This window comes from Luteimonas granuli (assembly GCF_007795095.1).
GTDB lineage: Bacteria > Pseudomonadota > Gammaproteobacteria > Xanthomonadales > Xanthomonadaceae > Luteimonas > Luteimonas granuli.
On record NZ_CP042218.1, the window covers coordinates 1,191,044 to 1,247,445 of the forward strand.

The following is a 56,402-nucleotide window of genomic DNA, read 5'->3' on the forward strand; positions in this document are numbered from 1 at the left end:
ACGCTGTTCGGGCCGGTGAAGTACTCGATCCTGCCGGCGGTGCTGAAGCCGGAGGAGCTCACCGGCGGCAACGGCCTTGTGGAGATGGGCACCTCGCTGTCGATCCTCGCCGGGATGATCTACGGCGGGCTGGTGTTCCAGGTCGCGGGTGCGTGGGGACCGGAAGCCGCGGCGGCGTCGGTAGTGACGCTTGCGGTCATCGGCAACCTGGTGGCGCGCCTGATCCCGCGTGTGGACGCCGGCAAGCCCGACCTCGCGATCGAATGGAACCCGATCCCCGGCACGATCCGCACCTGGCGGCTCACACGGCGCACGCCGGCGGTGCGCAACGCCATCCTCGGCGTGTCCTGGTTCTGGTTCGTGGGCACGGTGCTGACCGCGCAGCTGCCCAACTACGCCGAGCTGCACCTGGGCGCGGCGGAGCGTTCGACCAGCCTGTACATCTTCGGCCTGGCCTTGTTCTCGGTCGGCGTCGGCACCGGCTCGCTGCTGTGCGAAAAGCTGTCCGCGCGCACGGTCGAGATCGGCCTGGTGCCGCTGGGCGCGCTGGGCATCAGCGCCTTCATGCTCGACCTGTACGTCGCGCGCAGCGGCCTGGCGCCGCAGGCCGGGCTCGACATCGCCGGCTTCCTCGCCGCCGAGAACGGCTGGCGCATCGCCATCGACCTGTGCGGCATCGGCTTCGCCTGCGGGCTCTTCATCGTGCCGCTGTTCGCACTGATCCAGAGTCGCACACCGAAGGACGAGATGGCGCGGGTGTTCGCCGGCCTGAACATCCAGAACTCGGCCTTCATCGTCGCCGCGGCGGTGACCGGGCTGGCGGTGCAGCAGGCGCTGGGCTGGAGCATCCCGCAGGTGTTCCTGGCGCTGGCGATCGCCAACCTGCTGGTCACCGGCTGGATCTTCACCATCGTCCCCGAGTTCGCGATGCGCTTCGTCAGCTGGCTGCTGGTGCGCACGCTGTACCGGCTGGAGCTGCACGGCATCGAGCGCCACGTGCCCGATGAGGGCCCGGCGCTGCTGGTCTGCAACCACGTCAGCTATATGGACGCACTGATCCTGGCCGCCAGCGTGCCGCGCCCGATCCGCTTCGTCATGTACTACCGAATCTTCCAGATCCCGGTAATGCGCTGGATCTTCCGTGCCGCCGGCGCGATTCCGATCGCGAGCCCGAAGGAGGACGCGGCGATGATGCGGCGCGCGTTCGACAGCATCGACGAGGCGCTGGCCCGCGGCGAGCTGGTGCTGATCTTCCCCGAAGGCCGGCTGACGCCGGATGGCGACATCCAGCCGTTCAAGTCCGGCGTCGAACGCATCCTCGAACGGCGTCCGGTGCCGGTGGTGCCGATGGCCCTGCGCAACATGTGGAGCAGCATGTGGAGCCGCCGCAGCACTGCGGCCGCAAGCGGACGCCTGGGCCGCATGCGGGTGCCGCGCCGCTTCCGCGCGCCCGTGTCGGTGATGGCCGAAGCACCGGTTCCCGGGGCCGATGCCGACGCGCAGATGCTCGAGGCCCGCGTCCGCTCGCTCCGCGGCGACCATCCGTAGCGACGCTGTCGCGGATCAGGAGACCCGGCGCGCCAGCAATCCCAGGGTCGCCGGATCGATCACCGCGCACACGCGCGGCAGCGCCAGCTCTTCGGCCAGATAGCGCGCATTCGCGCCGCCGAGCCAGACCGTGACGCCCGGCTCGAGGGCGGCATCGAGCCTCTGCAACTCCTCCAGCGCCACCCGCGCCTGGCCGGGATCCATCGAGCTCACTGCGACGCCCATCGCATGCAGCCGGGTGGCCACCCGTGCCAGTTCCTCCGCGGGCAGCTCCGTGCCCAGGTACAGGACCGGCACGCCGGCATCGCATGCGTGCAGCGCCGCGCCGATCAGGCCGAGCTCGTGCCGCTCGCCAGGCAGGGTCGCGAACAGCACGCGCGGCTGCCGCTCCCGGGGATGCTGGTCGAGCACCGACAGCAGGCGCGCACGCAGCAGGCTGCTGACCAGCCGCTCCTGCGCGATCGCCAGGCGTCCGTCGGCCCAGCGCACGCCGACCTCGCGCAGGAGTGGGCCGACCACGCGCGCGATCAACACCGCGAGCGGCAGGGTCGCGATCGCCACCGACAGTTCGCGATCGAACGCGTCCACGCGATAGTCGGCGATCGCATGCAGCATCCGGTCGGGCAGCCCGTCGACATCGCCATAGCCGGCGTGCCGGCCTTCCTGCAGCAGCCGCTCAAGCGCCGCATCGTCCAGCGCGGCCAGCTGCCCGATCGCGTGGCCACGGTCGATCAGCCGGTGCAACCGGGCCAGGCGCTCCACCATCGCCGCGTCGTACACGCGGCGACCCCTGGCATCCCGATGCGGGACCACGACGCCGTGGCGCCGCTCCCAGGCGCGCAGGGTCGCGGGCGTCAGTCCAGTGAGCTCGGCGGCAGCCTTGACCGGGTACATGCCGTGCAATGTACAAGATATGTACAACATCATGTTGTACAGATTCCTAACAGGCGTCCCTTGAAACTGCATGTCCGGAACACACCACGGAGACTGCAGATGAACACCCACGCATTTCATTCCCCCCGCCGTATCGCGCCCACCCTGGTCGCCGCCCTCGCTCTCGCCCTGGCCGCACCGGTGGCCCTCGCGGCCCCGCAAACATCCGGCGGGGCCGGTGCCTCCCAGGCACGGGCCAGCGCCGACATCGTCGAGACCGCCCTGGCCGCGGGCCAGTTCAAGACGCTTGCCGCCGCCCTCGGTGCGGCCGGCCTGGTCGACACGCTCAAGGGCAGCGGTCCCTTCACGGTCTTCGCGCCGACCGACGCCGCCTTCGCCGCCCTGCCGGCCGGTACCGTGGACGAACTGCTCAAGCCGGAGAACAGGGACCGGCTGGTCGCCATCCTCACCTACCACGTCGTGGCCGGCAGACTTCCTGCGGCGCGCGTCGCCACCATGGACCAGGCGGCGACGGTCAACGGCGAAAGCATCGACATCCGCGCCAGCGGCGACGGGGTCACCGTGGACGGCGCCCGCGTGGTGAAGGCCGACGTGGCCGCCAGCAACGGCGTGATCCACGTGATCGACGCCGTGCTGATGCCCTCCAACTGACCCGCGGGAAAACAACCATGAAGATCCTCGACATCGTCACCCTGCTGCTCGTGATCGTGGGCGGCATCAACTGGGGGCTGGTGGGCGCCGCCCAGTTCGACCTGGTCGCCACGCTGTTCGGCGGCCAGGACGCTGCCTTGGCGCGGCTGGTCTACGTCCTGGTCGCACTGTCCGCCCTGTACCAGATCCTGCCCCTGCTGCGGACCGCAAGCCGCCCCGGATGAGCGCGGTCGCGCTGGTCTGGTTCCGCGACGACCTGCGGCTGCGGGACCATGCGGCGCTGCAGGCGGCCCTGAAGGCCGGACTGGCACCGCTGCCGGTCTACATCCATGCCCCCCACGAGGAGGGGACATGGGTGCCCGGCGCCGCGTCCAACGCCTGGCGCCATCGCGCCCTGCATGCACTCGACGCGGACCTGCGCGCGCGCGGCAGCCGCCTGCACGTGTTCGCCGGCGACAGCGGCGACGTGCTGCAGTCGGCGGCGGCGTCGACCGCCGCCTCCGCCGTGTTCTGGAACCGGCGCCACGAACCCGCCGTCGACCAGCGCGACATCGCCCTCCGACGGCGGCTGCGCGCCCTGGGTTTGCGCGCCGACGCCTGGAGCAGCGGCCTGCTGTTCGAGCCCTGGCAGCTGGAGACCCGCGGCGGGGATCCGTTCCGCGTGTTCACGCCGTTCTGGAACGCGGCCCGGCGCCAGTGGAATCCGATGCCGCCATCACCTGCCCCCCAACGGTTGCCACCGTTCGAGGCGCTGCCCGGCGAAACCGGCATCGATGCGCTGGGCCTGCGGCCGGCCCCGGGCTGGGACGCCTCCTTTTGGCGGCACTGGACGCCCGGCGAGGCCGGCGCCGACCGGGCACTGGACTCCTTCATCGAGGAAGGGCTGCACGACTACAGCGCCGGACGCGACCTTCCAGCCCGCAGCCTCACCTCGCGGCTGTCGCCCCACCTGCACTTCGGCGAGATCACCGCCACGCGGATCGTCGCGCGGCTGGCCGACGCCGGCTCCGTCGAGGAGCGCCGCGCCTATGTCCGGGAGCTCGTCTGGCGGGAGTTCGGCCGGCACGTGCTGCATCATTTCCCCCATACGAGCGAAGCCGACTTCAACCCGCGCTTCAACGATTTCCCCTGGGCGCCGCCTGACCCGCGGCTGCTGCGCGCGTGGCAGCGGGGCCGCACCGGCATCCCGCTCGTGGACGCCGGCATGCGCGAACTCCGGGCGACCGGCTGGATGCACAACCGCGTACGCATGGTCGCGGCCAGCTTCCTCACCAAGCACCTGCGCATGCACTGGCTGCACGGTGCACGCTGGTTCTGGGACACGCTGGTCGACGCCGATCTTGGCAACAACACGCTCGGCTGGCAGTGGGTGGCCGGCACCGGCGTGGACGCGGCGCCCTATTTCCGCGTGTTCAACCCGGTGCTGCAGGCGCAGCGGTTCGATCCGCAGGGCGACTACATCGCGCGCTGGATACCGGAACTGCGTGGCCTGCCGCCACGCGCAAGGCATGCGCCATGGCTGGCGGGTGCCGCGGCGCGCGGGCACATCGGCGACTATCCGGCAGAACCGGTCGTCGACCTCGCGAAGGGGCGGGCCGCGGCCCTGGCCGCGTTCGAGCACGTAAGCGCGGGACGCAGCCGAGCAGCGCTGCCACCGCCGCAGCCGCCCGATCCGTGACGTTCAGTTCACCCAGCCGGCCACCACGAACAGGGCCAGCACGGCCAGCCAGACCAGCAGCACGCGCCAGACGAGCGACATCGCGTCCCGCATGACCTGGCCCAGCGGTGCATCCAGGATGCCGGCCATCGGCTCCGCCCCGGGCGGCACGCCAGGATCGCCGGTCCCGGTCCCGTCCAGCCCGGCGTCGACAGCCTCCACGGTCGCGGACGCGGCGGCTGCGAGATCGCCCGCCTCCTCGTCCAGCTCCCAGCGCACGCTGACGCGCCCCACCGCGGCAAGCATGCCGGTGCCCGCGCGCAGGGCCGAGCCACCGGCCGCCTTCCACGCCGACACCACCACGTCGAAGTTGCCTACCAGCGCCAACGACAGCGCCATCAGCTGGGCCACCGGCCAGTCCAGTACCGCCAGCAGCCTGCGTGCGCCGTCCACGGAATCCGCGGGCAGGTACAGCGCCGGCTCGTCCTCGGCGGCGATCGCCACGAGCCGGTACAGCAGGGCGCCGACGGCGCCGAGCAGCACGAACCAGAACAGCACCCCGAACCAGCGCCGCAGCGCGGCCACGAAGACGCGGCCGACCTCGTCGCGGGCCTCGCCCGCCCCGGCAGCGGCAGCGGGACGCAGCCGCGCCAATGCCTCGCGGCGCTCGGCCGCATCCGCAGCCCCGACCACGGCGTCGACATCGAGGTCCAGATCGCGTGGCCCCCAGGCGTAGAACACCACCGCCACGCCGAACAGCAGCGCCGGCAGTCCGAAGGCGAACCCGTCGAGCAGCCATTGCACGAAGCCGACAACGATGAGCACCGGCACCAGCGCCAGCAGCAGGCCCCAGCGGCTGCGCCAGAAGCCGTCGGCAGTGAAGTGCCGGTCCAGCCGGGCCAGCAGGGCCCGGTACCAGCCGAAGTCACGCACGGCGGCGGCGAACGCAGGCGCCAGATGCCCGAGGGCCAGCGCGACCACCACAGCGAACAGGGTCGAGAACATGGACCGATTCTAGCCCCGCCCGGCGTCCGCGCTCAGCCGCCGGCGTGCCAGCGCTCGATCAGCCAGCGCGAGATCGAGATCGTCGGCGACAGCAACAGGCCGTCGGGCCCGGATTCGCCGCGCAGGGCGGCCCCGACCTCGTCGCGGCCGAACCAGCGCGCATCCTCCAGTTCGTCGCTGGCGCAGTGCGGCTCGTCGGGCTCCGCGTCGGCCTCGAAGCCGAGCATCAGGGACGAGGGGAAGGGCCAGGGCTGCGAGGCCAGGTAGCGGCAGCCTCGCACGCGGACCGAGGACTCCTCGAAGACCTCGCGCACCACGGTCTGCTCCAGTGATTCCCCCGGCTCGACGAAGCCCGCCAGCACCGAATAGCGCCGCGGCGCCCAGCCGGGGCCGCGACCAAGCAGCAGCCGCTCGCCGTCGCTGACCGCGACGATCACCGCGGGATCGCTGCGCGGGTAGTGCTCCAGCGCGCAGGCGCCGCACCAGCCCAGCCAGCCCGCACGGCGGTAGTCCAGGACGCCGCCGCAGGCGCCGCAGTGGCGGTGCCGCGCGCGCCAGTGCAGCACCGCGCGCGCCTGGGCGAAGGCGGTGGCCTCGAAGTCCGGCCACTGCGCGGCGGCGCTGCGCAGGTCGATGCGCGAGGGCACGGAGCCGTCGCCGGCATCCTCCTCGCGCACCGCGAACCAGCCTTCGCCGCCGCGCAGGCCCAGGAACAGCGCTTCGCCCGGGCCATCGGCCAGGTCCGCGGCCCGCGGCGCCAGCAGCGCGCCGGCGGCATCCGCCCAGGACCGCCCCTCGGCATCGAGCACCAGCGCCCGGCCTTGCACCCAGAGCCGGGCGAGGGCATCGCGGTCGTCACGGAGGTTCTCGGCGCGGTCCAGCGGCGCCTCGACGAAGGCGAACGGCGCAGCGCGCCGCGGAGTCATGTCGTGAAGCTGCTGCCGCAGCCGCAGGTCGACTTCGCGTTCGGATTGCGGATGGTGAACTGTGCGCCGTGGAGACTTTCGACGTAGTCGACCGCGGCGCCCATCAGGTACTGCAGGCTCAGCGGGTCGACCACGAGGGTCACGCCGTCGGTGGCCACGGCCAGATCGTCCTCACCCTGCTCCTCGTCGAACTCGAAGCCGTACTGGAAGCCCGAGCAGCCGCCCCCTGGATGTAGACGCGCAGCTTGAGGGCGTCGTTGCCCTCTTCGGCGATGAGTTCGCGCACCTTGGCCGCGGCCGCGGGCGTGAAGTCCAGCGGGCGGTCGAGCGTCTGGTAGCCGGGTGCGGAGAGATCGATCGTGGTGCTCATGGCATCAAGCATGGGGGGCGCGGACGCGGGCTTCAAGCGTCCGGCGCGGAACGGGGCGTCGCCGCCGTGGCTTCCGCCCAGGTGAACGACTCCTCAACCGCGGCGCCGCGCGGCGGCGCCAGGCGCACGATGACGCGCAGCGGCTTGAAGCCCGGGGGCAGGAGCAGGTCGCCTTCGACCTGCTGGAAGTACTTGAACGAATACTCCACGCCCGGCGCGTCCTCCGTCTGCCGCAGCTCGGCCCACGTCAGACGCTCGAGACTGTCGTTGCGCGAGCCCTCGACCGCGATGCTCAGGCTGCCGCTGCTCACCGCCGCCCGGTTCAGGGTCTGGGTGAGGGTGGCGGTGAAGTGCCAGGCGCCCTCGCCCTGCGACTGCAGGCGCAGCCCGTGCACGGCCAGACCGCGCCGCTGGCTGGTGCTGCCGACCAGGCGTTCGTAGAAGGCCACGTCGGCGCGCAGCGCGGAGATCTCCTCGTCGCGCTCGGCCAGCGTGATCTGCAGATCGCTGTTGGCTTCGCGGCTGACCTGGTCGGAGCGCGCGAGCGTGGCGATCTCCTGGCGCAAGCCATCGACCTCGTCCCGCAGCGCCGCAGCATCGTCGCCACCGCCGCCGCTGGCCACCGTCCAGATCCCCCAGAGTCCGAACAGCAGGCAGGCCGCGAGCACGCCCATCAGGATCATGTGCGCGCGCGGGTGCGGATGTTCGGGCGGCGGGGAGTCCGGCATCCGCGCATGGTAACGCCGCCGCACGGGCGCGGCGCAGGCGCCGGGTGAACGCGGCCGTGCCTATACTCCGCCCGGATGCAGTTCGCCCTGGAGCGCGGCCATGTCCGAAGCCCACCTGTTCGCCGCCGGCATCCTGCTCGCCTGGCTGGCCGGCATCCGCGTCTATCTCACCGTGTTCGGCGTCGGCATCGCCGGAGCCCTGGGCTGGCTGGAGCTCCCGGCCGCGCTGGAGGTCACGATGTCTCCCTGGGTGCTGGGCGTGTCCGGCGCGCTGGCGCTGGTGGAGTTCTTCGCCGACAAGATCCCCGGCGTCGATTCCGGCTGGGATCTGCTGCAGACCCTGGCCCGGGTCCCCGCCGGCGCTTTCCTGGCCGCGGCGGCGCTCTCGCCCGACGGCGAACTGTCCGCCGGCATGCTCGCCACCGGCGCCGGCGTGGCGCTGGGCAGCCACGCACTGAAGGCCGGCAGCCGGGTGCTGATCAACGCGTCCCCGGAGCCGCTGAGCAACTGGGGCGCTTCCGCCACCGAGGACGTGGCCGCCATCGGCCTGCTGGCTCTGGCGCTGGCCAATCCGCTCCTCGCGCTCGGAATCGCGCTCGCACTGAGCCTGCTCCTGGCCCTGGCCCTGTGGTGGGTGTGGCGCAGACTCTTCAGGCGCCGGCCGGCCCCGGTCTCCGGCCGAAGCTGAACGCGACCGCGGTCCCACGTCCGGTCCGCCCAATCGTTGTAGGCTTCCCCGTTCGGGGGAGGCGCCTGCGCGCCGGTCCTCCACACCTTACGGAGGACCCCGCGGTGAGCGTAGCAGCCGGCAGAAGGATCGCAGCAGGTACCGGCACGGAAGCGTCGCGCCCGGCGGCGCCGGTGCGCGCCGAGTTCCCGCCCGCGCACTACTGGCGCCGCTGGTGCGCCGACGCCGCCGCGCCCGAGCCGGTGCGCGTCGATGATCCGCCGATGGAGCCGGCCCCGCCGCCGGTCACGCCCCCGGTCGCCGCCGACGGCACCACGGACGCGCCCTACCGGGTGCTGGTGGTGGAAGACGACCTCAGCCAGGCGCTGTTCGCCGAAAGCGTGCTCGGCGGCGCCGGCATGCAGGCGGCGGTCGTCTCGGTGGCCGCCGAGGTGATGGCGGCGCTGGAGACCTTCGGCCCCGACCTGGTCCTCATGGACCTGCACATGCCGGGCATGGACGGCGTCGAACTCACCCACCTGATCCGCGGGCACGCCACGCACGGACACGTGCCGATCGTGTTCCTCACCGGCGACCCCGACCCCGAACGCCAGTTCGAGGTGCTCGAGGTCGGCGCGGACGACTTCCTCACCAAGCCGGTGCGGCCGCGGCATCTGATCGCCGCGGTGCAGAGCCGCGTGCGTCGCGCCCGCCTGCTCCGACACGAACGCAGCGGCGGCACGCGGCATCCCGCCACCGGCCTGTTCACCCGCTCGCACATGCTGCAACGCCTGAATTCGATGATCCCCGGCGACCCCAGCGGCGCGCTCTACCTGGTCGAGATCGCCGGCGTCGGCGCGCTCCGCGACCGTTACGGTTACGCCGGGCTCGAGCAACTGCTGACCGATGCCGCGACCCGCGTCCGCGAAGCCGCTTCCGGCCATGCCGTATCGCGCTTGGGCGACAACATCTACCTGGTCCACGCCACCGGGCTCGGGCCCGACCAGCTGCCCGATAGTGCGCGCATGCTGCGCGACGCCCTGGGCCGCGAAGGCTTCAGCGTCAACGGCGAGGATGTGCGCCTGCGCGCCTACGTCGGCTACACCGCGCTGTCCCACGGTTACGGCGACGCCAGCAGCGCGCTGGGCGCGGCCGAGCGCGCGCTTCGCGAAGCGCGCACCCAGCCGATCGCGGTCGCCGGGTACCAGCCTCCGCGCCAGCGTGACCACGACCAGGCCATGGCCGGATCGGTGCGCCAGGCGCTGGCGGAAGGCCGCATCGAACTCGCGTTCCAGCCGGTGGTGGCCGTGAGCGGTGGCGACGAGGCCCAGTTCCAGACCCTGCTGCGCATGCGCGACGTGGATGGCAGCCTGCAGGCGGCGGCCAGCTTCCTGCCTGCCGCCGAAGCGGCCGACCTCATGCACGACATCGACGAGCGCGCGCTCGAACTGGCGGTGACCGTGCTCCACGAGCGCGCCGCCGCGGGACAGCCGGTGCGCCTGTTCGTATCGCAGTCGGCGCGCAGCCTGGCCCGCGAAGGCCACGCCGAACATGTCCTGGGGATCCTCGCCGCCTACGGCATCGAGAGCGGGCGGATCGTGATCGACGTACGCCAGGAAGAAGCACTGATCCACACCCTGGCGCTACGCGAGTTCTGCGATGCCATGGTGCCGGCCGGCGTGCAGCTGTGCCTGGGGCAATACCAGTCGGGCCAAGAGGCCGACGCCCTGCTCGCGCAGCTGCCGCTGGCCTACGTGCGGCTCGCCCCGTGCTATTCGCAGAAGCTCGACAACCAGGCCGTGCGCGACGGGATGCGCGACGCGATCGAGCGCGCGCACCGCCTCGGCCTGCTCGTCATCGGCCCGCAGGTGGAGGACCCCCAGGCCGCCGCCACGCTGTGGATGAGCGGCGTCGACTTCATCCAGGGCAACCTGGTGCAGCAGGCGGCGGGCGGCCTGGACTTCGATTTCCACCATTCGGTGCTCTGAGATGATCACCCGCGCCCGTCCTTCGGCGATGATGCTGCGCTGGCTGGCACTGGGGGCGGCCGCCGGCGCCGCGGCGACCCTGATGCTCGACCTGCTGGGGCTCGCGGGCCCCTGGCAGCATGCGGCCCTGGTGCTGGTGCTGCTGGCGCTGTTCGCGGTGGCCGCGATCCACATCAGCGTGCGCCGGCGCGACCATGAGATGGACGAGGCCGACGAGCGCGCGCGGCGCGATGAAGTCGCCATGGAACAGATGCAGGCGCAGATCGCGCAGCACACCCAGCTCGAGCAGCAGCTGCGCCAGGCCAAGCAGGCGGCCGAGTCGGCGGTGATGGCCAAGGGCGAGTTCCTGGCCACGATGAGCCACGAGATCCGCACTCCGCTCAACGGCATCGTGCCGATGCTCGATCTGCTGATGCACGCCCGCCTGGCAGCCGACCACGCCGAGCTGGTGCGTACGGCCTACACCTCCTCGCAGCAGATGCTGCGGATCGTCGACGACATCCTCGACTACTCCAAGCTCGAGGCCGACAAGCTCGACCTCGAGACCACCGGCTTCAACCTGCGCGAGCTGCTCGACGGCGTGGTGCAGCTGATGGAGCGCCCGGCGCAGGGCAAGGGCCTGCGCATGCGCCTGGACATCGACCCCGCGGTCCGCCTTGCGGTGCGCGGCGATCCGGTGCGCCTGCGCCAGGTGCTCGGCAACCTGGTCTCGAACGCGGTCAAGTTCACCGAGCGCGGCTCGGTCTCGCTGTCGGTGCGCCGCATCGGCGAGACCGCGGCACAGCACCAGCTGCGCTTCGAAGTGGCCGACACCGGGATCGGCATCCCGACCGGCTCGCAGGCGCGGCTGTTCACCGCCTTCACCCAGGCCGACGCCTCCACCACCCGCCTCTATGGCGGCACCGGACTGGGCCTGGCCATCTCGAAGCGCATCGTCGACCTGATGGGGGGACGCATCGGCGTCGAATCCGTGCCAGGCCAGGGCGCCACCTTCTGGTTCGAGATCCCGCTGCTCAAGGCGACCGGCGACATGCCGTCGGCGACCGGCGACAGCACGGCGCGCGGCCGCCTGCTGCTGCTCAGCGCCGATCCGCGCCTGCGCCTGCGGCTGTCGATGCTGCTGCCGAACTGGGGCCTGCGCGTGAGCGCCGTCGAGACCACGCAGGAGGCCCTCGACCGCCTGCGCGTGGCTGCCAACCAGGGCACGCCCTGGGCCTATACCCTGGTGCTGGCGGACCTCGCCGGCATGCGCAGCACCGCGGTGGCCCTGCACCGCAACCTCGGCCGCCAGGCCGTCTATGGCGACCTCAAGCTGGTCTGCCTCTACGGGGACGACCCGGTCCCCGACGAACTGCGACACAGCGTCACCCTCCTCAGCCGGCAGTCCCCCGACGCCGACCTCCGCGCCGCCCTGCTGGGCGGCTCCGCCACGCAGGCACCGGACAACGTCAGGGAACCTTCCGCCATGGCCAACGCCACCCGACCCGCTCCGCCGGCCCCGGCCCCGATGCGCACCGCGCGCGTGCTGCTGGTCGAGGACAACCCCGTGAACCTGATGGTGGGCCAGCGCCTGCTGTCGGTGCTCGGCATCACCTGCGACACCGCCAGCAACGGCGAGGCCGCGCTGCTGCGCATGGAGGCTTCCCGCTACGACATCGTGCTGATGGACTGCCAGATGCCGGTCATGGACGGCTACAGCGCCACACGCCGCTGGCGCGAGATGGAGCAGGACGCCGGCGACGGCCGCCACGTGCCGATCATCGCCATGACCGCGAACGCCATGGCCGGCGACCGCCAGAAATGCCTGGACTCGGGCATGGACGACTACCTGGCCAAGCCGGTGACGCGCAGCGAGCTGGAACGCACGCTGGCACGCTGGTGGAACGCCGAGGCCGCGGCGGCCGCGGCGCAGCGCGAGTCCTACCGGGTGGATCCCGAGACCGGGGACATGCTTCCACCCGGTCGTGCCGACGCGAATGCCGGCGACGGGGTCGGAACCGTCCAGGCCGGGGATGCCCCTCCGGTCGCGGAAAGCCCGGACGCCGACGCGGATGCGGTCGCGCCATCGGCCGCGCCGACGCCCGCGGCCCCGCCTCCCAAGCTGCCGCCGGTGCTCGACCATGAGGTCCTGGAGGAACTGCGCGCCGTGCTCGGCGGCGACCTCGACCATCTCATCGACGTCTTCCTGGACGACTCGCCGCGGCTGATCGCCGCCCTGGAGCAGGCCGCCATCGGTCCGGACTACGACGCCCTGCGCGATGCCGCGCACTCGCTGAAGTCGTCGAGCGCGAACCTGGGTGCGATGTCGCTGTCGACCGCGGCCAAACGCGTGGAACTGGGCGCGCGCGAGCGCCTGCTCGAGCGCCCCGCCGTGGCGGTGGCCCTGGTGGCCAACGAATTCGCGCGCGCGCGCGGCGCTGAAGGCCGCCAGCCCGGCGCAGGCCTAGGGTTTCCCGGGTTGCCCGGGTTCCCGCTGCAGGAGCAGCTATAGCTGCGACCGCGATCCCAGGTCGCAGCTATAGCTGCTCCTACGGTTGGGAGGGGATGGAACTCAGCCGTCCATCTTCGACTGCAGGTAGTTCTGCTCGCCCACGCGGGTGATCAGGTCGAGCTGGGTCTCGATCCAGTCGACGTGCTCTTCCTCGGAATCGAGGATGTCCCGGAACAGGTGACCGCTGGTGTAGTCCTTGACCGATTCGCAGTACGCGATCGCCTCGCGCAGCAGCGGCAGACCGTCCATTTCCAGCGCCAGGTCGCACTCCAGGACCTCACGCGGGCTCTCGCCCACGCGCAACTTGCCCAGCGCCTGGAAGTTCGGCAGCCCCTCGAGGAACAGGATGCGGTCGGCCAGCCGGTCGGCGTGCTTCATCTCGTCGATCGACTCCTCGTACTCGTGCTTCGCGAGTTCCTCGAGGCCCCAGTTCTTCAGCATCTTGGAATGCAGGAAATACTGGTTGATCGCGGTGAGCTCGTTGTACAGAGCCTTGTTGAGGTACTCGATGACCTTGGGGTCGCCCTTCATGGCAGGCCTCCGGCGTAGTGGGAAGATGCACGGGACTGTAGCGCCAACCGCCGGGCGGGTGGCGGAACGGGAATCGTGATCATCCCGGCGCGCGCGACGCGCGCCTCGCAGCCGGTGGCTCAGGCGGCATCGGCCAGCGGCAGCACCTGGAAGACCCGGCGCGCGGCCGTTTCGTCCAGCAGGCGCGCGGCGGTGTCCACGCAGCTGCCGCAGCTGGCACCGCAGCCGGTGCGCATCGTGAGTTCCGCCATGCTGCCGCAGCCGGCAGCCGCCGCCTCGCGGATCTGGTGGTCGGTCACCCCGTTGCAGATACAGACGTACACGGCTCGCTCGCAGATCCGGGAACAGGAGGATTGTCCGCCCACATGAGAATGATTGTCAATGCTGAATGAGGATCGACTGCAACTGGACCCGCTCCGCAGGATCCTGCGCGGCGCCGCGTGGCAGCGAGAGATCAGTCGACCGGGAACCTGCGCGGCGCCGCCGGCCCGCGGCCTGGCGCGGCGCAACCGCCACCCGTCCTCGCTCCGCCGCCCCGTCCCCGACTCCTCTGGGATTCCAGACTGATGGTGGGCACCGCAGTCGCGCCCGCCACCTGCCGAGCGAAGGGCGCAAGGTGCTGGAGCGCCCGGGTGTAGACCCCGCGCTTGAAGTTGACCACATGCTCCAGCGGGTACCAGAAATCCACCCAGCGCCAATGGTCGAACTCGGGCTTCTCGGAGAGGTCCAGGCGCAGGTCCCGGTCGGTGCCGGTGAAACGCAGCAGGAACCAGACCTGCTTCTGCCCGATGCAGACCAGACGGTCGTTGCGGCGGATGGCCCGCGACGGCAGCCGGTAGCGCAGCCAGCCCGGTGTCACGCCGAGCACGTCCACGTGCCCGGGCAGCAGCCCGGTCTCCTCGCGCAGCTCGCGGTACATGGCCTCGACCGGCGTCTCGTCGGAGTTCATCCCGCCCTGCGGGAACTGCCAGCCGTCGCGGCGCACCCGCCGCGCCCAGAACACGCGGCCGTCGGGGTGCATCAGCACGATGCCCACGTTGGGGCGATAGCCGTCCGGATCGATCACGATGCGGACTCCTGCAGTCTTTCGACGCATCCGGCGTCACTGCTGGCGACTCTGCCACGGCCAGCCGGGAGCGACAAGCCGGGGACGGGGATTTGACGGCGGGGCCCCGCAAGTGGACAATTGCGGGCTCGCTGCGCACCGCGCGCGAGTCTCATGGCTATGTAGCTCAGACGGTTAGAGCGCGAGACTCATAATCCCGAGGTCGGTGGTTCGATTCCACCCATAGCCACCAGATTTTCCTGTAAGGACAATGTGTTAGCCGACAAAAGCCCGCCATCGATGCGGGCTTTCCTGTGACAGGCGCACGCCGCGGCCTTCCGGCAAGGCGGCTTGAGTGCGTTACTCGGCCCGCCGTAGCGTGTACCAGACGGCAGGAGATCCGTGCCGGACGAGTGTCAGAAGTCGGCGATCGGCACTGAGCTGGATAACCATTTCGTCCGATGCCGTCTGTCCGCGCCAGCTGTATTCCGTGATGACACGGTCACCAACAACGCGATAGCGGCCTTTGATGGCGTTGAGGATTCCGCCGATGGTCAGATCCTGCTCGTAACTGCCGTCGGGCTTGAACGTCAGCGCTCCACGGACATCTCGGTGCTCGCTGTCCAGCCGGCCGTCGCTGCTTTGGAAAGCAACGGCCTGGTAAAGCCACCGGTCAACCAGGAGCGGTGTCGCTCCACCGGGCAGAGGCGCAGCCGGGCTCGGATCGGGCGGCACCGGCGGTTGGTTGGTGGGCGGCGGTGTGGTCGGGGTGGGGACCGGCGGCCCTTGCACGACGCCCGGTGACAGTATTGGCGCCGGGCCCGCAGGCTCGAGCGGGCTCTGTGGCCGGGGCTGGACCACAGATGGCGGCGATCCGTTCGTCACCCATTCCATGCCGAGCGGGTTATCGCCCCTGCCCGTTGGAGGTGGGGGCGCACGCGTATCTCCTTGCCACTGGACCCCCAAAGGATTTGCGTCAGAAGCCGAAGTCGCGTTCCCGTTACCGCCCATGGATGAACTGCCAGCCCAATCCATCCCGAGAGGGTCAGCCCCCGTGGAGACCGACGGTTGCCCTGTGGTGCCAGGGCCCTTCGTTTCCGATGCCCGCGGGCGAATCCGGGCAGGCGGAACCCACTCGTCCCAACTGCTGTCATAACCGTCGTAACCGATGAGATACCGGCCGCCGTCCACCTTGCGCACCTGAGCGGGGTACCAGCGTCCGCTCCAATCAACCTCGACGCGCTCGCCCGCACGGAACGTACGGGTGGCCCCGGGAGCGGCTTGCAGGCCGCCGCCGGCCAGTCGTGTACCGGTAGCGGCGTGGCCACCCACGCCTCCGAACAGAACAATCAGCCGATCCCCGTCGTCTGCATGATAGAACTCGAATTCATCGCCATTGGCGCGCCGCACGCGGTAGTAGCGCCGGCCAGGCTGGTGGTGCCATGGACGCACTTCTTCAAGGCGTCCGCGCTGCCCACCCCAGCGATAACTGCCGTCCCGGGCGATCTCCAACTGGTTCATTGCGGCACCCGGCTGATACTGCTGATACACCGCGCGGCCATCTGCCAGGTATTGCACTGCACCCGGGATCCAGACCTCCCACTTGCCGATAATGCGTGGGTCAAGTGCCCCGGGCCCGGCAACCAGCGGGGCACGCTGCATGTGCTCCGGATTGACGCGCTCGGCTGCCTGGGCCGAACAACCCCCTGTTAGACCGGCAAGCGCGCCGACCAGAATCCATTGCCATCCCATCACGCCCCCCCCGGATCACCCGTAGCCACCATCCTACGCCGCGCTCTTCCGCATCGCCTCCGCCAGCACGATCCTGTCCCGTCCCGTCCGCTTGCCCTCGTAGAGAGCTCCATCGGCGCGGGCGATGAGCTCGCTCGCGGTTTCTCCCGACATGGCCTCGGCCACGCCGATGCTGGCGGTGACCGGGCCGTTCGGCCAGCCGTCGCCGTGGAACTTCTCGGCGATCCGCGTCGCGACCGCCGCCGCCGCGGTGATGCCGGCCTCCGGAAGGAGCACCGCGAATTCCTCGCCGCCGTAACGGGCGGCAACGTCCAGCGGACGCATGACGTCCCGCAGGATGCGGCCGGTGCGCTGCAGCACCTCGTCGCCGGCGAGGTGTCCGAAGCGGTCGTTGTAGTTCTTGAAGCTGTCGAGATCGACCAGCAGCAGGGAGAACGGCATCCCGAAATGCTTCTTGCGGCGCAGCAGCTCGCTGATGGCGGCGTCGAACCCGCGACGGTTGATCAGGCCCGTGAGGGTGTCGGTGGTCGCGTGGTCCCTCAGGACCTTGAATTCGTCCCGGTGTCGCTCGATGCGGTCGAGGAGCGCAGCCACCCACCAGATCAGGCAGGCCACGGTTCCGCCGGTGAACAGGGCCGCCAGTGCGAGCGCGAACGCGTCCGACACTCCAGACCGCAGCTGCAGGGCCTTGAATGCGAAGGAGAAGGCGGCCGGCAGCAGCAGCGAAGGCAGCAGCAGCCTGCGGGCCAGCACGCCGCCGAGGCTGTCGGCGGTCGCCACGCGGGTCAGCCCGACGGTCGGCGTGGCCGACATCCAGCCCAGCGCGCCCAGCAGGAGCAGCACCGCGGTGAGGATCGGAAGATGGCTGAACAGTTCACCCCGCTGGCCTGCCAGGGTGACGCCGTAGGAGGCCAGGCCGACCATGGCGATCGCGATCACTCCGAGCGCCAGGAAATCGCGCAGCCACAGCCAGCGGTCGACTGCCATGAGCAGGCCGATACCGCCAAGCAGCATGAATCCGACGGCCGCCAGCTCGGCCATCCGCCCCGGCGGCCGTCCGAGCCGTCCTGCATCCGGATCCGGGAACAGGTGGTCGATCCCCAGATCCGCTCCCCACAGGTACTGGACCAGCACGGCCGCGCCCAGCAGCAGCAGGGAGACCGAACACACGGTGCTGCCCGCGCGTGCGGCCCGACCTCCGTGGTGGGCGAGCAACAAGGCACCGCCCGCGATCAGGAATCCGATCGCGGCACTGGGCTTCATCGTGACCTGGCCCGGAACCACCGCCGCCAGCATGACCAGGCCGCGTGACCACCCCAGCAGGACGGACAGCGCGACCCCGATCAGCAACAGGCCCACGACCCGGGAGAAGACGAGGAAGTGGCGCACGACATCGGCATTGCAGCGTCCGGGCCGTGAGGCCCTCGCGGCGTCGCAGCGGGCCAGCCGCGTGCCGCCCGGACAGCCACCGACGCCCTGCGGACAGGGCGGCTCGTGTCCCTTCAGCCGCCTCGCGGCCGCCTTCATTCCACGCATCACTTCGGCGCCTGCCGCCGGAGGAAGTCCGCGAGCTCTTCCTCCGGCAGTTCCGCGCTGAACACCCATCCCTGCAGTTCGTCGCAGCCGCAGGCTTCCAGCAGGGCCTGCTGCCGTTCCGTTTCCACGCCTTCGGCGAGGACGGTCAGACCCATGCTGTGCGCGAGGCTCACCAGCCCCTGGACCACCGGCAGGCCATTGCGTTTTTCCAGGTCGGCGATGAACGAGCGGTCGATCTTGAGCTTGTGCAGCGGAAAATCCTTGAGATAGGCGAACGAGGAATAGCCGGTTCCGAAGTCGTCGATCGCCAGCTGGACACCCAGGCGACGCAGGCGACGCAACGTCATCGCCACCTGCCGGTAATCACGGACCACGGCGCTTTCGGTGAGTTCGAGCTCAAGCAGGCTCGCAGGCACCGCGTGGCGCCGCAGCGCGTCGGCGACGCGATCGACCAGGTCGTCCTGCCGGACCTGGTGCGCGGACAGATTGACCGCGATCGGCATGGGCGTGCCGGCAGCGAGCAGCTTCGCGATCTGCCGGCAGGCAGCATCGAGCACCCAGTGACCGATGGGCACGATGAGCCCGCTGGCCTCGGCGACGTGGATGAACTCCCCCGGCGCGATGTTCCCGCGGGTCGGGTGCCGCCAGCGCAACAGGGCTTCGAATCCACAGACCGTCCGGCTCGCAAGAGACAGCTGCGGCTGGTAGTGCAGGTCGAACTGCCCCTTCGCCAGCGCCTCGTGCAGCAGCACCTGCAGTTCGAGCTGCTGGGTCACGTCCGTCTCGAGCGAGGGCCGGAATCTGCGGATGCAGCCGCGGCCCTCGGACTTGGCGGCGAACAGCGCGAGGTCGGCGCGTCGCAGCAGGACATGGTGGTCGTCGCCGTCTTCGGGAAACACGGCCACACCGGCGCTGGCGCTGCTCGGGACGCTCTGGCGGTCGAGCAGGAACGGTGCCTGGAACGCCTCCAGGACCTGGTTGGCCATCTCCACGGCGTGCGCGGGCGCGGACAGTCCGCGCAGCAGGATCGCGAATTCGTCGCCGCCGATCCGTGCCAGGAAGGACTGCTCCGGCATCTTCAGTGCGATCGTCCTCGCGATCTGGATGAGCAGTTGGTCGCCCTGCGAGTGGCCCCAGCTTTCGTTGATGGTCTTGAAGTTGTCGAGATCGAGCAGGATCACCGCGACGCCGCCGTCGCCGGCGCTCCGGATCGCGTCGGCGAGCTGCTCCATGAAGTGCGTGCGGTTGGGCAGATCCGTCAGCGCATCGTGGAGCGCCTGTTGCAGCAGTGCCTGCTCCAGCCGCTCGCGCTCGCGCATGTCGCGCACGAAGGCGATGAAGCGTGCGGAGCCCGCTTCCGTCTCGACGCTGAGCGCGATGTCCAGCGCCATCTCGGTCCCATCGCGGTGCATGCCGACGACGTTGCGCCGGCCCGTCATCGGGAGGCTGTGGACACCGGGATCGAACCCGGCACGATGCCTGCGATGTCGTGCGTGGATGCGCTCGGGGAGCAGCATCTCCACCGGCCTGCCGACCATCTCGGTCCGGGTGTATCCGAACAGCTGCTCCGCCTTGCCGTTGCAGGCGCAGATCAGGCCGTCGGCGTCGACCATGAGGATCGCATCCGGCGCATTGAAGATGATGCTGCGGTAGCGATGATTGCGGCTTTCGGAATCGCGCAGCGCGGCACTGAAGCGCTGGACCGACCTTCGCAGCCGCAGCGTGCTCAGCGTGAACAGGGCGTAGCAGGACGTCATCAGCAGGCCCACCAGCAGCACCGGTCGCTGCGGAAGGGTCGTCGTGGACCAGAGCAGCAGCAGGACGGCGAACAGGCTCGCGAACAGAGCGCTGGCGAGCAGCAGCCGGCCGCTGCCGGCCGGGCTTTGTCCGCCTTCAGCCTGCGGCATGGCGTCCGAGCTCCCTGGCGATCGCCGACAGACCCAGACTGTGCTGCACGGCGCCCAGCTTCACGGCCTCCCGCGGCATTCCGTAGACCACGCAGCTTGCCTCGTCCTGGGCCAGCGTGACCGCCCCGGTCTCACGCATCCTCAGCAGGCCGCGCGCACCGTCGTTGCCCATCCCGGTCATGATCACTCCCAGCGCGTGGCGGCCAGCGGCGCGAGCGGTCGACTCGAACAGCACGTCCACCGAGGGGCGATGACGGTTGACCGGGGGACCGTCGGTCACGCTCACCGCGTAGCCGCCGCCGCTGCGTACCAGCTCCATCTGCCGTCCGCCCGGTGCGACCAGGGCCAGGCCGGGGCGGACCGCATCGCCATGGCGGGCCTCGCGCACCTCGATCCGGCTCAGCGCATTGAGCCGACCCGCGAAGGCGGCGGTGAATCGCTGGGGCATGTGCTGGACGACCACAATGCCCGCGCAGCCCACCGGAAGTCCGGTCAGCACGGCTTCCAGCGCCTGGGTGCCGCCGGTGGAGGCACCTATCGCGATGACCTGCACCGGGTGCGACACCGGCGCAAGCGGTGCGGACGCGGCGGCGGGCACCGGTGCATGTCCCGCCGTCGGCGCCATGCGCGCGCTCGGCCGGACGGCCGGGCCTGTGTGCGACATGCCCGCGCCCGCGCGCGCGGCGGCGCGCACCGCGTCGGGGATTCCGCTGTCCTGCGACAGGAACTCGCGGAGCCCGATCGTCGGCTTGAGCACGACCTCGACCGCACCGGCGGCCAGCGCCTGCATGGTCGCGTCCGCGCCGCGATCGGTGAGCGTGGAGCAGATCACCACCGGCGTCGGCCGCTCGGCCATCAGCTTGCGCAGGAAGGTGAGACCGTCCATGCGCGGCATCTCGATGTCCAGCACGAGCACGTCCGGCCAGTCCCGCGCCATCTTCTCCCGCGCGAACAGCGGATCGGAGGCGGTGGCGACGACCTCGATGTCGCGCTCGCGCGCCAGCACCTCGGACAGCACCTGGCGCATGACCGCGGAATCGTCCACAACCATCACCCGGATCGGCTTCATGCGCTGATCCCTCCAGCCATCTGGAGCTGTGGCCGGGGCGCGGTGTGCCGCAGCCAGGCCTCCCCGGTGGCGAGTTCGAAGCGGAGTTCGCGATGCCCCCCTTCCGCCGAGGTGTTCGGCGACGGCCACCAGCCGGTGTCCGGACAGCAGCGCCCTGGCGGCATCCACGTTCCGTTCGTGCACGGCGAACATCGAGCCCGATGGCAGCCGGCCCCCGCCATCGGGGTACATCCGCCCCCCGCCGAAGAGCTTGGCCTGGAACTCCACGAGGCGCAGGCCGGTGGCCGCGACGCGCTGCACGAGCCAGTCCATGGCCTCCGCCGCGTAGCGGCCATCGGGCGCGGCGAGCGGCGCGGCGGAACGGCCCGGCAGCATGAAGTGGCACATGCCTCCGCAACGCTGCCGTGGATGCCACAGCGTGATCGCCACGCAGGAGCCGAGCAGGGTCCGCAGGCGGACGTCGCCATCACCGAACCACAGCCCCCCGGGCTGCAGGTAGACCTCGGTGACGGCGCCTGCGGCGATCACGGCTTGACGTACACCGAGGGGGCCAGCGCAGTCAGCAGGCCCAGGTCGGACAGGCTTTCGGAATGGCCCACCATCAGCCAGCCGCCCGGGCGAAGCTGTGCGACCAGGCGCCCGACCACCTGGCGCTTGACCTCCGGCGGGAAGTAGATCAGGACGTTGCGCAGCAGGATCAGGTCGAACATGCCGACATCCGGCAGCTCCGTGGCCAGGTTCATCCTTGCGAACCGCACCCGCCGCCGCAGCTCCGGCGAGACCATGAACGTGCCGTCCTGGCTGCCGATGCCGCGCAGGCAGTACGCGCGCAGGTCCTCGGGCGGGATCTGGCCGGCCTGCCGGATGTCGTACTGGCCCCGCTGCGCGCGCTCGATCACGTCGGCGCTGATGTCCGTGCCGAACACCTCCCAGCCGTCGTGACGCGCGTGCCGCGCCAGCACCATCGCCAGGCTGTAGGCCTCCTGACCGCTGGACGCGGCCGCGCTCCAGACCCGCAGCGGACGGGTGCTGGCGGGCAGGATCCGCTCGCGGAGGAAGTCGAAGTGCGGCTTCTCCCGGAAAAAGTGGGTCTCGTTGGTGGTCAGCAGGTCCAGCGCCCGCTGCGCTTCGCCGGGCTGCGACAGCACCATGCGGTGGTAGTCCTCGTAGCTGGACAGGCCCAGCTGCTTGAGGCGCTTGGCCAGCCGGCCGGCAACCATGGCCTTCTTGCCTCCGGCCAGGCTGATGCCGGACGTCCGCAGCAGCCATGCGCGGATCTGCTCGAAGGCGGCGTCGCTGAGCACGACCTGGCCCGCCATGAAGTCCGGCGCGGCCATCGACGGCATGCGCGGCGACGTCTGCACCGGCGACGGCAGGTTCATCGGCCGGCGGCGACGCTGAGATCGAGCCGGGTCATCTCGTCCACCGACAGGACGCGGTTCGCGTCCAGGATGATGACGAAGCCGCTGTCCACCTTGCCCATTCCGGAAATGAAATCGCTGCGGATGTGGGTCCCGAACGCCGGCGCCGGCTCGATGTCGGCGTGGTTGATGTCGAGCACTTCGTTGACCACGTCCACGACCATGCCCAGCGTGTGCACCACATGGCCCGAGCCGGGGGTGTCGGCATGCACGTCGAGGATCACGATGCAGGTGCGCCGGGTCACCGCGCCCACCGGGCGGCCGAGCCGGTTGGCAAGGTCCACCACCGGAACCACCGCGCCGCGGAGGTTGATCACCCCGCGGATGAACTCAGGCATCAGCGGGACCGTGGTCAGGTTCCCGAACTCGATGATCTCGCGGATGTTGAGGATGTCCACGGCGAACGCCTCGCCGTCCAGCAGGAAGGTCAGGTATTGGCTGGCCCCCCGTTCCGGCTGCTCGAAGTCGGCCGTTCGATGCTTCACCAGTGCCGTCATGATCGTCGCGCTCAGAAGCTGACGAATTCGCCGGCCGCGGCGGTCGCCGGCCGGGACGGTTCGGCGCCGGGACGGAGGCGCCGACGATCGCCTCCTCCTTGCGCCACGGTCGCCTGATGCTGGTGCTGGTCCAGGCGGAAGAAGCCCATCAGGGTCTGCAGCTGTTCGGCCTGGCTGCTCATCTCCTCCGCGGTGGCCGCAAGTTCTTCCGATGCGGACGCGTTCTGCTGCGTGGCAAGGCTCAGCTGGCTCATTGCCGCGTTGATCTGGCCGACGCCGCCGGACTGCTCGCTGGACGCCGCGGCGATCTCCTGCACGAGGTCCGATGTCCGACGGATCGACGGCACCATCGCTTCCAGCAGTCGCCCCGCGCCTTCGGCCATTTCCACCGAGTCGGTCGCGAGCTCGCCGATTTCCTGCGCGGCGACCTGGCTGCGCTCGGCGAGCTTGCGGACCTCGGCCGCGACCACGGCGAACCCCTTGCCGTGTTCGCCGGCGCGAGCCGCCTCGATCGCCGCGTTCAGCGCGAGCAGATTGGTCTGATAGGCGATGTCGTCGATGATTCCGATCTTGCCGGCGATGCTCTTCATGGCAGCGACCGTGCGCCGCACGGCTTCGCCGCCATCCGCGGCCTCCTTCGCCGCCTGGCTGGCGGTGCCGTCCGTGACACGGGCATTCTCGGTGTTCTGCGCGATCGAGGCGTTCATCTGTTCGACCGAGGCCGACGTCTCCTCCACGCTGGCCGCCTGCTCGCTGGCGCCCTGCGACAGCGTCTGCGCCGTGGCCGATACCTGCTCGGACGCGCTGGACAGGTTGTCGGACGCGGCCCGGACCTCGCCGATGATCTGCCCCAGGCGGCCGATCAGGGCCGCCATCGCGGCCAGCAGGCGACCGGTCTCGTCGCCGCGGTCGCTCTGGACCTGGACGGTGAGGTCGCCCTTCGCCAGCCTCCCCGCGGCCTCGACGGCCACGCCCATCGGCCGGGTGATGCTCCGGGTCACCAGCAGCGAGACCAGGATCGCGAGGACGATGGCGCCGCCGGCGATGGTCAGCAGCATCGTCCAGGCCGACTCGTAGGCCGCCTGGGCCTCGGCGCTGGCGGTGTCCATCAGTTCGTTCTGGAACGTCACCAGAGACTGGACGCTGGTGACGTACTCCACCTGCAGTCCGCTGACCTGTTGCAGGTAGTAGTCGCGGGCTTCCTCCGCGCGCCCCCCGTCGACCAGGTCGAGGAAGGTCAGCTGCGAGTCGACATAGGCCTGGCGGGCCGCCTTCACTCCGGCCAGGAGTTCGCGGCCGCGCGGCAGGACGACCATCTCGTCGAGCACCTGGATCTTCTCCAGGATCGACGCCCGCTGGGTTTCGATCGCCGTACGCTGGCGGGCGCGCTCCTGGTCGGTGGTCACCACCAGGGTGGTCGCCATGGCCTGGGCGATGCCGTTCACCGCATCGATGACGCCGTTGGCCAGCACCGTCTTCGGGTAGAGGCTGGTGGCCATCTCGTCGAGGTCGGCGTGCAGCGCGCTGAGCCGGTCCAGCGAGACCAGCACCAGGGTGGCGAGCAGCGCGAGCATCAGGGCAAAGCCCAGACCCAGCCGCGTACCGATCTTCATGTTCTTGAACATGCGGGTTGTTTCCTTGGGTGATTCAGACATTCAGTGAGTGCGGACCGCCGCGTCGTGCCGGCCGCTGCCGACACTCGCCAGCAGCGAGGGAACGTCGAGCAGCAGCGCGACCGCGCCGGAGCCGAGGATGGTCGTGCCGGAGATGCCCACCAGGCGCGCGAACAGCTCGCCCATGGGCTTGATCACGGCCTGCAGCTCGCCTTCAAGGCGGTCGACGACCAGCCCGGCCCGGGTGCCCTGGCTGCTGACGACCACGACGCTCTGCCGCCGGCCGGACTCGCCCCCGAGGCCGAAATGCCGGCGCAGGTGCAGCAGCGGCAGGACCTCGCCGCGCAGGTCGAGATAGCCTGCGGCCCCGACGCCGGGCGCCAGCTCGACGCACTCGACGACGGTGTCCAGCGGCGCGACGTAGTGGGTGCCGGCGACGCCCATCAGGAAACCGCCGATGATCGCCAGCGTCAGCGGCAACCGGATACGGAACGTGGTGCCGGCACCGGCGTCGGACTCGATCTCGATCGAGCCGTGCAGGGCTTCGATGCTGCGCTTGACCACGTCCATGCCCACGCCGCGGCCGGAGAGGTCGGTCACCCTCTCGGCGGTGGAGAAGCCGGGCGCGAAGATCAGGTTCCACGCTTCCGTGTCGGTCAAGGTCTCGTCTTCGGGTATCAGGCCGCGCTGGATGGCGCGTGCCAGGATCCGGGCGCGATCCAGCCCGCCCCCATCGTCGCCAATCTCGATGACGACGCTGCCGGCTTCGTGGCGGGCCGCCAGGTGGATCGAACCACGCTCCGGCTTGCCCCGGAGGCGTCGCTCCGCCGCCGGTTCGATGCCATGGTCGATCGCGTTGCGCACCAGGTGGGTGAGCGGCTCGGCGATCTGCTCGACCAGGTTCTTGTCGAGCTCCGTGCTGGCGCCGGTGATCGAAAGCTCGATGTCCTTGCCCAACTGGCGGCTGATCTCGCGCACCACGCGACGGAAGCGGCTGAAGGTCTCGCCGATCTCGACCATCCGCAGCCGCATCGCGTCCTCGCGGATGTCCTCGACCAGCCGCGCCATGGCCGACGCCGCCTCGAGCAGGCCGCCTTCCCCGACCATGGCGGCGCTCTGCCCCACCCCGGCGCTCGCGACAACCAGTTCGCCGACGCGATCGATCAGGCGATCGAGCTTCTCCGACTGCACGCGGATCAGCTGGTTCTCGCCCGTGCGCTGCCGGGCCTCCTGCTGTCGGCTCAAGGCGGCCTCGACCACCTCCGGTGGCGCCATGCCGCTGCGCACTGCGAGTTCACCCAGAGGCGGCCTGGCCGCGGTGCCGCCGTCTTCGGCCGCCTGCAGTTCGAGCATGGTGGCGAGTTCACGTGCGGTGATCGCACCGCAGGCGACCAGGATCTCGCCCAGGCGCCTGGGATCCTCGGGACGCTCGTCGATCAGACGAAGGTAGTCCTCGATGCGGCTGCCTGGCGGAAGCATGCGCAGCTCGCAGTCTTCGCGCACGAACTCGAAGGCCTGCTCGATCTCTTCCTTGCCGGCCTGGCTGTGCAGCCGGATCTCCAGGCCCAGATAGCAGGCCTCCGGATCCATGCGTTCGGCCGGAGGCATCGCTTCGGCCAGGGTCGTGATATGGGTGAGCCGGCCCAGGGTGCCGAGCCACCGCAGCACCGGCACCGGACTCAGCCCCTTGCGGAACAGGTCGGCGCCGAAGCGCACGGAGATGTGCCAGGTCTCGGCTTCCTCTTCCCAGCGCTGCGTTTCCGCCACCGGCGACGACGACAGGGGCAAGGCTTCCATCGCCGCCGCACAGGCGTCGTCCAGCAGGTCCGAAAGCCTGGCCAGCAGGACGTCGCCCTGGTCGATGCTGACCGCGTCCGGTTCGACGCCGGCCACGGCGCGGTCGACCAGGGTTTCCAGGTGGTCCCGGCACTGCAGCAGCAGGGAGATCGTCCCGGCGTCCAGGTCCAGCCGGCCCTCGCGGGCATGGTCGAGCGCGCCCTCGAGCTGGTGGGTGAAGCCGACCAGGTGGTCCAGTTCGAACAGTCCGCCCGAGCCCTTGATCGTGTGTGCGGCGCGGAAGACCGCGTCGAGCGCGGGCCGGTCGCCGGGGTTGATCGCCAGCAGTGCGATCGCTTCCTCCATCTCCAGCAACAGGTCCCGGCACTCGCCGAAGAAGGTCTGCCGGGCGCGTTCGACGAGGTTCATGGAGAGGCTCCCGCCTGCAGCGCCGGACGCAGGTACAGCGGATCGCCGAAATAGCCCGCAAGATCGAACAGTTCGAACTGCTCGACCACGACCTCGCTGTGGCCGACGAGCTCGAGGCGGCAACCCACGCGCGCCGCCTCGCGCTTGCACAGCATCAGCAGCTGCAGCCCGGCCGCGTCCAGCGCGGAGACGGCGGACAGGTCGAACTCGATGCGCGGCCCGCGCATGAGCGCGTCGAGCAGCAGCGGCAGCGCCGCGCGCGCATGCTGGATGGTGAGCGCACCGCGAAGGATCGCCCGCGCCTCGCCATCCCGGATACCGTCGATCCGGATCTCCATGCCGCGCCCCCGAACTGATGAACAGCGCACAGTTCTACCGGGACATCCTGCCGCTGCCGATCAGCCACGGACTACAAGCGCTGTAGGCGCAGGATTAAAAGCGTTCGGCCATCCGCTCCTTGACGGAAAGCCGACCCCGCTACTCGACGAGGCGATGCCGCAGCGCGTAGCGGATGAGTTCGGCGTCGCCGCTCAGGCCCAGCTTCTGCAGTATCCGGACCTTGTGCGTGCTGACGGTCTTCGGCGAGATGTGCAGCCGCTCGCCGATCGTCGCGATCGGCACGCCGCGCGCGAGCTCGGTGAACACCTGGTACTCGCGATTGGACAGCACGCGGTGCGGCGCGCCGGCATCGGGGCGCAGCTGGTCGTACAGCAGTCGCGCCGCCATCTGCTGGGCCACGTAGTTGCCACCCCGCGCCACGGCCCGGACCGCATCCAGCATGTCCTCCGGCTCGCCGTCCTTGGTCAGGTAGCCCGCCGCGCCGGCACGGATCGTCCGTCGCGCGAGTTCGGTCTCGTCGTGGACGGTCAGGACCAGCACCGGCACGCCCGGCGCCTCCTTCCGCAGACGCTTGATCAGGTCGACGCCGCCGGGTCCCGGCATGCTGAGGTCAAGCAGCAGGACGTCGGGCGAGAGCGCACGGACGCCGTCGAGCACCTCGTGGCCGTTCGCCGCCTCGCCGACCAGACCCATGCCCGGCGTGCCGCCGATGAGCCGCGCCAGACCCTGCCTGAAGATGGCGTGGTCGTCTGCGATCAGGATCCGGATCATGCGTGTTCGCGACCTTGAGACAGGGGAATGGAGGCGCGCAGCGTAGTGCCACGGCCCGGCGCGCTGTCAACCTCGATCGCACCGGAGAACATCAGCGCGCGCTCGCGCATGCCCAGGAGCCCGAACGTCCGCTCACACCCGGTGGCGTCCGGCGAGAAGCCGATCCCGTCGTCCTGCACCTGGAGTTCCAGCTGTCCGCCCGCGCATGCGATCGACACCGAGACGCAGCTGGCGCGCGCGTGGTTGCCGACATTGGTGAGGGCCTCCTGCAGGATCCTGAACGCCGCCGTCGCCAGGTCGCCATCCAGTTCGAAATCCTCCTCGGGTGCATCCAGCCGGACCGCGATACGGGTCCGCCTGCGGAAGTCGGACAGCAGCCACTCGGCCGCGGGCACCAGGCCCTCATCCAGCGTGGCGGGGCGAAGCATCACCACGACGTCGCGGACCACGGCCATGGTCTGGTCGATGGTCCGCTTCATCGTGGCCATGTGCTCGGCGATTTCGGGCAGATCGGCACCGAAGCGGGCGCGAACCATCGCCGCTTCCATGCGCAGCGCGGTCAGGCACTGGCCCAGTTCGTCGTGGATCTCGCGGGCGACGTGCGAGCGCCGCCTCTCCATCGCCTGATCGAGGTGCGCGGCAAGCTCGCGCAGCTGCTGGCGCGAGGCCAGCAGCTCGGCTTCCTTCAGCTTCATCGCGGTGATGTCCTGGGTCGTTCCGACGACCCGGCAGCGCTTGCCGGGCTCGGCGATCTCCGGATCGCAGCGCGAATGCAGCCAGCGTTCTCCGCCCTCCACCATCATGCGGTACTCGACTTCGCCGGGGTGACCCGTCTTCACGCGCTCCCAGAACGCGACCAGGGCAGCGGCGTCGCAGGGATGCACGCGGCGGAGCAGGGCGGCCTCGTCGACCTGCGTAGTGCTGCCACAGCCGCAGATGCGGCTCGCCTCGACGCTGAGCTCCAGCTGCCGGGTCTCCGGGTCGAAGCGCCAGCTTCCCAGCTGCGCCTGCGACTGCGAGCGTGCCAGCAGGTCGCGGCTCTCCAGCAGCCGCTGCTCCGCCTGGTGGCGTTCGGTGACGTCGCGCATGACCGACACGATCTCGTGCTCGCGGCCGGCCCCCGCGTCCGCGATCCGTCGGCCGACCGCCTCGATCCAGCGGTCTGTTCCATCCGGATGCCGGACGCGGTAGGTGAGGTGATAGTCCCGCCCCCCCTTGCTGGCCTCGCAGCTGCGCGTGCTCGCACCGGACGCTCGGCAGGTCGTCGGGGTGCACCAGGGCTTCGGGCGTCCTGCCAAGCAGGTCCTCGGGATCGCGTCCGAGCAGCGTGCGACAGGCGGGCGAGAGATAGGTATACCTGCACTTCGCGTCGTGCAGGCTGATCACGTCGCTGGAGTGCTCCGCGAGCAGGCGGAACAGCCGCTCGCTGTCGGCGAGCGCGGTCCGTTCTTCGGCGAGTTTGCCGGCCATTGCGTGCAGGGCCTGCAGCACGCGCCCCACTTCGTCACGGAACCCGGGTGGCGCGGGGACGTCCATCTGCCCCGACGCCACCTGGTTGGCGATCAGCACGGCTTCGCCCAGCGGGTCGGTGACGCTTCGCCCGAGCCGGACGACGAACCACAGCGCGACCACCGCCGCGAGCACCGCCACCGCGATCAGCCGCCACAGGGCCGTCCGGGTATCACCCGTGGTTTCCGCGCTGCGCGTCGTGGCGACCCGCGCGTGGTGCCCTGCCAGCGCTTCGACGTCCGCGACGTAGGCCTCCTGCAGGGGAAGGACGGTGCCCAGGTAGAACGCCCGCGCCGCCACCGGTCCGTCTTCGCCGGCGATCCGGAAAATTTCCTCCTGGGCGGCGATGTATGCCGATCGCCCACGCTCCACGGCGCCCAGCAGCTCCCCCTCTTCCGGGCCGTTCTGGTGCTTCCAGAGCCAGTCCAGGCTGGTCTGGGCAGCGCTGCGCGCACTCCTCGCGAGCTCGCGAACCCGGTCGAGATCCGCATCGTCCCCCTCGAGCAGCCCCTGCGCCAGCGTCCGTGCGATGTCATTGGCGCGGTCGATCAGCAGATTGGCCTGGACGACCTTGGTGAAGTGGTCCGTGGCCAGCTCGTGGAGCCGGTCCCGCGTTCCCGCCAGCCCATGCACCGCCGTCGCCGTCACCGCCAGCCAGGTCAGCAGCAGCAGTCCAAGGCCCAGGCACAGGCGGGTCGCCAACGGCCAGTTGCGAAGCATCGGAACATCCAGGTGCGTGGCTCGTCTGGCCCCTATCGGCCGGTGCGCGCCGGACTTTAGCCCTTCACCGCTCCGGCACCACCATCGGCAGCACCCCTTCGAGCGGCAGCGCCCGCACGGTCCCGCGGTGCCCGTGCACGGTCTCCGCGCGGAACATCGAGTTGACGATGGCCTCCTCGGTCGCCTCGGCGGCGGCTTCGAACAGGGGCGTCATGGCGTCGTTGGCCAGGACCGCCGCCGGCTGCGGCGGATCACCCTGGATCCTGCGCATGGACGGCGCCGTCGAGAACGCGATCACGTAGTCCCCGGACCCGTTGCTCATGTCGCCGCCCGTGCGCCCCATCCCCAGCAGCGCGCGCGCCGCCAGCCGCCGCAGCAGGCGGGCATCCAGCGGCGCGTCGGTGGCGACGACGATCATGATGCTGCCATCGCCGCTGTCCGGCGGCAGCTCGCGGTTGCCTGCCGCCAGTGCCAGCGCCTCCGGCCGCAGGTCGTCCAGCGGAACGCCGCGGATCGTCAGCCGGCCGCCGAAGTTGCTCTGCACCAGGACGCCGACCGTGTGCCCGCCTTCGGACGCCGGCAGCCTGCGCGAGCTGGTGCCGATGCCGCCCTTCCAGCCGAACGCGACGGTCCCGGTGCCCGCGCCGACCGCGCCCTCGTCGACGTTGCCGGGCGATGCCGACTCCAGGGCCTCGCGCACGTGCGCGGGCGTGATCGCACGCGCGCGGATGTCATTGAGGTAGCCGTCGTTGGTTTCTCCCACGACCGGGTTCAGCGAACGCACGTCCTCCATGCCCGGCCGCGCGAGCTGCCATTCCACCAGCGCGTCGGCCGTGCGCCACACACCCAGCGTGCCGGTGAGCAGGACCGGGGTTTCCAGCTCGCCGAGCTCCTGCACCTGGGTGACGCCCAGCAGCTTGCCGTAGCCGTTCCCGACCACGATCGCCGCGGGCACGCGCTCGCGGTAGAGGTCGCCCCCGTGCGGAAGGATCGCGGTGACCCCCGTGCGCAGCCCATCGCCCTCGACCACGGTAGCGTGTCCCACCGCCACGCCCGGCACGTCGATGATGGCGTTGCGCGGGCCGGGCTCGCGCACTCCGATCACCACGCCGGCGTCGCGCGCCCGGGGGCGTTCGGGCGCCGGGGCGTCGTCGGCCGCACCGACCGGACCCGCGAGCAGCAGCGTCGCGGCGACCGCCACCGGCATCCACCACATCCTGATTCGTCGCGTCATACCGTCCTTCCCCGATACCCGTTGGCGCCATGATGCGGCATCACCGGGCGAGCAGGCGCCGGGTCCACTCCAGCAGCGCCATCGGCAGGCGCTCCGGGGACCACAGCACCGCGTAGCTGTCCGGTCCGAACACCTTCGGGAGATAGGCCGGTGCCTGCAGGTCGACGGTCAGGCAGAACGGAAAAACGCCCTGCAGGCGCGCCTCGGCCACCGATTGCCGCATGTCCTCGACGCCGAAGCGCCCATCGTAGCGGTCGGCGTCGTTGGGCTTGCCGTCGGACAGCACCAACAGCAGGCGGTGCTCGGCGGGCTGCCGCATCAGCAGCGCGGTCGCGTGCCGGATGGCGGCGCCGGCACGGGTGTAGTGCTCGGGCTCCAGGCCGGCGATGCGCAGCGCGACGTCCTCGTCGTAGCGCTCGTCGAAGTCCTTCAGCATGCGCACGGTCACGCCGTGCGGCCCTTCGCCGGAGAAGGCCATGACCGAGAACGGTTCGCCCAGCCCCTGCAGGGCCATGCAGACCAGCAGCAGCGCCTCGCGCTCGACGTCGATGACGCGGCGGCCGTCGCCGATGAAGCCGTCGGTGGAGCCGCTGGCATCCACCAGCAGCGAAACCGCGATGCTGCGCCGGCCCGGCCGCCGCGCCTCGTACAGCCCCTCGCGCAAAAAGCCCCCGGCCCGCAGGTCGGCGCGGCCCTCGACGCAGGCGTCGATGTCGATGTCCTCGCCGTCGATCTGCCGGCGCAGGCGCATGCGTTCCGGGCGCAGCAGCTCGAACTGCCTGCGGATCCCGTCGAGATGGGCACGGTGGCGGGCCAGGATGGCGTCGACCCAGCGCGGATCGCCGGCCACCGACGACAGCATCCGCACGGTGGTGCCGTCCTCGATGTAGGACTCCGTGGAATGGTCCCACTCGGGATAGCGGAAACAGCTCCCGGCTCCGCCCTGCTCCCCGGACTCGAGCATCGCGCGGCCGGGCGGAGGATCGTCCGACAGCAGCACCTCGCGCGGCGGATCGGGGGCAGCGACCATCCGCGTGGAGGCCAGTTCGGACACCATGTCGCCGTACTCGTCGGCGCTGGTCTCGTCGTCGCGGTCGATCGGACGCTGAAGGCCGAAGGGGTCCTCGGCGATCTCGTGCGGGGCATCCTGCTGGATCATCCAGGCGCCGGGGTCACCCGGACTGTCTTCGTCGTCGGTCGCTTCGCGCTGTTCGGGCCGCCGCTCCATGCGTGCGCTGCGCACGTCCCCGGGTTCTTCGTCGTGTTCGAAGGGGTGGCCGTCCATGACGTGGGCGTGGCCTCCCGTGGCCTGGCGCAGCTCGCCGGTCCACCAGTCGCGAAGGAGCGGCATGGACCCCAACCGGCGCACGTCCGCCCCGTCGATGGCCCAGTCCCGGACCAGCCGCGCGGCCGCGGCCAGCGACGCCTCGACCGATCCGGGTGGCGATCCGGGCAGCCCCCCGCGCCCGGCCGCTGCACTGCGTCGCAGGAGGCGGCGGGGTCGCTTTCGAGGATCCCGCGCACCAGTTGTTCCAGCGCCCGTCGCGCCGGAGCGAAATCGGCCAGCGGCGGTCGCGCCTCCAGCGCACGCCGGCGCAGGCGGCGCAGCGCCGGGAGCAGGCCCGGGAAGCGTTGCGCCACCTCGGCCTCGGCCGCCTGCGCCTCCAGCACCAGCGCAGTATCGCGCAGCAGCGCGCCGGGCTGCGCCAGGATCGCCTGCGCGCTGCCGCGCATGGCCCGGAACGCCTGTTGCAGCGCCATCGCACGGTACAGCTCCGAGGCCTCGACCGGATCGCGGATGCCCAGGTGTCCAGGGAGCCAGATGGCGTCGCCGCTGGTCGCCGGTACCGCCTGCCGGTGGCGTGGATAGGCGCGCGGGGTGAACAGCCGGTGCAGCGCCGTCGGACGCGCCGGTGGCAGCGCCACCCGCAGTGGGAGGCTGGTGCCGCAGGCGGCCGACAGCAGGAGATCGAGGCGGCGTGCGAGCGAGGCGAGCGCTACCGGTGCCTGCGGCTCGCTTGCGTAGTGCCGCCGCCAGGCGTCGCGGATGAAGATCGTGGCGTGCCGCGCGGCATCGACGACCAGGTCCTCGGCTTCGGCCACGACCGCACCCGCCTAGGGGAACATCGCGTCGACGAGTTCGCGCATCGCGCCGAGCAGGGTCGGGTCGTCGCTCAGGGGCGAGACCACCGCGACGCTGCAGGCCTCGCGGACGCCGATGCCCATGGCCACCAGGCGCCCGGCGGCGATCAGCAGCCGCGTACTCGGCACCTCGGCCAGCCCGCGGTCCCGCAGCGAGCGCAGGCGGCCAGCCAGCTCCACCAGCGCCATCGCGGTCCCTCTGTCCACGCCGCTTTCGGTGGCCACGATCGCGGCCTCGGCCTGCGGTGCCGGAAAGTCCAGTTCGATCGCGACGAAGCGCTGGCGCGTGCTCGGCTTGAGGTCCTTGAGCATGCGCTGGTAGCCGGGGTTGTAGGAGATCACCAGCTGGAAGCCGGGCGCGGCCTCGATGGTCTCGCCGGTGCGGTCGATCGGCAGGATGCGCCGGTAGTCGGTCAGCGGGTGCAGGACCACGATGGTGTCCTGCCGTGCTTCCACCACTTCGTCGAGATAGCAGATCGCGCCCTGGCGCACGGCCCGGGTCAGCGGACCGTCCTGCCAGACCGTGTCGTCGTGGCGGATCAGGAAGCGCCCGATGAGATCGCTCGCGGTGAGGTCGTCATGGCACGAGACCGTGACCAGCGGGCGGCCCAGCCGCCAGGCCATGTGCTCGACGAAGCGCGTCTTGCCGCACCCGGTCGGGCCCTTGAGCATCACCGCCAGCCCGCCGGCATGGCACTGCTCCACGACCTCGACCTCGTTGCCGGTGGGAAGGTAGTACGGCCCTCCCGCCTCCGGCGCCCTGCGCGCATCCACCGGTCAGGGTTCCCCTGGCACGGCCAGCCCTTCGACGATGTCGTCCACCACCTCGAAGTGGGGCCGGTACCTGAAGAAGTCGAAGATGAACATCGCCACCCCGGTGGCGAAGACCGTCGCCGTCAGCAACAGCATCAGGAAGTGCACCTGGATCTTGAGCTGGGCGTCGAGGTAGCCCATCCCCATGATCCGCTCCAGGTAGACCTGGGCGATGCCGGCGGTGCCGAACGACAGCGTCATTCCGAACATGCCCGAGATCTGCAGCCAGAAGGCCCAGTACCCGAGCGGCGAGTGCTTGCCCGGGGGCCGGTTGGTCAGGCCCGGCAGCGCGTAGCTGATCATCGCCATGATGATCATCGCGTAGGCGCCGTAGAACGCGGAGTGGGCGTGCATCGCCGTGATCAGGGTGCCGTGGGTCCACTTGTTGACGCCGGGCCAGGTGTGGGCCAGGCCGAGCAGGCCCGCGCCGAACAGCGCGAAGATCGCGCTGCCGATGGTCCAGTGAAGTGCCAGCGTGTTCGGATGCCTGACCCCTCCGCGCCGCATCGCCGCGTAGGCGTAGATCGCCATCGCGGCCAGGGCCAGCGGCTCGAGCGCACTGAAGAAGCCGCCGATCGGCAGCCAGTACTGGGGCACGCCGACCCAGTAGTAGTGGTGCGCCGTGCCGAGGATGCCGGCGAAGAACACCAGGCCCACGATCACGTACAGCCACTTCTCCATCACCTCGCGGTCGATGCCGGACAGGCGGATCAGCAGGTAGGCGAGGAAGCCGGCCATGATCATCATCCACACGCCCTCGACCCACAGGTGGATCGTCCACCAGCGGTAGAAGATGGAGACGGTGTAGTTCTCGTAGTGCAGCAGCGCGGGGATGTACAGCACCGCCGAGAGCGCCAGGCCTCCCAGCAGCACGCCTTCGGTCGTCGTGAAACGCCCGGACTTCCTGATGGTCATGCCGATGTTGTAGAGGAAGATCAGCATGCAGATGACGATGACCAGCTTGTGCGGCAGCGGCTGCTCCAGCAGTTTGTTGCCGGTGCCGTAGCGGAAGAAATACCCGATCACCGCGGTGACGCCCATCACCGTCCACAGGCCAAGCTGCCAGTAGGCGAGCTTCGTGCTGTACAGCTCGGTCCGGGATTCGTCCGGCACCATCCAGTAGGTCGCGCCCATGAAGCCGGTCAGCACCCAGACGATCAGCAGGTTGGTGTGGATCGTCTTGGTGACGTCGAAAGGCATGATGTACAGCAGCGGGTCCGGCCCCAGGTACTTCGAAGCCGACAGCAGCCCGAACACGATCTGCAGCCCGAACAGCACCATGGCCACAGCGAAGTACCAGTAGGCCACCGATTGGGACTTGTAGCGCATGGAAGGTCTCCCGATGCCGGCGCAGCACGCCCGCCGTATGTCTACTTCATGGATGCAAGGAATGCCGCGAGCTGGTCGATCTGCTCCCCGGTCAGGGTGTCCGCGTAGGTGTTGGGCATGAAGGACGTGCCATCCGCGGAGAACATGGCGCCTGGCACCAGATGGGCGCTGGGCGAGACGATCGACTCGCGGATGTAGCCCTCGACGTCGGTCGCGCTGCCGGTGTAGTCCGGGGATGCGATCGTCCGCGCGGCCCGCTCCGCCATCCCGGCCAGGGACGGACCGGCGAGCTGGACGCCCGGCTGCAGGGAGTGGCAGGCGGTACACACGGGCACCGCGGTACCGAACAGGTTCTCTCCGATCGCCCGCGGATCGCTGTCCGCACGCACGGGCCTCACGGTCCCCGCCTCCGCCGCACCTGCGGCGGTGCCCTGCGCGGCGACGATGGTCGTCCCGCCGGCGACCAGGATCGGCCTGGGCGGCCATCCCTGGTTGTCGACCTTCGAGACCCAGTCGAGGAACCTGACCAGGTTCTCGATCTCGACGTCGCTCAGGTTCTGGGTCGGCATCAGGCGACGGTGGCGCTGCTCGTCGTAGAACTGCGACGGATCGCGCATGTAGGCCTTGAGGTAGGCCTCGCCGCGGTGCTGCGCGATCTTGGTCAGGTCGGGCGCGTAGTAGGCGCCTTCGCCGAACAGCGTGTGGCAGTTGATGCAGTTGTACTTGTGCCAGACATCCTTGCCCTGCGTGACCTCGGGCGTGATGTCCGCCGCATTGGTCAGATCGTCGAAGCGGGTGTGGCTGTGCAGGGTCAGGCCGATGAAGGCAACGGCGGCGAGCCCCGTTGCGACGATTGCGAATACCCGGGACTGCCGCTTGTTCATGCGTCCTTCCTCAGACCGCGATCGAGGGCCAATAGGAGATCGCCGTGTAACCGGCGTAGACCACGGCCACCGCCATCAGCAGCAGCACGATGGATCCCGCAAGGCGGAGAACCGGAACCAGGCTTGTCGCTTTCATTGGAACGCTCCCCGGACCTGCGTTGATGCTGCAACGACGCGCTCGGCAGGCACTGTGACACTGCTCGCGGCCGGGCGCATTGTGCGGTGCAACGGTCGACGCCAGGTGAAAGCTGCCCCGTGCGTCAGCGCTTTTCCGGTTCGTGCCGCTCGTCCGAGCGCACTTCACCGTCCACCAGCGCGATCGTCCGGTCGCAGGTTTCCGACAGCCGCGGATCATGCGTCACCACGAGCACCGCGCAGCCGAACTGATCGTTGAACCGCCGCAGGAGCTGGAACACTTCGGCAGCGGTCTTCGTGTCGAGATTTCCGGTGGGCTCGTCGGCCAGCAGCAGCGCGGGCCGGGTCACCAGCGCGCGCGCGATGGCCACGCGCTGCTGCTGGCCACCGGAGAGCTGGTCGGGCCGGCGATCCACGAACTGTTCCAGCCCCACGTCGGCCAGCAGTCCCCGCGCGGTGTCGATGATCGCGGCATCGGGCTTGCCGTTGGCCACCATCCACGGCATCAGCACGTTCTCCAGCGCGGTGAACGCGGTGATGAGGTGATGGAACTGGAACACGAAGCCGATGTGCCGCCCGCGCAGTGCGGTGCGTGCCTCGTCGTCCATGGCCCGCGTGGGTTCACCGCGCAGGTAGAGCTCGCCGGCGGTGGGCGAATCGAGCAGGCCGATCAGGTTGAGCAGGGTGCTCTTGCCCGACCCCGAGGGTCCGACCAGCGCGGCGAAGTCGGCACTGTCCAGGCGCAGGTCGATGCCGTGCAGCACCTCGACCTCGTTCGGCCGTCCCAGGTTGTAGGACTTGCGCAGGCCTTCGAGGCGCAGCACTTCCCGATCGTCAGCCACGGATCGCCTCCACCGGATCCATGCGCGAGGCACGCGAAGCGGGCACGAAGGCCGCGACCATGCCGGCGACCGTGGCCAGCGCCATCGCCGCCGGGACCAGCATCGGCGGCAGCGGGATGAAGAACAGCCGCGGGCCGAAGGTGTTGAAGGCGGCCACCAGGCCGAGGCCCGACAGGGCGCCGATCGCGGAGCCCCCCAGCCCCAGCACCGCACCCTGCACCAGGAACACCCGCAGCATCTGCGCGCGCCGCGTGCCCATCGCGCGCAGGATGCCGATCTCGCGCGTGCGCTGGGCCACGCTCACCGCGAGCACGCTGGCGATGCCCAGTGCGACCGAGATCGCGACGAAGACGCTGATCATGCGCGTGGACATGCTCTGGGAACTGAGTGCGTTCATCAGCTGGGCGTTGGTCTCCATCCAGCTCTCGGCCTGCAGTCCGGTGAGGCCCCGCACGCGTGCGGCCATGCGGTCGGCGGCGAACAGCTCTTCCACGGTCATGTCGATCACGGTCACGCCGCCGGGAAGCGCGAGCAGCGACTGCGCCTGCTTGAGGTCGACGTAGACGTAGCGCGCGTCGAGCTCGCGCACGCCGAGCTCGAAGATGCCGGCGACGTTGACCACCGCGTCGCGTCCGTCGCCGGCCTGGAGCCGCAGCTTGCCGCCCAGGCGCAGCCCGAGGTCTTCGGCCAGCTTGCGGCCGACCACGGCATTGCCGGAACCGACCTCCAGCCGGCCCTCGACCATGCTTTCATCCAGCGGGATCACCCGCAGGTAGCGCGGCAGGTCCACGCCGACGAGCGCCACCGATTCAACCGCTGTGCCGCGGCGGCCGAAGGCGGGGCCGGACACCACCGGCGACACCGCGGTGACCCCCGGCAGGCGGTCGAGTACGTCGCGCACGCCGATCCAGTTGTCGATCGGCCGCAGCGCCTGCGGCCGCGGATCCTCCAGCACCAGCTGCAGCACGCCGTCGGGCGCCGGCGCCACGCGGTTCATCTCGCGCGGCGCCTCGACGCGCACATGGGACTGCGTGCCCAGGGTGCGCTCGATGATGTTCTCCTGCAGTCCCGAGATGAGGGCGGTGACGAAGACGATGACCGCCACGCCGACCGCGATCCCGAACAGGATCAGCAGCGTCTGCGCCCGCCCCTGGCGCAGGAAGCGCATGGCGATGGTGGACTCGATCCACATCGCCTAGTTGAACCGGACCGGGAGCTCGCCGCGGGTGGCACCGCCGGCGTCGGGCAGGGGCTGGCCCTCGATGCGCACGCGGTCGCCGTCCTCGGGGAGCGCATCCGGCCCGAGCGCGCCGGCGGCGAGCACCTTGTCGCCTTCGGCCAGGCCGTCGACCACCTCGCTCATCGCGAGGCCGCGCAGGCCGAGGCGCACGGGGACGCGCCGCACGCGGCCGTCGCGCACGCGGAGCACGCCGGCCTCGTCCGAGCCGGGAGTGGCGCCGAGCAGGGCATCGTTCGGCACCGCGAGCGCCCGCGCGCTACGGCCGGTGAGGATGGTGGCGGTCACCGTCATGTCCTGGCGCACGAAGTCGACCGGGGGATCGATGCGCAGGCGCACGTCGACGGTGCCGCGCGTCGGGTCGACGCTGGGCGCGACGTGGAAGACGGTGGCATCGAAGGGGCGGCCAGGGAAGGCGTCGGCGATGCAGGTGGCGGGCTGGCCCGCCTCGAGCCGCTCGAGGTTCTTCTCGTCCAGCGCCAGCAGCACTTCCCCGGGGGCATCGCGGGCGATCTCGAGCAGGACGTCCCCCGGCCTGACGGTGTCGCCGGGCTCCACGTTGCGGACCAGCACCGTGCCGGCGACGGTGGCACGGATCACCGCGCGCGCCAGGTCGGCCTCGGCGGCAGCGAGGCGCTCGCGCGCCTGAGCCTCGCGGGCGCCGCCGTCCAGCGCCTGCAGCGCGACGGCCGCCTGGTCGGCGGCGGCGCGTGCGGCGACCACGGCCTGGGCCGCCTGTTCCACGCTCTCGCGCGAGACGAGCTGTCGCTCGCCCAGCTCGCGGCGGCGCACCAGGTCGCGCTCCGCCTGGGCGAGTTCGGCCCGGGCGCGGCGCAGGCGCGCCCGGGCGTCGGGGCGATCGGCCTCGCGCAGCGCGGCCAGCGCCGAACGCGCCTCGTCGCGTCGCGCCTCGAGGTCGCGCGCGCGCAGCACCACCAGCACGTCGCCCGGGGCGACGCGATCACCATCCATGACCCGGCGTTCGAGCACCAGGCCGGAGATCTCGGCGCCCACCTGCACCCGCGACGGTGCCGCGATCCGGCCGGTGGCGACCACGTTCTGCACGATCGGCCCGGCGGTGACGTGATAGCCGGCCAGGGCCGGACCGCGCGCGGCGGCGATCACCCAGGCCGCCAGCAGCGCGACCGCCACGACCGCTCCTGTCAGCAACCACTTCCTGCGCGACGTCGGCTGGGCCATGGTCACTCCGCGAAAACGCCATCTTCGCGCGTCGGGCACCCATGAAAAAGGTTCTTCTCCCAACTCCGGGGAACGCTGCCCGGATCTTGAGTAGGCGTTGTCGCGCTTCTGGCGCACCGCCGCGCCTTGAAGTCGCCTCGTTGGGGGTCCGCGCAGCCCGTCCCGCGCTCAGGAGCGGCTCCGTTGGGGCCCGCGCAGCCCGTCCCGCGCACAGGGGGTGTGCTCCCCCGGCCGTCTCCGCGTCCTGCTCCCATCGGCCGGCCGCCGGCCATCCATGGCCGGCTGTCCGCACACCCCCTGTGCACGGGACGGGCTCCGACGTTCTGCGGCTTCGGGAGGGAAGGTCAGGAGCGGCTGAGCCGGGCTGCTCCCGGTCATGACGCTCTCCGTTTCGGCGTAGCGTCGCTCTTGAACTTCCAGACCGCACCAAAGGTCGTGCCCGCCGCGGATGCAGGGGGGATGCCCAGAGCCGGCCATGGATGGCCGGCGGCCGGATCTGGCAGCAGGACGCGGAGAATCCGGCTGGGCATCCCCCCCTGCTTCCGTGGCGGGCGGCCCGGACTTCACCGGAGCGCCCCTGGCGGCCGACCCGGACTCGAACGGAGCGTCCCCTCGATCGGGAGAAGAACCATGAAAAAGCCCCGCCGCATGGCGGGGCTTCGGGGGTGCACATGGCCGGAATGCTCAGCCCTTGTCGTTGCGCGGCCCGACCTGGATGCGCCGCGGGGTGGTTTCCGGACGCTTCGGGATCACGATCTCGAGCACGCCGTGCTCGCCGTGGGCGGTGATGCCCTCCGGGTCGGCGCTGTCGGGCAGCGCGAAGCGGCGATGGAACACGCCGTGGCTGCGTTCGATGCGCGAGTAGTTCTCGCCCTGGTCCTTCTTCACGCTGCTGCGCTCGCCCTTGATGGTGAGCAGGCCCTTGTCCATCTGGATCTCGATGTCCGCCGGGTCCACGCCGGGAATGTCGGCGTAGAGCACGAAGCGGTCCGGCTCTTCCTTGATGTCCACGCGCGGTGCCCACTGGCTGGTCACCACGGAGGACTCGTCGTTGCTGTTCTCGCCAAGGAGGCTGCCTTCGAACAGGCGTTCGAAGAGCTGCCCCATGGGATCCTGGGCGCGGGGCCATCCGCCCCGCTTGCTGATCTGGCTCATCTTCGGTCTCCTCGGTCTGTCCGGGTCACCGCCCGGCACGGTTACCGATCTGTGCGCCCGGAGGCTTTTTTCAAGCCCCCGGGGCGACCGCCTGCACGGCCGCGGTGCTCAGTCGGCGCGCGGAGCCGGAGCCGGAGCGGCGGGCGTGATCGCGGCGTCGTGCCGGCTGCCGCCCATGCAGCGGGGCGAATCCGGGGCGACGCCCCGCGCGGCCCACTCGTCGGACGTGTAGGTGTGCAGCGCCAGCGCGTGGATCTCCTGCATCAGCCCGCCCAGGGCGGCATACACCGTCTGGTGCCGGCGCACCGGGAAGCTGCCGGCGAAGGCTTCACTGACCACCGTCGCCTTGTAGTGGGTTTCCAGCCCCCGGCTGTGCATATGGCTTTCGTCCAGCACCTCGAGGTGGCTGGGGGACAGTGCCGCCTGGAGGGCGGCGCGGATGCGATCGGCCTTGTTGCTCATGCCCGCATTATCGCCGGCCTCGCCCGGGGCTGCCTGAAGACGCGGCCACCCCCGGGCATTCCATCGCCTGGCGGGCGGCGATCCACTCCTCGTTGGTGGGCTCGACGGCGACCAGCACCCGGCTGTCGGCGGAGGAGATGACCGGTGCATCGGCTCCGTTCGCGGCCTCGTCCAGCTCGACGCCCAGGAAGCGCAGGTCCCTGCATACGCGCTCCCGGATGAAGGCATTGTGCTCGCCCACGCCGGCGGTGAACGCCAGCATGTCCAGGCCGCCAAGCACGGCGGCCATGGCTCCGATCTCGCGCACGATGCGGCGCACGTACAGCTGCAGCGCCATCCGGGCGCGCTCCCCGGCTTCGCCGTCGTCGTCCTCGTGGCGCACGATCACCCGCGGTTCGGAAGAGATTCCCGAGACGCCGAGCAGCCCCGACCGGTGGTACAGCAGCTGGCCGACCTCCTCCAGGCCCAGCTCCTCGATCTCCATCAGGTAGATCAGCGCGCCGGGATCCAGGGCTCCGGTACGGGTGCCCATCATCAGGCCGTCGAGCGCGGAGAAGCCCATCGTGGTGGCGACGCTCTCCAGACCCTGCATCGCGCACAGGCTGGCGCCGCTGCCGAGGTGGGCGACGATGGTGCGGCCGCGCGCGGCGTCGCCGTGTCGCTCGGGCAGCACGGTAGCCATGTAGGCGTAGGACAGGCCGTGGAAGCCGTAGCGCCGCAGGCCGCGCTGCCAGGCATCCCAGGGCAGGGGCAGGAGCTTCTCGACGTCGGGAAGGCTGTGGTGGAAGCCGGTGTCGAAGCAGGCCACCTGGGGCAGTCGCGGGTACTCGCGCAGCAGGATGCCCATGGCTTCCAGGGCGAAGGGCTGGTGCAGGGGTGCCAGCGGAATATAGCCGCGCAGGTCGTCGAGCACGCCGGCGTCCACGCGCACGGGTTCGAAGTACCGGTTTCCCCCGTGCACCACGCGATGCGCGACCAGCCCGACGCGGCGGCCGTCCAGACGGGCGAGGATGCGTCCGCGGATCAGCGCCAGCGCGTCGCGGTACGGGCGCGCGGGATCGAGCGTGACCGGGAACGGCGCGACGCCGCTTTCACCGAAGTCCGGCTTCGGCCCGCCGATGCCCTGCACCTTGCCGTTCCACAGCGGCTTGCGCGGCAGCGGCTCGATACCCGGATCGAACACCGCGAACTTGATGCTCGAGGAGCCGCAGTTGAGCACCACCACCAGGTCTGCGCCCGACGACGACACGGTGGGCGCCAGGGGCATCGCCGACGGCTGCGCCGCGGCTTCCGCGCTCACGGCGGGCTTTGCCGGTAGTGGTGCGCCAGCATCAGCGCGATCGCGCACGATGCCAGCCGTGATTCGCGCGGGTCGGCGCGACTGGTCAGCACCACCGGCACTTTCGCGCCCAGCACGATGCCGGCGCTCGCCGCCTGCCCCATGAAGATCAGCTGCTTGGCCAGCATGTTGCCGCTCTCCAGGTCCGGCACCACCAGGATGTCGGCCTGTCCCGCGACCGGCGAGACGATGCCCTTGGCCTTCGCGGCGTCCATCGAGACGGCGTTGTCGAAGGCCAGCGGCCCGTCGAGCACGGCGCCTTCGATCTGGCCGCGATCGGCCATCTTGCACAGCGCGGCGGCGTCCAGCGTGGCCGGCATCGACGGATTCACGGTCTCGACCGCGGCCAGGATCGCCACCTTCGGACGCGCGATGCCGAGCACATGCGCAAGATCGATCGCGTTGCGGACGATATCGGCCTTCTGCAGCAGGCCGGGCGCAAGGTTGACCGCGGCGTCGGTGACGAGGAACGGTCTCGGATAGTGCGGCGTCTGGATCACGAAGCAGTGGCTGACGCGACGCTTGGTGCGCAGGCCCGACGCCGGGGCGACCACCGCCGACAGCAGTTCGTCGGTATGCAGGCTGCCCTTGATCAGGATCTCGACCTCGCCGGTGCGGGCGAGTTCCGCGGCGCGCAGGGCGGCGGCGTGGCTGTGGGGCACGTCTTCGACGGGAATTCCCGTGAGGTCGACGCCGGCCTCCGCGGCCGCGGCGTCCAGCCTTGCACGCGGTGCCACGAGCACCGGCAGCACCAGGCCGGCGTCGCGCACGTCCATCGCCGCGCGCAGGCTCAGCGCATCGCAGGGATGGACGATGGCGGCGCGCACCGGTGCCAGACCGGCCCTGCGCACATGCTCGAGCAGGCGCCAAAGCCCGTCGTTGCCGTTGGCATCGGTGCGATACGGCGGGAACTGCGGCGCTTCCGCGGTCATCGGCGTCCTCGGGTCCCGGAAAGGCGGCGCCGGAAAACTATTCCGCGGCGTCGTCCAGCCGCTTCGCGGCCTCGCGCTTGCCCATGCCGCGCAGCGCCGCCAGCGCCTGCACCTGCGACTGGCGCGGCACCGTCTTGCCGGCTTCCCAGTTGTAGATCGACTGCGCGCTGACTCCGGCCAGCTGGCCGTACTCGGCGGCGGACAGGCCCAGCTTCGCGCGATGCGACTTCAGGCCCTTGAGCGAGAAGCGGACGCGCTGGCCTTCCTCCGCCGGAGCCTCGGCCTTCTTCACGGCGCGCGTTCCGGACTTCAGCCGTCGCTCGAGCGCCGCGACCTCGCGCTTGAGCGCTGCGATATCCCGCCGGTACCCGGCGCTGGCTTTCCGCAGGGCTTCGGTCTGGGTTTTCACTTCCTTGCGCGCAAGGCGGGTGATCTCGGCTTTCAGGGCGGTCGCGAGGTTGGCCAAATCAATGACTCCGGCTGAGGGATCGGGAGATTCTAGTTTCGATTCCACGACCCGTCGAATATGTCGAATATGTCGAATATATGGAACCGGAATTCTTCCGAGCGCCGCCAATACACCCGATCACGGGCGGGATCATTCAGGAAACCTTGTCGATGATGATCCAGATCGCTGCCGCGAAGGTCATCACCGAGAACAGGATCCCGCCCGCGCCGCTGATCGCCGAAGCGGGCTTGCGCAGGCCGAAGCGCAGGAACCCGACGACCAGCGAGGGCACCAGCAACAGGATCGCCAGCAGCAGCCAACTGTATTCGGGCATTTCGTCCTCCTGGATGCGGACCGCGGACCGGTCCGTGGATCCATGATGCCCCTGTCCGCCGGCCTTCTCGTTGATGCAGGGCAAGTCGCGGCGCGGCGATACACTAGGCGTTCCCGTCCACGCACCGTGCCGACATGACCGACCGCAAGTACCGCAAGCCCCTTTCCGGAACCCCGCTCGACCGGTTCGACGCCCGCGAGGCGGTCGAAGCGCTGCGGCCCGGCGCCTGGGAGGCCCTGCCCTACACCGCGCGCGTGCATGCCGAAAACATCGTGCGCTGCGCGGAGCCGGAGCGCATCGACGATTACCTGCTGCAGCTCGTCGAGCGCCGTCGCGACCTCGATTTCCCCTGGTTCCCGGCGCGCGTGGTCTGCCACGACATCCTCGGCCAGACCGCCCTGGTCGATCTGGCCGGCCTGCGCGACGCGATCGCCGACGCCGGCGGCGACCCGGCCCAGGTGAATCCCGTGGTGCCGGTGCAGCTGATCGTCGACCATTCGCTGGCGGTGGAATGCGGCGGCTTCGATCCCGATGCATTCACCCGCAACCGTGAAATCGAGGACCGCCGCAACGCCGACCGGTTCCATTTCATCGACTGGACGAAGAAGGCCTTCCGCAACGTCGACGTGATCCCGCCGGGCAACGGGATCATGCACCAGATCAACCTGGAGAAGATGTCGCCCGTCATCTACACGCAGGACGGCGTGGCCTTCCCCGATACCTGCGTCGGCACCGACAGCCATACCCCGCACGTGGACGCGCTGGGCGTGATCGCGATCGGCGTCGGCGGCCTGGAGGCCGAGAACGTGATGCTGGGCCGCGCCTCGTGGATGCGCACTCCGGAAATGGTGGCCGTCGAGCTGTCCGGGCGGCCGCAGCCCGGCATCACGGCCACCGACGTGGTGCTGGCGCTGACCGAGTTCCTGCGCCAGCAGAAGGTCGTGGGCGCCTATCTGGAATTCCGCGGCCCCGGCGCCGCGGCGCTGACCATCGGCGACCGCGCCACCATTTCCAACATGGCGCCGGAATATGGCGCCACCGCGGCGATGTTCTTCATCGACGACAACACGCTCGACTACCTGCGCCTGACCGGCCGCAGCGACGAGCAGGTCGCCCTGGTCGAGACCTATGCGAAGACCGCCGGGCTGTGGGCCTCCGACCTCGCCAACGCGACCTACGAGCGCACCCTGCACTTCGACCTGTCGACCGTCGTGCGCAACATGGCCGGTCCGTCGAACCCGCACCGCCGGCTGCCGACCGCGGCGCTGGAGGAGCGCGGCATCGCCGTCGGCCTCGATGCCGCGCGCGCGCAGGAAGCAGAGGGCCTGTTGCCCGACGGCGCGGTGATCATCGCCGCCATCACCAGCTGCACCAACACTTCCAACCCGCGCAACGTGATCGCCGCCGGCCTGCTGGCGCGCAATGCCAACGCGCGCGGACTGATCCGCAAGCCCTGGGTGAAGACCTCGCTGGCGCCGGGCTCGCGCGCGGTGCAGCTGTATCTCGAGGAGGCGAAGCTGCTGCCGGAGCTCGAACAGCTCGGCTTCGGCATCGTCGGCTTCGCCTGCACCACCTGCAACGGCATGTCCGGCGCGCTCGATCCGGACATCCAGAAGGAAGTGATCGACCGCGACCTGTACGCGGTGGCGGTGCTCTCGGGCAACCGCAACTTCGACGGCCGCATCCATCCGTACGCGAAGCAGGCCTTCCTCGCCTCGCCGCCGCTGGTGATCGCCTATGCGATCGCCGGCACCGTGCGCTTCGACATCGAGAAGGACGTGCTCGGCATCGATGCCGACGGGAATGCCGTCACGCTCAAGGACATCTGGCCGACGGACGAGGAGATCGACGCCGTGGTCAAGGCCAGCGTCAAGCCGGAGCAGTTCCGCAGGGTGTACGAGCCGATGTTCCGCCTGCACGTCGACACCGGCGAGCAGGTGAGCCCGCTCTACGACTGGCGCCCGACGTCGACCTACATCCGCCGCCCGCCGTACTGGGAGGGCGCGCTGGCCGGCGAGCGCACGCTGAAGGGCATGCGTCCCCTCGCAGTGCTGGGCGACAACATCACCACCGACCACCTCTCGCCCTCGAACGCGATCCTGCCGTCGAGCGCGGCCGGCGAATACCTGGCGAAGATGGGCCTGCCGGAAGAGGACTTCAACTCCTACGCCACCCACCGCGGCGACCACCTGACCGCGCAGCGCGCGACCTTCGCCAACCCGAAGCTGCTCAACGAGATGGTGCGCAACGAAGACGGCAGCGTGCGCCAGGGCTCGCTGGCGCGCCTCGAGCCGGAAGGCAGCGTCACCCGCATGTGGGAAGCGATCGAGACCTACATGGAGCGCGGCCAGCCGCTGATCATCATCGCCGGCGCCGATTACGGCCAGGGCTCCAGCCGCGACTGGGCGGCCAAGGGCGTGCGCCTGGCGGGCGTCGAAGCGATCGTGGCCGAGGGCTTCGAGCGCATCCACCGCACCAACCTGGTGGGCATGGGCGTGCTGCCGCTGCAGTTCAAACCGGGCACGACGCGGAAAACGCTGGGCATCGACGGCACCGAAACCTTCGACGTGGCCGGCGCGCCCGCGCCCGGCGCGACGCTGGCGCTGGTGGTCCATCGTCGCGACGGCTCCAGCGTCGAGGTGCCGGTGACCTGCCGCCTCGACTCCGACGAGGACGTCGAAGTGTATGCGGCCGGCGGCGTGCTGCAGCGGTTCGCGCAGGATTTCCTGGCGAACAGCGCCGGCTGACCCGGGCCAGGCTTCCGCTTGCGGCCCTGCCGGGCAGGCTCCATGCTCCCCGGCAGGCGCGAACGGACACCATAGGCCCTGGTGAACACCGACACTCCCCGCCCGCCCGGCCCATCGGCGCCGGCCTTGCTGCTGCTCTATGCGGCGCTCGGCCTTGCGCCGCTGCCGCTCGCCGCGCTGCAGGGCGGAGCAGGCCGCGGCTTCTGGCGCGAGCTTTCCTCAGGGCTGGCAATGATCGCCTTCGCGATGCTGCTGGCGCAGTTCCTGCTGTCCGGCCGGTTCCGCCGGGTCTCGGGGCGGGTCGGCATCGACGTGACCATGCGCTTCCACCAGCTCGCGGCCTGGGGCGTGTTCGCGTTCCTCCTGGTCCACCCGCTGCTCTACGCCGTCCCCGCCCTGGGCGACGGTCCCGGCGCGGCGCTGTCGCGCCTGTCGGGAATGTTCGCCGCGCCGGGCCTGCGGACCGGCCTTGTCGCCTGGCTGGTCCTCATCGCGCTGATGGCCATGGGCGCATGGCGCGACCGGCTGCCGTTCCGCTACGAGGCCTGGCGCCTCGGCCATGGCACCGGCGCCGCGCTCATCGCGATCCTCGGCGCACATCACGCGCTGGCGGCTGGCCCCTACGGCGCCGATCCGGTCCTGGCCGGTTTCTGGAAGGTGCTGGCGGGCATCGCGCTGGCCTCGCTGGCCCACGTCTATCTGGTGAAGCCGATGCTGCAGCGGCGCTCCCCCTGGCGGGTCACGGTGAACGAGCCCGTGGCGGAGCGGACCTGGCGGGTGGTGGTCGAGCCCGTGCGTGGACCGGCCTTCGACTTCCAGGCCGGCCAGTTCGCCTGGCTCAACCTCGGGCATTCCTCGTTCAGCCTGGTGGAGCACCCGTTCTCGATGTCATCGGCACCGGCGGATCGGCCACGGGTGGAGTTCACCATCAAACAGAACGGCGACTTCACGGACCGGATCGGCGAAGTGCCGGTGGGCACCACGGCCTGGCTCGACGGGCCGCACGGCGCCTTCACCCTCGCCGGCCGGGACGCGACGCGGCTGGTACTGATCGGTGGGGGCGTCGGATTCGCGCCGGTCGTCGGCATCCTGCGTGCGCTGCGCGCGGAGCGCTGGCCGCATCCCGTCGACGTCCTCTACGGCAACCGCGCGGCCACGCAGATCCTCTACCGCGACGAGCTCGAAGCCATCGCCCGCGAGCTCGACCTGCGGCTGCACCTGGTCCTGTCGGAGCCGCCGGCAGGCTGGAGCGGCGTCACCGGCGTGCTGGACCGCGAGGTGGTCGAGACCTGCCTGCGCGCGCGCGACGGCCACGTGCATCCGGATGCGCTGTACTTCGTCTGCGGCCCTGCCCCGATGATGGACGCGGTGGAAGCCGCCCTGTCCGGACTGGGCGTGCGGGACCGCAACATCGTCTCGGAGCACTTCAGCTACCGCTGAAAGGGAGGACCGCCATGCGCCACGACACGTTGCTCCGCGCCACGCTCGCCATCGGCGCGGTGTTCATCGTCGCCGCGATCGTGTTCGCCATCCGCGGCGGCCCCTCCTCGCCCGACGCCGTATCCGTCGCCGGAGGCGGTCCACCCTCCGCCGCCGGTGCCGGCGGTGCCGCACATTTCCACGACCGCTGTGCGCGCTGCCACGACACAGGGGACTTCGCAGGCTGGGCAGAAAAGCACCCCAACCCCGGCGAGCGCAGCCAGTGGCTCGAGCGCGTGCTCGCGTCGCATTTCTCCCCTCCGGCGGAGGAGCGCGCGGCGATCCTCGAATACATCCAGCAGGGGGATCGCGGACGCCGACGACTGACCCGGCCATGCCGGGCCCGGCATCCGCGTATATCGCATGCAAGGCGCATGTCGTTCTTTCTTCACCACGCCGACCACGATGAAGGACACACTGGCGACACCCACCCCTCCGGCCCCGGAACCGCGCGTGCCAGCTGACGACAACGCCCGCCCAGCCTGGGACGAAGTCCTGGTCACCATCACCGACTACGTCCGCGACTTCCAGCCGACGTCCGGGCTCGCCTGGCAGACCGCCCGCCACGTCCTGCTCGACTCGCTTGGCTGTGCGTTCGAAGCGCTGGACTACCCGGCCTGCACAAGGCTGCTCGGCCCGGTGGTCCCCGGCGCCACACTGGAGCACGGCGCGCGCGTCCCGGGCACCGGCTTCCAGCTCGACCCGGTCAAGGCCGCCTTCGACATCGGCGCGACCATCCGCTGGCTGGACTACAACGACACCTGGCTGGCCGCGGAGTGGGGGCACCCCTCCGACAACCTCGGCGCGATCCTCGCGGTGGCCGACTGGCGCAGCCGCAACGGCGCGGCGCTGACCATGCGCGACGTGCTGGAGTGCGTGATCAAGGCGCACGAGGTGCAAGGGGTGATGGCGCTGCTCAATGCCTTCAACGGCGTGGGCCTGGACCACGTGGTCCTGGTGAAGCTGGCCTCCACGGCCACGGCCTGCCGGCTGCTGGAGCTTGACCGGGAGCAGTCGCTGGCCGCGCTGTCGCAGGTCTTCGTCGACGGCCAGAGCCTGCGCACCTACCGCCACGCGCCCAACACCGGTTCGCGCAAGAGCTGGGCGGCCGGCGATGCCTGCAGCCGCGCGGTGCGGCTGGCGCTGATCGCGGCCACCGGCGAGATGGGCTATCCGGGCGCGCTCACCGCGCCGCGCTGGGGCTTCTACGACGTGTCCTTCGGCGGCCTGCCGTTCCGCTTCGACCGCGGCTTCGGCAGCTACGTCATCGAGAACGTGCTGTTCAAGGTCAGTTACCCGGCCGAGTTCCACGCGCAGAGCGCCGTGGAGGCGGCGATGCAGCTGCACGCGCGGCTCGGCGCGCTTGGCCGCGACGCCACCGACATCGAGCGGATCGTGATCCGCACCCAGGAAGCGTGCATCCGGATCATCGACAAGCAGGGACCGCTCGACAATCCCGCCGACCGCGACCACTGCATCCAGTACATGGTGGCCGTGCCCCTGCTGTTCGGCCGGCTGACCGCCGCGGACTACGAGGACGAGGTGGCCGCCGACCCGCGCATCGACGCCCTGCGCGCGCGCATCCACTGCGTCGAGGACCCCGGCTTCACCGCGGACTACCACGATCCCGCCAGGCGCTCGATCGCCAATGGCCTCACCGTCACGCTCCGCGACGGGACCGTGCTCGACGAGGTCGTCGTCGAGTATCCGGTCGGCCACCGCCGTCGTCGCGCGGAGGGCGTTCCCATGCTGGAGGACAAGTTCCGCCGCAACCTGGCGCGTCGGTTCCCGCGGGAGCGGCAGGACCGGATACTGGCGGCGGTCCGGGACCATGACGGGCTCGAGGCCATGCCGGTGCGGGAATTCATGGGCATGTTCACGCTCTGAAGCGGCCGCTCGCCGCCCGGGAGGTGGGACCCGGCCCCGTTCTGCCGGACAATGGCGGCAACCCCGAGAGCCGCGACTCCATGACCCATCTCCCCCAGCTCCCTGCTCCTCAGCTGCGTGTTCCCGCCACCTACATGCGCGGCGGCACCTCCAAGGGCGTCTTCTTCCGCCTCGACGATCTGCCGGAGGCCGCGCGCGTGCCCGGCCCGGCGCGCGACGCTCTGCTGATGCGCGTGATCGGTTCGCCGGATCCCTACGGCAAGCACACCGACGGCATGGGCGGAGCGACCTCGTCGACCAGCAAGTGCGTGATCATCTCGAAGTCCACACAGCCCGGGCACGACGTCGACTACCTCTACGGCCAGGTCTCGATCGACTCGGCCTTCGTCGACTGGTCGGGCAACTGCGGCAACCTCAGCACCGCGGTCGGTCCGTTCGCGATCGCCAACGGCTTCATCGACCGGGCGCGACTGCCGCAGGACGGCACGTTCGCGGTGCGCGTCTGGCAGGCCAACATCGGCAAGACCATCGTGGTGCACGTGCCGATCGCCAAGGGCGAGGTGCAGGAGACCGGCGACTTCGAGCTCGACGGCGTGACCTTCCCGGCCGCGGAGATCGTGCTCGAGTTCATGGATCCCTCCGAGGATGGCGACGGCGGCGCGATGTTCCCGAGCGGCAACCTCGTCGACGAGCTTGAAGTACCGGGCCTGGGCACGCTGCCGGCGACCATGATCAGCGCCGGCATCCCGACCGTGTTCGTCAACGCCGCCGACGTCGGCTGCGACGGTACCGAGCTGCAGCCGGCGATCAACGAGGACCGGGCCGCGCTGGCCACGCTGGAGGCCATCCGCGTCGCTGGCGCGCTGCGCATGGGCCTGATCAGGACGCCGGACGAGGCCGCCACCCGCCAGCACACGCCCAAGGTCGCCTTCGTGGCGCCGCCGAAGGACTACGTGGCCAGCAGCGGCAAGGCCATCGCCGCGTCGGACATCGACCTCAACGTGCGCGCACTCTCCATGGGCAAGCTCCACCACGCGATGATGGGCACCTGCGCCGTGGCCATCGGCACCGCGGCCGCGATCCCCGGCACGCTGGTGAACCTGGCCGCAGGCGGCGGTCCGCGCGAGGCGGTGTGCTTCGGGCACCCCTCGGGCACACTGCGCGTGGGCGCCGAGGCGGTCGAGGCCGGCGGTCGCTGGACCGCCACCAAGGCGATCATGAGCCGCAGCGCGCGCGTGCTGATGGAAGGTGCGGTCCGGGTGCCTGCCGACGCCCTCGACTGAGGCTGCGTCGCGGGCCGCCGGCGGGCCCTGCGCTATCCTGCGCGTCCGCCCCCGCTGCAGTTCCGCACCATGGATATCTTCAAGGTCTTCACCCTCGAGGCCGCGCACCGGCTGCCGAACGTTCCCGAGGGCCACAAGTGCGCGCGCCTGCACGGGCACTCGTTCCGGATCGAGCTGCACGTGTCCGGCGAGCCCGGCGCCGACACGGGCTGGGTGATGGACTTCGCCGACATCAAGGCGGCCTTCCGCCCGCTGTACGAGCAACTCGATCATCACTATCTGAACGACATCCCGGGGCTGGAAAACCCGACCAGCGAGCGCCTGGCGGTGTGGATCTGGGAGCGGCTGAAGCCGGGGCTCCCGCAGCTCTCGGAAGTGGTCGTCCACGAGACCTGCACCTCGGGCTGCCGCTACCGGGGTTAGGGCTGGGCGGCTCCAGGACGCCCGCCAACCCGGGTCTGAACGAGCCGACGAACGGTTGTTGCACTGCAACATGGGCTGGCCTATGCTGCACCGCACAAACCGGCATTCCCTGCCGGACACCAGCAGGAACCCGCCATGTACCAGAACATCAACGAGCAGTTCACCGCCACCGCGCGCCAGTTCGCCGACGCCGCCGCCCAGGTCAACCGCCTGGCCCTGTCCAGCGCCGAGAAGGCCATCGGCCTGCAGCTGTCGACCCTCGAGCAGAACACCAACGCCGCCTTCGCCTTCTGGGGCGAGCTGGCCGAGGTCCGCGACGTCGACGGCCTGAAGGCCGTGTGGCCGAAGGGCGTGCAGACCGCCCGCGAGAGCATCGAGCGCTCGGTCAGCGCCAGCCAGGAAGCCTTCGGCCAGGTCGTGGCCACCAACGAGGCCATCGCCCGGATCGCCAAGGGCCAGGTCGAGGCCGCCCAGGCCCAGGCCGAGGAAGCCGTCGAGACCGCCACCAAGGCGGCCGCCGGCAAGAGCCGCAGCTAAGAGCACGCTCTCTCCCCGAGGGGTTCCGGCAACGGAATCCGGCGCCGCGCGATCCCCTCCCCACGCACGGCGCCACTCTCCTGACCCGGCAGCTGCAAGGCTGCCGGGTTTTTTCGCTTCTTCTCCATACTCCGTTGGGGTCCGCGCGGCCCGTCCCGCGCACAGGGGGTGTGCTCCCCCGGCAGTCTCCGCGTCCTGCTGCCACTGCCGGCCGCCGGCCATCCATGGCCGGCTGTCCGCACACCCCTGTGCGCGGGACGGGCTCCGGCGTTCTGCGGCTTCGGGACCGAAGATCAAGAGCGGTCGCGGCCTGCCCGGCTGCTCCCGGTGATGCCCCCCTTTTCGACATCGACATAGCGTCGACGTCGATCTTCTTCCCGACAGCGACCAAAGGTCGTGCCCGCCGCGGATGCAGGGGGGATGCCCAGAGCCGGCCATGGATGGCCGGCGGCCGGATCTGGGAGCAGGACGCGGAGAATCCGGCTGGGCATCCCCCCCTGCGTCCGTGGCGGGCGGCAAAAACTCGAACGGAGCGTCCGTGGCAGGCGGCCCGGACTCCAGCGGAGCGTGCCTTTCATGCCTGCTCGCGGACCAGGGAATCGTCCAGCCAGTGGGCGCCGAGGCTGCCGCGACGGTCACGGGCAGCGCGCAGGAGGGCAGCCGCCAGTTCCGCCTGCCATCCGGAAGACGCCAGATCGCCGGCTTCGGCCAGCGCCGCAGCCAGGCCAGCCGCCGTGCGCACCGGCCCGGCCGCAGCGGACAGCAGGTCGCTCAGGCGCACCAGGGCAGGCGCGTCGAGGTCCGGTCCGCGCAGCACCCGGCGCACCGCGCCGCCATCCACCGCCGCAGGCACGGACTGCGCCAGATGCGCGCCCAGCCGCCGCCCGAACACCACGCCCTCCAGCAGCGAATTGCTGGCGAGGCGGTTGGCCCCGTGCACGCCGGTGCAGGCGACCTCGCCCACCGCATGGAGCCCCGGAATGCTGCTGCGGCCCAGGGCGTCGGTGACGACCCCGCCCATGTGGAAATGGGCCGCGGGCGCCACCGGGATCGGCCTCGTCCGCGGGTCGATGCCGTAGGCCAGGCAGTGCGCCAGCACGGTGGGAAACGCGCGCTCCCAGTCGATACCGGGGCCGCGCGCGTCCAGGCGCACACCGCCGCCCTGGCGGCCCGCCTCCCATACCGCGCGTGCCACCACGTCGCGCGGAGCGAGGTCGCCCTGCGGATGCCGGCCGGCCATCAACGGCCGCCCGGTCGCATCCAGCAGCCGCGCCCCGGCGCCGCGCAGGGCTTCGGTCACCAGCGGCAGGGAATGGCCGGGGGCGTCGAGCGCGGTCGGATGGAACTGCACGAATTCGAGATCGGCCACGACGGCGCCGGCCGCCATCGCCAGCGCCAGCCCGGCGCCATCGGCGACCACTGGATTGGTGGTACGCGCGAACAGCGCGCCGATGCCCCCCGTGGCCAGGACCACGTCGGCGACTTCGATCCACTCGTCCACCGGCCCGGCGCCGTCGTCGTGCAGCGCGCGCAGGCAGGCAGCGGTGACGCGACCCCCGCGAAGCTCCAGGCCATGCACGTCGACCCCGCCCCGCCAGTGGATATGCGACGCCCTGCGCGCCGCCTCCCCCAGCGCCGCGACCATGCGCGCGCCGCTGGCATCACCGCCCGCGTGGACCACGCGGGCACAGCGGTGTCCGCCTTCGCGCGCCAGGCGCAGCGTCCGGCCCCGGCGGTCGAAGGCCACGCCCTGCGCCTCCAGCCACGCCACCGCGTCGGCCGCGGCGCCGGCCAGCAGCCGCACGCGCGCGTGGTCGTTGTGCCAGGCGCCGGCGGCCAGGGTGTCCTCGACGTGCGCGGCCACGCTGTCATCCGCGGCCAGCGCGGCGGCGATGCCGCCCTGGGCAAGCACGCTGGCGCTGTCCTCCGCCTGCCGGCCGCGGCCGACCAGCAGTACCGGGCGCGGCGCCGCCGCCAGGGCCGTACACAGCCCGGCGACGCCGCTGCCGACCACAAGCACCGGCGCACCGCCAGCGGAACCGCCGTGCATCAGACGCGTTCGCGCCGCCCCACGGCCAGCATCCGGTCGAGCGCGGCCCGCGCGCGCTCGATCACGTCCGGCGCGATGTGGATCTCGTGCCGCATGTCGCGGAGGCAGGCATGGATGTTCGGCAGGGTGATCCGCTTCATGTGCGGACACAGGTTGCAGGGCTTGATGAACTCGATTTCCGGGAACTGCCCGCGCAGGTTGTCGGCCATCGAGCACTCGGTGATCATCGCCACCCGTCCGGGCCGCTCCTTCGCCAGCCAGCGCCCCATGGCGCTGGTCGAGCCGACGAAGTCGGCCTCGGCCAGCACCTCCGGCGGGCACTCCGGATGCGCCACCACCCTGGTGTCGAAGCGTTCGCGGGTGTGCCGCACCTGCTGTGCGGTGAAGGTCTCGTGCACCTCGCAGCTGCCGTTCCACAGGACCAGTTCGACCTCCGTCTGCGTCGCCACCCAGCTGCCGAGGTAGCGGTCGGGGAGGAAGATCACGCGATCGCTGCCGGTTTCCTCCGCGATCGCCTCGACCACCTGCACCGCGTTGGCCGAGGTGCAGCAGGCGTCGGATTCCGCCTTCACTTCGGCCGAGGTGTTGGCATAGCTCACCACCGGCACGCCGGGATGGGCGGCGCGCAGGGCGCGCACGTCGGCGGCGGTGATCGAGGACGCCAGCGAGCAGCCTGCCTCGAGGTCGGGCAGCAGCACCGTCTTGTGCGGCGCCAGGATCTTCGCGCTCTCGGCCATGAAGTGGACGCCGCAGAGCACGATCAGGTCGCTGTCGCAGTCGGCGGCGGCCTGGGCCAGCGCCAGTGAATCGCCGGTGATGTCGGCGACGCCGTGGAAGATTTCCGGCGACTGGTAGCTGTGCGCCATGATCACCGCCCCGCGCTCCTTCTTCAGCGCGTTGATGGCATCGATCCACGGCAGGTGCAGCGGCACCTCCATGCAGGGGATCAGGCGTTCCAGCGTCTCCACCAGCGGTGCGTAGTCCTGCTCCAGGCCGTCGCGCCAGCGCGGGACGGCGGTCTCCGGCAGCGCGCTCATGCCGCGGTTCCCAGGCCGAGGTGGGCGCTGCGGGCGGCACGCGCCAGCCTCGCGCCACGGTTGAGCCCGATGCGCAGGGCCAGCGGCACTGCTTCCCACGGCAGGCGATCGAGCGTGTTGCGCGCGGTCAGGCCGAGCTCCACGTCGCCGGTCAGCACCAGGCGGCGCTGGAAGAACAGAGTGTCGGCGTCCTCCAGCCGGCCCGCGAGCAGCAGCAGGTCGGTGGCGGTGCCTCTCACGCTGGCCTCGGGTGTGCCATCGCCGGCATGCAGGCGGCCGTCGCGCAGCTCCACCACCCAGTGCAGATCGAGGTCGGTCACGTCGATGCCCAGCCGGCGTCCCTCCATGAAGTCGAGGCTGCCATCGGCGATCGGCGCGGCCAGCACCGCGGCCATGGCGCGCTCGAGCAGGCGCTGCTGCAGCCGGGGCGGCAGCGCGCGCAGCAGCGGCGCCCAGCGCCGGGGCGGAGGCACGAGGCGCAGGAGCGTGGCGGCGGCCTCGGGGGGAGGTGGGGAATGTGCATGGCGTGCCTGCTTCCGATGGGCGGTGCGTGTGCTGCGGGGTCCGGATCCGGATCGATGCCCTGGGCGCGGCGGGCATCGGCGATGGCGAGGGCGGCGAGTCCGTCCGCGG

The 56,402-nt window shown here is 70.7% G+C and carries 49 protein-coding genes, 1 tRNA gene and 5 pseudogenes (1 of these 55 cut by a window edge); 15 read left to right on the top strand and 40 right to left on the bottom strand.

What is annotated here, in order from left to right:
- On the top strand, nt 1-1,548 hold the 3' portion of the coding sequence (locus FPZ22_RS05460; RefSeq protein ID WP_144891138.1) for an MFS transporter. The gene continues 363 nt to the left of window position 1, outside the view; only the last 1,548 of its 1,911 coding nucleotides appear in the window; the start codon falls outside the window, past its left edge; it ends in the stop codon at nt 1,546-1,548.
- A gap of 15 nt (nt 1,549-1,563) precedes the next feature.
- Here the strand turns inward: FPZ22_RS05460 and FPZ22_RS05465 are convergent, their stop codons facing one another.
- Nucleotides 1,564-2,475: a MerR family transcriptional regulator gene (locus FPZ22_RS05465; protein ID WP_210412707.1), complete on the bottom strand. Its 912-nt coding sequence runs from the start codon at nt 2,473-2,475 to the stop codon at nt 1,564-1,566.
- A 66-nt stretch (nt 2,476-2,541) separates the two neighbouring features.
- Between FPZ22_RS05465 and FPZ22_RS05470 the strand changes: the two genes are divergently transcribed.
- The 3 genes from FPZ22_RS05470 to FPZ22_RS05480 are packed head-to-tail and all read left to right on the top strand — an operon-like array spanning nt 2,542 to nt 4,771.
- A complete protein-coding gene (locus FPZ22_RS05470; RefSeq protein WP_144891142.1) occupies nt 2,542-3,093 on the top strand; it encodes a fasciclin domain-containing protein in 552 nt (183 codons plus the stop codon).
- Between the two features lie 17 nt (nt 3,094-3,110).
- On the top strand, nt 3,111-3,317 hold the full coding sequence (locus tag FPZ22_RS05475) for a DUF378 domain-containing protein (RefSeq protein WP_144891144.1): 207 nt from the start codon (nt 3,111-3,113) through the stop codon (nt 3,315-3,317).
- Nucleotides 3,314-4,771, top strand: coding sequence for a cryptochrome/photolyase family protein (locus tag FPZ22_RS05480; RefSeq protein ID WP_144891146.1), 1,458 nt, complete (start codon nt 3,314-3,316; stop codon nt 4,769-4,771). Before FPZ22_RS05475 ends, FPZ22_RS05480 begins: the two co-directional genes overlap by 4 nt.
- Nucleotides 4,772-4,774: 3 nt before the next feature.
- Here FPZ22_RS05480 and FPZ22_RS05485 read toward each other — a convergent pair whose 3' ends face one another.
- From FPZ22_RS05485 to FPZ22_RS05500, 4 genes and pseudogenes are all read right to left on the bottom strand, one after another.
- Nucleotides 4,775-5,755 carry a hypothetical protein gene (locus FPZ22_RS05485; RefSeq protein ID WP_144891148.1) on the bottom strand — a complete coding sequence of 327 codons (981 nt, stop codon included), beginning with the start codon at nt 5,753-5,755 and terminating at the stop codon, nt 4,775-4,777.
- Between the two features lie 32 nt (nt 5,756-5,787).
- Entirely contained in the window at nt 5,788-6,681 is an 894-nt protein-coding gene (gene nudC, locus FPZ22_RS05490; protein WP_144891150.1) for an NAD(+) diphosphatase, read from the bottom strand.
- Nucleotides 6,678-7,051 (bottom strand): annotated as a pseudogene (gene erpA / locus FPZ22_RS05495) (iron-sulfur cluster insertion protein ErpA). The gene nudC and the pseudogene erpA overlap by 4 nt, the downstream one beginning before the upstream one ends.
- 32 nt (nt 7,052-7,083) lie before the next feature.
- Nucleotides 7,084-7,779, bottom strand: coding sequence for a DUF6776 family protein (locus FPZ22_RS05500; protein WP_144891152.1), 696 nt, complete (start codon nt 7,777-7,779; stop codon nt 7,084-7,086).
- Between the two features lie 100 nt (nt 7,780-7,879).
- Here FPZ22_RS05500 and FPZ22_RS05505 point away from each other — a divergent pair.
- From FPZ22_RS05505 to FPZ22_RS05515, 3 genes and pseudogenes are all read left to right on the top strand, one after another.
- Nucleotides 7,880-8,496 (top strand): annotated as a pseudogene (locus FPZ22_RS05505) (DUF4126 domain-containing protein); the annotation flags it as partial.
- Nucleotides 8,497-8,571: 75 nt separating this feature from the next.
- The gene (locus FPZ22_RS05510; RefSeq protein ID WP_246120939.1) at nt 8,572-10,434 is read left to right on the top strand and encodes an EAL domain-containing protein; all 1,863 of its coding nucleotides are present in this window, start codon (nt 8,572-8,574) and stop codon (nt 10,432-10,434) included.
- Between the two features lies 1 nt (nt 10,435).
- Entirely contained in the window at nt 10,436-12,925 is a 2,490-nt protein-coding gene (locus FPZ22_RS05515; protein WP_246120940.1) for a hybrid sensor histidine kinase/response regulator, read from the top strand.
- 60 nt (nt 12,926-12,985) lie between these two features.
- Here the strand turns inward: FPZ22_RS05515 and bfr are convergent, their stop codons facing one another.
- The 3 genes from bfr to FPZ22_RS05530 all read right to left on the bottom strand — a co-directional run bounded on the left by bfr (nt 12,986) and on the right by FPZ22_RS05530 (nt 14,522).
- The gene (gene bfr / locus FPZ22_RS05520; protein WP_144891156.1) at nt 12,986-13,456 is read right to left on the bottom strand and encodes a bacterioferritin; all 471 of its coding nucleotides are present in this window, start codon (nt 13,454-13,456) and stop codon (nt 12,986-12,988) included.
- Between the two features lie 119 nt (nt 13,457-13,575).
- On the bottom strand, nt 13,576-13,779 hold the full coding sequence (locus tag FPZ22_RS05525) for a (2Fe-2S)-binding protein (protein ID WP_144891158.1): 204 nt from the start codon (nt 13,777-13,779) through the stop codon (nt 13,576-13,578).
- 131 nt (nt 13,780-13,910) lie between these two features.
- The gene (locus FPZ22_RS05530) at nt 13,911-14,522 is read right to left on the bottom strand and encodes an RNA pyrophosphohydrolase (RefSeq protein ID WP_144891160.1); all 612 of its coding nucleotides are present in this window, start codon (nt 14,520-14,522) and stop codon (nt 13,911-13,913) included.
- 155 nt (nt 14,523-14,677) lie between these two features.
- Between FPZ22_RS05530 and FPZ22_RS05535 the strand changes: the two genes are divergently transcribed.
- Nucleotides 14,678-14,754: transfer RNA gene (locus FPZ22_RS05535), tRNA-Met, on the top strand.
- A 107-nt stretch (nt 14,755-14,861) separates the two neighbouring features.
- On the opposite strand, the gene FPZ22_RS13770 is transcribed toward FPZ22_RS05535, so the two are convergent.
- From FPZ22_RS13770 to FPZ22_RS05670, 29 genes and pseudogenes are all read right to left on the bottom strand, one after another.
- Nucleotides 14,862-16,253, bottom strand: coding sequence for an MBT domain-containing protein (locus tag FPZ22_RS13770; RefSeq protein ID WP_210412708.1), 1,392 nt, complete (start codon nt 16,251-16,253; stop codon nt 14,862-14,864).
- Between the two features lie 33 nt (nt 16,254-16,286).
- Nucleotides 16,287-17,642, bottom strand: coding sequence for a GGDEF domain-containing protein (locus FPZ22_RS05545; protein ID WP_246120941.1), 1,356 nt, complete (start codon nt 17,640-17,642; stop codon nt 16,287-16,289).
- 146 nt (nt 17,643-17,788) lie between these two features.
- Entirely contained in the window at nt 17,789-19,696 is a 1,908-nt protein-coding gene (locus FPZ22_RS05550; RefSeq protein WP_144891162.1) for a putative bifunctional diguanylate cyclase/phosphodiesterase, read from the bottom strand.
- Nucleotides 19,683-20,765, bottom strand: a complete 1,083-nt coding sequence (locus FPZ22_RS05555; RefSeq protein ID WP_246121005.1) for a protein-glutamate methylesterase/protein-glutamine glutaminase — start codon at nt 20,763-20,765, stop codon at nt 19,683-19,685. Before FPZ22_RS05555 ends, FPZ22_RS05550 begins: the two co-directional genes overlap by 14 nt.
- Before the next feature lie 108 nt (nt 20,766-20,873).
- Nucleotides 20,874-21,152 (bottom strand): annotated as a pseudogene (locus tag FPZ22_RS13995) (chemotaxis protein CheD); the annotation flags it as partial.
- A gap of 137 nt (nt 21,153-21,289) precedes the next feature.
- Nucleotides 21,290-22,147, bottom strand: a complete 858-nt coding sequence (locus tag FPZ22_RS05560) for a CheR family methyltransferase (protein ID WP_210412709.1) — start codon at nt 22,145-22,147, stop codon at nt 21,290-21,292.
- Nucleotides 22,144-22,683: a chemotaxis protein CheW gene (locus FPZ22_RS05565; protein ID WP_144891166.1), complete on the bottom strand. Its 540-nt coding sequence runs from the start codon at nt 22,681-22,683 to the stop codon at nt 22,144-22,146. Before FPZ22_RS05565 ends, FPZ22_RS05560 begins: the two co-directional genes overlap by 4 nt.
- 11 nt (nt 22,684-22,694) lie before the next feature.
- Nucleotides 22,695-24,308: a methyl-accepting chemotaxis protein gene (locus FPZ22_RS05570; protein WP_144891168.1), complete on the bottom strand. Its 1,614-nt coding sequence runs from the start codon at nt 24,306-24,308 to the stop codon at nt 22,695-22,697.
- Nucleotides 24,309-24,338: 30 nt separating this feature from the next.
- Nucleotides 24,339-26,501 carry a chemotaxis protein CheA gene (locus tag FPZ22_RS05575; protein ID WP_144891169.1) on the bottom strand — a complete coding sequence of 721 codons (2,163 nt, stop codon included), beginning with the start codon at nt 26,499-26,501 and terminating at the stop codon, nt 24,339-24,341.
- Entirely contained in the window at nt 26,498-26,839 is a 342-nt protein-coding gene (locus tag FPZ22_RS05580) for an STAS domain-containing protein (protein WP_144891171.1), read from the bottom strand. Before FPZ22_RS05580 ends, FPZ22_RS05575 begins: the two co-directional genes overlap by 4 nt.
- 139 nt (nt 26,840-26,978) lie before the next feature.
- Complete coding sequence (locus FPZ22_RS05585) at nt 26,979-27,611, bottom strand: response regulator (RefSeq protein ID WP_144891173.1); 633 nt, start codon at nt 27,609-27,611, stop codon at nt 26,979-26,981.
- Nucleotides 27,608-28,699 carry a PAS domain-containing sensor histidine kinase gene (locus FPZ22_RS05590; RefSeq protein ID WP_246121006.1) on the bottom strand — a complete coding sequence of 364 codons (1,092 nt, stop codon included), beginning with the start codon at nt 28,697-28,699 and terminating at the stop codon, nt 27,608-27,610. Before FPZ22_RS05590 ends, FPZ22_RS05585 begins: the two co-directional genes overlap by 4 nt.
- Before the next feature lie 18 nt (nt 28,700-28,717).
- A pseudogene (locus tag FPZ22_RS14400) lies at nt 28,718-28,909 on the bottom strand (PAS domain-containing protein); the annotation flags it as partial.
- Nucleotides 28,896-29,840 (bottom strand): annotated as a pseudogene (locus tag FPZ22_RS14405) (MCP four helix bundle domain-containing protein); the annotation flags it as partial. The pseudogenes FPZ22_RS14405 and FPZ22_RS14400, both read right to left, overlap by 14 nt.
- Before the next feature lie 64 nt (nt 29,841-29,904).
- A complete protein-coding gene (locus FPZ22_RS05605) occupies nt 29,905-31,074 on the bottom strand; it encodes a P1 family peptidase (RefSeq protein ID WP_210412710.1) in 1,170 nt (389 codons plus the stop codon).
- Nucleotides 31,075-31,114: 40 nt separating this feature from the next.
- A complete protein-coding gene (locus tag FPZ22_RS13775; RefSeq protein ID WP_210412711.1) occupies nt 31,115-32,359 on the bottom strand; it encodes a nitric oxide reductase activation protein NorD in 1,245 nt (414 codons plus the stop codon).
- Nucleotides 32,360-33,189: 830 nt separating this feature from the next.
- Complete coding sequence (locus FPZ22_RS05615) at nt 33,190-33,990, bottom strand: CbbQ/NirQ/NorQ/GpvN family protein (protein WP_144891177.1); 801 nt, start codon at nt 33,988-33,990, stop codon at nt 33,190-33,192.
- Between the two features lie 3 nt (nt 33,991-33,993).
- Nucleotides 33,994-35,358 (bottom strand): cbb3-type cytochrome c oxidase subunit I, encoded by a 1,365-nt coding sequence (locus tag FPZ22_RS05620; RefSeq protein WP_144891179.1) that lies wholly within the window; start codon nt 35,356-35,358, stop codon nt 33,994-33,996.
- A gap of 41 nt (nt 35,359-35,399) precedes the next feature.
- Nucleotides 35,400-36,242 (bottom strand): cytochrome c, encoded by an 843-nt coding sequence (locus FPZ22_RS05625; RefSeq protein WP_144891181.1) that lies wholly within the window; start codon nt 36,240-36,242, stop codon nt 35,400-35,402.
- Between the two features lie 10 nt (nt 36,243-36,252).
- Nucleotides 36,253-36,378: a hypothetical protein gene (locus tag FPZ22_RS14185; protein WP_281287437.1), complete on the bottom strand. Its 126-nt coding sequence runs from the start codon at nt 36,376-36,378 to the stop codon at nt 36,253-36,255.
- A 124-nt stretch (nt 36,379-36,502) separates the two neighbouring features.
- The gene (locus FPZ22_RS05630; protein WP_144891183.1) at nt 36,503-37,219 is read right to left on the bottom strand and encodes an ABC transporter ATP-binding protein; all 717 of its coding nucleotides are present in this window, start codon (nt 37,217-37,219) and stop codon (nt 36,503-36,505) included.
- Complete coding sequence (locus FPZ22_RS05635) at nt 37,212-38,411, bottom strand: ABC transporter permease (protein WP_144891185.1); 1,200 nt, start codon at nt 38,409-38,411, stop codon at nt 37,212-37,214. The genes FPZ22_RS05630 and FPZ22_RS05635 overlap by 8 nt, the downstream gene beginning before the upstream one ends.
- A gap of 3 nt (nt 38,412-38,414) precedes the next feature.
- A complete protein-coding gene (locus tag FPZ22_RS05640) occupies nt 38,415-39,656 on the bottom strand; it encodes an efflux RND transporter periplasmic adaptor subunit (RefSeq protein ID WP_144891187.1) in 1,242 nt (413 codons plus the stop codon).
- A 684-nt stretch (nt 39,657-40,340) separates the two neighbouring features.
- Nucleotides 40,341-40,811: an Hsp20/alpha crystallin family protein gene (locus FPZ22_RS05645; RefSeq protein WP_144891189.1), complete on the bottom strand. Its 471-nt coding sequence runs from the start codon at nt 40,809-40,811 to the stop codon at nt 40,341-40,343.
- Between the two features lie 108 nt (nt 40,812-40,919).
- Nucleotides 40,920-41,273, bottom strand: a complete 354-nt coding sequence (locus FPZ22_RS05650; RefSeq protein ID WP_144891191.1) for a BolA family protein — start codon at nt 41,271-41,273, stop codon at nt 40,920-40,922.
- Between the two features lie 7 nt (nt 41,274-41,280).
- Nucleotides 41,281-42,540 carry an acetate/propionate family kinase gene (locus tag FPZ22_RS05655; protein WP_144893959.1) on the bottom strand — a complete coding sequence of 420 codons (1,260 nt, stop codon included), beginning with the start codon at nt 42,538-42,540 and terminating at the stop codon, nt 41,281-41,283.
- Nucleotides 42,541-42,569: 29 nt separating this feature from the next.
- Nucleotides 42,570-43,544, bottom strand: coding sequence for a bifunctional enoyl-CoA hydratase/phosphate acetyltransferase (locus tag FPZ22_RS05660; protein WP_144891193.1), 975 nt, complete (start codon nt 43,542-43,544; stop codon nt 42,570-42,572).
- 37 nt (nt 43,545-43,581) lie between these two features.
- On the bottom strand, nt 43,582-44,010 hold the full coding sequence (locus FPZ22_RS05665) for a helix-turn-helix domain-containing protein (protein WP_144891195.1): 429 nt from the start codon (nt 44,008-44,010) through the stop codon (nt 43,582-43,584).
- 136 nt (nt 44,011-44,146) lie between these two features.
- A complete protein-coding gene (locus FPZ22_RS05670) occupies nt 44,147-44,326 on the bottom strand; it encodes a hypothetical protein (protein ID WP_144891197.1) in 180 nt (59 codons plus the stop codon).
- A gap of 134 nt (nt 44,327-44,460) precedes the next feature.
- Between FPZ22_RS05670 and acnD the strand changes: the two genes are divergently transcribed.
- From acnD to FPZ22_RS05705, 7 genes are all read left to right on the top strand, one after another.
- Complete coding sequence (gene acnD, locus FPZ22_RS05675; RefSeq protein WP_144891199.1) at nt 44,461-47,073, top strand: Fe/S-dependent 2-methylisocitrate dehydratase AcnD; 2,613 nt, start codon at nt 44,461-44,463, stop codon at nt 47,071-47,073.
- Between the two features lie 81 nt (nt 47,074-47,154).
- On the top strand, nt 47,155-48,513 hold the full coding sequence (locus tag FPZ22_RS05680; protein ID WP_144891201.1) for a ferredoxin reductase family protein: 1,359 nt from the start codon (nt 47,155-47,157) through the stop codon (nt 48,511-48,513).
- 14 nt (nt 48,514-48,527) lie between these two features.
- Nucleotides 48,528-49,016: a hypothetical protein gene (locus tag FPZ22_RS05685; RefSeq protein ID WP_144891203.1), complete on the top strand. Its 489-nt coding sequence runs from the start codon at nt 48,528-48,530 to the stop codon at nt 49,014-49,016.
- Nucleotides 49,006-50,439 (top strand): bifunctional 2-methylcitrate dehydratase/aconitate hydratase, encoded by a 1,434-nt coding sequence (locus FPZ22_RS05690; RefSeq protein WP_246120944.1) that lies wholly within the window; start codon nt 49,006-49,008, stop codon nt 50,437-50,439. The genes FPZ22_RS05685 and FPZ22_RS05690 overlap by 11 nt, the downstream gene beginning before the upstream one ends.
- A gap of 80 nt (nt 50,440-50,519) precedes the next feature.
- Entirely contained in the window at nt 50,520-51,722 is a 1,203-nt protein-coding gene (gene prpF, locus FPZ22_RS05695) for a 2-methylaconitate cis-trans isomerase PrpF (RefSeq protein ID WP_144891207.1), read from the top strand.
- Between the two features lie 69 nt (nt 51,723-51,791).
- On the top strand, nt 51,792-52,145 hold the full coding sequence (queD, locus tag FPZ22_RS05700; protein ID WP_144891209.1) for a 6-carboxytetrahydropterin synthase QueD: 354 nt from the start codon (nt 51,792-51,794) through the stop codon (nt 52,143-52,145).
- Nucleotides 52,146-52,280: 135 nt separating this feature from the next.
- The gene (locus FPZ22_RS05705; RefSeq protein ID WP_144891211.1) at nt 52,281-52,682 is read left to right on the top strand and encodes a phasin family protein; all 402 of its coding nucleotides are present in this window, start codon (nt 52,281-52,283) and stop codon (nt 52,680-52,682) included.
- A gap of 574 nt (nt 52,683-53,256) precedes the next feature.
- Here FPZ22_RS05705 and FPZ22_RS05710 read toward each other — a convergent pair.
- The 3 genes from FPZ22_RS05710 to ubiT are packed head-to-tail and all read right to left on the bottom strand — an operon-like array spanning nt 53,257 to nt 56,242.
- Nucleotides 53,257-54,732 (bottom strand): L-aspartate oxidase, encoded by a 1,476-nt coding sequence (locus tag FPZ22_RS05710; RefSeq protein ID WP_144891213.1) that lies wholly within the window; start codon nt 54,730-54,732, stop codon nt 53,257-53,259.
- The gene (gene nadA / locus FPZ22_RS05715; protein ID WP_144891215.1) at nt 54,732-55,769 is read right to left on the bottom strand and encodes a quinolinate synthase NadA; all 1,038 of its coding nucleotides are present in this window, start codon (nt 55,767-55,769) and stop codon (nt 54,732-54,734) included. The genes FPZ22_RS05710 and nadA overlap by 1 nt, the downstream gene beginning before the upstream one ends.
- Complete coding sequence (ubiT, locus tag FPZ22_RS05720; protein ID WP_246120945.1) at nt 55,766-56,242, bottom strand: ubiquinone anaerobic biosynthesis accessory factor UbiT; 477 nt, start codon at nt 56,240-56,242, stop codon at nt 55,766-55,768. Before ubiT ends, nadA begins: the two co-directional genes overlap by 4 nt.
- Between the last annotated feature and the right edge of the window lie 160 nt (nt 56,243-56,402).

Excerpts from the sequence above, each read along its gene's own strand:
- FPZ22_RS05650 (WP_144891191.1), bottom strand. The coding sequence starts at position 41,273 with ATGAGCAACAAGGCCGATCGCATCCGCGCCGCCCTCCAGGCGGCACTG.
- FPZ22_RS05710 (WP_144891213.1), bottom strand. The coding sequence starts at position 54,732 with ATGCACGGCGGTTCCGCTGGCGGTGCGCCGGTGCTTGTGGTCGGCAGC.
- FPZ22_RS05480 (WP_144891146.1), top strand. The coding sequence starts at position 3,314 with ATGAGCGCGGTCGCGCTGGTCTGGTTCCGCGACGACCTGCGGCTGCGG.
- FPZ22_RS05625 (WP_144891181.1), bottom strand. The coding sequence starts at position 36,242 with ATGAACAAGCGGCAGTCCCGGGTATTCGCAATCGTCGCAACGGGGCTC.
- FPZ22_RS05555 (WP_246121005.1), bottom strand. The coding sequence starts at position 20,765 with ATGAAGCCGATCCGGGTGATGGTTGTGGACGATTCCGCGGTCATGCGC.
- FPZ22_RS05515 (WP_246120940.1), top strand. The coding sequence starts at position 10,436 with ATGATCACCCGCGCCCGTCCTTCGGCGATGATGCTGCGCTGGCTGGCA.
- FPZ22_RS05470 (WP_144891142.1), top strand. The coding sequence starts at position 2,542 with ATGAACACCCACGCATTTCATTCCCCCCGCCGTATCGCGCCCACCCTG.
- FPZ22_RS05485 (WP_144891148.1), bottom strand. The coding sequence starts at position 5,755 with ATGTTCTCGACCCTGTTCGCTGTGGTGGTCGCGCTGGCCCTCGGGCAT.
- bfr (WP_144891156.1), bottom strand. The coding sequence starts at position 13,456 with ATGAAGGGCGACCCCAAGGTCATCGAGTACCTCAACAAGGCTCTGTAC.
- FPZ22_RS05685 (WP_144891203.1), top strand. The coding sequence starts at position 48,528 with ATGCGCCACGACACGTTGCTCCGCGCCACGCTCGCCATCGGCGCGGTG.
- nudC (WP_144891150.1), bottom strand. The coding sequence starts at position 6,681 with ATGACTCCGCGGCGCGCTGCGCCGTTCGCCTTCGTCGAGGCGCCGCTG.
- FPZ22_RS05575 (WP_144891169.1), bottom strand. The coding sequence starts at position 26,501 with ATGAACCTCGTCGAACGCGCCCGGCAGACCTTCTTCGGCGAGTGCCGG.
- FPZ22_RS05570 (WP_144891168.1), bottom strand. The coding sequence starts at position 24,308 with ATGTTCAAGAACATGAAGATCGGTACGCGGCTGGGTCTGGGCTTTGCC.
- FPZ22_RS05640 (WP_144891187.1), bottom strand. The coding sequence starts at position 39,656 with ATGGCCCAGCCGACGTCGCGCAGGAAGTGGTTGCTGACAGGAGCGGTC.
- FPZ22_RS05475 (WP_144891144.1), top strand. The coding sequence starts at position 3,111 with ATGAAGATCCTCGACATCGTCACCCTGCTGCTCGTGATCGTGGGCGGC.
- FPZ22_RS13770 (WP_210412708.1), bottom strand. The coding sequence starts at position 16,253 with ATGGGATGGCAATGGATTCTGGTCGGCGCGCTTGCCGGTCTAACAGGG.
- FPZ22_RS05565 (WP_144891166.1), bottom strand. The coding sequence starts at position 22,683 with ATGACGGCACTGGTGAAGCATCGAACGGCCGACTTCGAGCAGCCGGAA.
- FPZ22_RS05560 (WP_210412709.1), bottom strand. The coding sequence starts at position 22,147 with ATGAACCTGCCGTCGCCGGTGCAGACGTCGCCGCGCATGCCGTCGATG.
- FPZ22_RS05590 (WP_246121006.1), bottom strand. The coding sequence starts at position 28,699 with ATGCGCGACGTCACCGAACGCCACCAGGCGGAGCAGCGGCTGCTGGAG.
- FPZ22_RS05635 (WP_144891185.1), bottom strand. The coding sequence starts at position 38,411 with ATGTGGATCGAGTCCACCATCGCCATGCGCTTCCTGCGCCAGGGGCGG.
- FPZ22_RS05465 (WP_210412707.1), bottom strand. The coding sequence starts at position 2,475 with ATGATGTTGTACATATCTTGTACATTGCACGGCATGTACCCGGTCAAG.
- FPZ22_RS05705 (WP_144891211.1), top strand. The coding sequence starts at position 52,281 with ATGTACCAGAACATCAACGAGCAGTTCACCGCCACCGCGCGCCAGTTC.
- prpF (WP_144891207.1), top strand. The coding sequence starts at position 50,520 with ATGACCCATCTCCCCCAGCTCCCTGCTCCTCAGCTGCGTGTTCCCGCC.
- FPZ22_RS05670 (WP_144891197.1), bottom strand. The coding sequence starts at position 44,326 with ATGCCCGAATACAGTTGGCTGCTGCTGGCGATCCTGTTGCTGGTGCCC.
- queD (WP_144891209.1), top strand. The coding sequence starts at position 51,792 with ATGGATATCTTCAAGGTCTTCACCCTCGAGGCCGCGCACCGGCTGCCG.
- FPZ22_RS05585 (WP_144891173.1), bottom strand. The coding sequence starts at position 27,611 with ATGATCCGGATCCTGATCGCAGACGACCACGCCATCTTCAGGCAGGGT.
- FPZ22_RS05660 (WP_144891193.1), bottom strand. The coding sequence starts at position 43,544 with ATGACCGCGGAAGCGCCGCAGTTCCCGCCGTATCGCACCGATGCCAAC.
- FPZ22_RS05580 (WP_144891171.1), bottom strand. The coding sequence starts at position 26,839 with ATGGAGATCCGGATCGACGGTATCCGGGATGGCGAGGCGCGGGCGATC.
- nadA (WP_144891215.1), bottom strand. The coding sequence starts at position 55,769 with ATGAGCGCGCTGCCGGAGACCGCCGTCCCGCGCTGGCGCGACGGCCTG.
- acnD (WP_144891199.1), top strand. The coding sequence starts at position 44,461 with ATGACCGACCGCAAGTACCGCAAGCCCCTTTCCGGAACCCCGCTCGAC.
- FPZ22_RS05605 (WP_210412710.1), bottom strand. The coding sequence starts at position 31,074 with ATGACGCGACGAATCAGGATGTGGTGGATGCCGGTGGCGGTCGCCGCG.
- FPZ22_RS05645 (WP_144891189.1), bottom strand. The coding sequence starts at position 40,811 with ATGAGCCAGATCAGCAAGCGGGGCGGATGGCCCCGCGCCCAGGATCCC.
- FPZ22_RS05620 (WP_144891179.1), bottom strand. The coding sequence starts at position 35,358 with ATGCGCTACAAGTCCCAATCGGTGGCCTACTGGTACTTCGCTGTGGCC.
- FPZ22_RS05550 (WP_144891162.1), bottom strand. The coding sequence starts at position 19,696 with ATGCCGCAGGCTGAAGGCGGACAAAGCCCGGCCGGCAGCGGCCGGCTG.
- FPZ22_RS14185 (WP_281287437.1), bottom strand. The coding sequence starts at position 36,378 with ATGAAAGCGACAAGCCTGGTTCCGGTTCTCCGCCTTGCGGGATCCATC.
- FPZ22_RS05655 (WP_144893959.1), bottom strand. The coding sequence starts at position 42,540 with ATGCCCCTGGCGCCCACCGTGTCGTCGTCGGGCGCAGACCTGGTGGTG.
- FPZ22_RS05500 (WP_144891152.1), bottom strand. The coding sequence starts at position 7,779 with ATGCCGGACTCCCCGCCGCCCGAACATCCGCACCCGCGCGCGCACATG.
- FPZ22_RS13775 (WP_210412711.1), bottom strand. The coding sequence starts at position 32,359 with ATGGACGGCCACCCCTTCGAACACGACGAAGAACCCGGGGACGTGCGC.